67 protein-coding genes (1 of these 67 cut by a window edge) are annotated in these 54904 nt (G+C 51.4%); 18 read left to right on the top strand and 49 right to left on the bottom strand.

The features are described 5' to 3' along the window. Positions 1-867 carry the 5' portion of a bifunctional UDP-N-acetylglucosamine diphosphorylase/glucosamine-1-phosphate N-acetyltransferase GlmU gene (gene glmU / locus BW941_RS14815; RefSeq protein ID WP_076517470.1) on the bottom strand. Its footprint begins 492 nt before the window's first position, so 867 of the gene's 1359 nt are visible here — the first part of the coding sequence; the start codon lies at positions 865-867; its stop codon lies beyond the left edge, outside the window. Between the two features lie 454 nt (positions 868-1321). Here glmU and BW941_RS14810 point away from each other — a divergent pair, with 454 nt between their 5' ends. The 5 genes from BW941_RS14810 (at position 1322) to BW941_RS14790 (ending at position 9625) form a co-directional block, all read left to right on the top strand. Further along, positions 1322-2092, top strand: a complete 771-nt coding sequence (locus BW941_RS14810; protein ID WP_076517467.1) for a hypothetical protein — start codon at positions 1322-1324, stop codon at positions 2090-2092. A 282-nt stretch (positions 2093-2374) separates the two neighbouring features. Next, entirely contained in the window at positions 2375-4039 is a 1665-nt protein-coding gene (locus BW941_RS14805) for a GH3 family acyl-acid amido synthetase (protein WP_076517348.1), read from the top strand. Then, positions 4036-5136 (top strand): hypothetical protein, encoded by a 1101-nt coding sequence (locus BW941_RS14800; protein WP_076517346.1) that lies wholly within the window; start codon positions 4036-4038, stop codon positions 5134-5136. Before BW941_RS14805 ends, BW941_RS14800 begins: the two co-directional genes overlap by 4 nt. Before the next feature lie 67 nt (positions 5137-5203). Beyond that, entirely contained in the window at positions 5204-6343 is a 1140-nt protein-coding gene (locus BW941_RS14795) for an efflux RND transporter periplasmic adaptor subunit (protein WP_076517344.1), read from the top strand. An 18-nt stretch (positions 6344-6361) separates the two neighbouring features. Further along, the gene (locus tag BW941_RS14790; protein WP_076517342.1) at positions 6362-9625 is read left to right on the top strand and encodes an efflux RND transporter permease subunit; all 3264 of its coding nucleotides are present in this window, start codon (positions 6362-6364) and stop codon (positions 9623-9625) included. A gap of 74 nt (positions 9626-9699) precedes the next feature. Here the strand turns inward: BW941_RS14790 and BW941_RS14785 are convergent, their stop codons facing one another. Together BW941_RS14785 and BW941_RS14780 are read right to left on the bottom strand one after the other, a co-directional pair. Next, positions 9700-10374 carry a hypothetical protein gene (locus tag BW941_RS14785; protein WP_076517340.1) on the bottom strand — a complete coding sequence of 225 codons (675 nt, stop codon included), beginning with the start codon at positions 10372-10374 and terminating at the stop codon, positions 9700-9702. An 88-nt stretch (positions 10375-10462) separates the two neighbouring features. Beyond that, on the bottom strand, positions 10463-11236 hold the full coding sequence (locus tag BW941_RS14780; protein ID WP_175607919.1) for a metal ABC transporter solute-binding protein, Zn/Mn family: 774 nt from the start codon (positions 11234-11236) through the stop codon (positions 10463-10465). A 98-nt stretch (positions 11237-11334) separates the two neighbouring features. Between BW941_RS14780 and BW941_RS14775 the strand changes: the two genes are divergently transcribed. From BW941_RS14775 to BW941_RS14765, 3 genes are read left to right on the top strand one after another with little or no spacing between them, the layout of a single operon-like run. Next, positions 11335-11805: a Fur family transcriptional regulator gene (locus BW941_RS14775; RefSeq protein ID WP_068436814.1), complete on the top strand. Its 471-nt coding sequence runs from the start codon at positions 11335-11337 to the stop codon at positions 11803-11805. Continuing rightward, a complete protein-coding gene (gene znuC, locus BW941_RS14770) occupies positions 11802-12569 on the top strand; it encodes a zinc ABC transporter ATP-binding protein ZnuC (protein ID WP_076517336.1) in 768 nt (255 codons plus the stop codon). Before BW941_RS14775 ends, znuC begins: the two co-directional genes overlap by 4 nt. Beyond that, a complete protein-coding gene (locus tag BW941_RS14765) occupies positions 12562-13359 on the top strand; it encodes a metal ABC transporter permease (RefSeq protein ID WP_076517334.1) in 798 nt (265 codons plus the stop codon). Before znuC ends, BW941_RS14765 begins: the two co-directional genes overlap by 8 nt. Positions 13360-13388: 29 nt before the next feature. Here the strand turns inward: BW941_RS14765 and BW941_RS14760 are convergent, their stop codons facing one another. Further along, complete coding sequence (locus BW941_RS14760; protein WP_076517333.1) at positions 13389-14018, bottom strand: SCO family protein; 630 nt, start codon at positions 14016-14018, stop codon at positions 13389-13391. 14 nt (positions 14019-14032) lie between these two features. On the opposite strand from BW941_RS14760, the gene BW941_RS14755 reads away from it, so the two are divergent. Continuing rightward, positions 14033-15397 carry an MATE family efflux transporter gene (locus tag BW941_RS14755; protein WP_076517331.1) on the top strand — a complete coding sequence of 455 codons (1365 nt, stop codon included), beginning with the start codon at positions 14033-14035 and terminating at the stop codon, positions 15395-15397. Positions 15398-15428: 31 nt separating this feature from the next. Here BW941_RS14755 and BW941_RS14750 read toward each other — a convergent pair whose 3' ends face one another. Continuing rightward, the gene (locus BW941_RS14750; RefSeq protein WP_076517329.1) at positions 15429-16319 is read right to left on the bottom strand and encodes a LysR family transcriptional regulator; all 891 of its coding nucleotides are present in this window, start codon (positions 16317-16319) and stop codon (positions 15429-15431) included. Between the two features lie 124 nt (positions 16320-16443). On the opposite strand from BW941_RS14750, the gene BW941_RS14745 reads away from it, so the two are divergent. Next, a complete protein-coding gene (locus BW941_RS14745) occupies positions 16444-16989 on the top strand; it encodes a cytochrome b (protein ID WP_076517327.1) in 546 nt (181 codons plus the stop codon). A 22-nt stretch (positions 16990-17011) separates the two neighbouring features. After that, positions 17012-17587, top strand: a complete 576-nt coding sequence (locus BW941_RS14740) for a YceI family protein (RefSeq protein ID WP_076517325.1) — start codon at positions 17012-17014, stop codon at positions 17585-17587. 70 nt (positions 17588-17657) lie between these two features. Here BW941_RS14740 and BW941_RS14735 read toward each other — a convergent pair whose 3' ends face one another. From BW941_RS14735 to BW941_RS14720, 4 genes are all read right to left on the bottom strand, one after another. Further along, positions 17658-18035 (bottom strand): hypothetical protein, encoded by a 378-nt coding sequence (locus tag BW941_RS14735; protein ID WP_076517324.1) that lies wholly within the window; start codon positions 18033-18035, stop codon positions 17658-17660. A 58-nt stretch (positions 18036-18093) separates the two neighbouring features. Beyond that, positions 18094-19182 (bottom strand): hypothetical protein, encoded by a 1089-nt coding sequence (locus BW941_RS14730; protein WP_076517322.1) that lies wholly within the window; start codon positions 19180-19182, stop codon positions 18094-18096. A gap of 177 nt (positions 19183-19359) precedes the next feature. After that, complete coding sequence (locus tag BW941_RS14725) at positions 19360-20067, bottom strand: anti-sigma factor (protein WP_076517320.1); 708 nt, start codon at positions 20065-20067, stop codon at positions 19360-19362. Continuing rightward, complete coding sequence (locus tag BW941_RS14720; RefSeq protein ID WP_076517319.1) at positions 20064-20600, bottom strand: RNA polymerase sigma factor; 537 nt, start codon at positions 20598-20600, stop codon at positions 20064-20066. Before BW941_RS14720 ends, BW941_RS14725 begins: the two co-directional genes overlap by 4 nt. A 178-nt stretch (positions 20601-20778) precedes the next feature. Here BW941_RS14720 and BW941_RS14715 point away from each other — a divergent pair, with 178 nt between their 5' ends. Beyond that, the gene (locus BW941_RS14715) at positions 20779-21099 is read left to right on the top strand and encodes a TraR/DksA family transcriptional regulator (protein WP_076517317.1); all 321 of its coding nucleotides are present in this window, start codon (positions 20779-20781) and stop codon (positions 21097-21099) included. An 18-nt stretch (positions 21100-21117) separates the two neighbouring features. Here BW941_RS14715 and BW941_RS14710 read toward each other — a convergent pair whose 3' ends face one another. The 11 genes from BW941_RS14710 to cydP all read right to left on the bottom strand — a co-directional run bounded on the left by BW941_RS14710 (position 21118) and on the right by cydP (position 29831). After that, the gene (locus BW941_RS14710) at positions 21118-22221 is read right to left on the bottom strand and encodes a HupE/UreJ family protein (protein ID WP_076517315.1); all 1104 of its coding nucleotides are present in this window, start codon (positions 22219-22221) and stop codon (positions 21118-21120) included. After that, entirely contained in the window at positions 22218-23297 is a 1080-nt protein-coding gene (locus BW941_RS14705; RefSeq protein ID WP_076517314.1) for a tetratricopeptide repeat protein, read from the bottom strand. Before BW941_RS14705 ends, BW941_RS14710 begins: the two co-directional genes overlap by 4 nt. A gap of 70 nt (positions 23298-23367) precedes the next feature. Beyond that, on the bottom strand, positions 23368-23625 hold the full coding sequence (locus tag BW941_RS14700; RefSeq protein ID WP_076517312.1) for a hypothetical protein: 258 nt from the start codon (positions 23623-23625) through the stop codon (positions 23368-23370). Between the two features lie 30 nt (positions 23626-23655). After that, the gene (locus tag BW941_RS14695; protein ID WP_076517311.1) at positions 23656-25191 is read right to left on the bottom strand and encodes a DUF4331 domain-containing protein; all 1536 of its coding nucleotides are present in this window, start codon (positions 25189-25191) and stop codon (positions 23656-23658) included. A 111-nt stretch (positions 25192-25302) separates the two neighbouring features. Beyond that, on the bottom strand, positions 25303-25926 hold the full coding sequence (locus BW941_RS14690) for a Tll0287-like domain-containing protein (RefSeq protein WP_076517309.1): 624 nt from the start codon (positions 25924-25926) through the stop codon (positions 25303-25305). Between the two features lie 54 nt (positions 25927-25980). Continuing rightward, positions 25981-26358 (bottom strand): rhodanese-like domain-containing protein, encoded by a 378-nt coding sequence (locus BW941_RS14685; RefSeq protein WP_076517308.1) that lies wholly within the window; start codon positions 26356-26358, stop codon positions 25981-25983. 96 nt (positions 26359-26454) lie between these two features. Further along, positions 26455-26766: a cyd operon YbgE family protein gene (locus BW941_RS14680; RefSeq protein ID WP_068441841.1), complete on the bottom strand. Its 312-nt coding sequence runs from the start codon at positions 26764-26766 to the stop codon at positions 26455-26457. Further along, on the bottom strand, positions 26763-26885 hold the full coding sequence (gene cydX / locus BW941_RS14675) for a cytochrome bd-I oxidase subunit CydX (RefSeq protein ID WP_068441844.1): 123 nt from the start codon (positions 26883-26885) through the stop codon (positions 26763-26765). The genes BW941_RS14680 and cydX overlap by 4 nt, the downstream gene beginning before the upstream one ends. Positions 26886-26897: 12 nt before the next feature. Further along, positions 26898-28031, bottom strand: coding sequence for a cytochrome d ubiquinol oxidase subunit II (gene cydB, locus BW941_RS14670; protein WP_076517306.1), 1134 nt, complete (start codon positions 28029-28031; stop codon positions 26898-26900). A 10-nt stretch (positions 28032-28041) separates the two neighbouring features. Further along, positions 28042-29631, bottom strand: coding sequence for a cytochrome ubiquinol oxidase subunit I (locus tag BW941_RS14665; RefSeq protein WP_076517304.1), 1590 nt, complete (start codon positions 29629-29631; stop codon positions 28042-28044). Continuing rightward, positions 29628-29831 (bottom strand): cytochrome oxidase putative small subunit CydP, encoded by a 204-nt coding sequence (gene cydP / locus BW941_RS14660; protein ID WP_076517302.1) that lies wholly within the window; start codon positions 29829-29831, stop codon positions 29628-29630. The genes BW941_RS14665 and cydP overlap by 4 nt, the downstream gene beginning before the upstream one ends. Before the next feature lie 256 nt (positions 29832-30087). Between cydP and BW941_RS14655 the strand changes: the two genes are divergently transcribed. The 6 genes from BW941_RS14655 to BW941_RS14630 all read left to right on the top strand — a co-directional run bounded on the left by BW941_RS14655 (position 30088) and on the right by BW941_RS14630 (position 38487). Beyond that, on the top strand, positions 30088-33780 hold the full coding sequence (locus tag BW941_RS14655) for a DUF1631 family protein (protein ID WP_076517300.1): 3693 nt from the start codon (positions 30088-30090) through the stop codon (positions 33778-33780). Positions 33781-33847: 67 nt separating this feature from the next. Then, a complete protein-coding gene (locus BW941_RS14650) occupies positions 33848-34681 on the top strand; it encodes a TRAP transporter TatT component family protein (protein WP_076517465.1) in 834 nt (277 codons plus the stop codon). A gap of 7 nt (positions 34682-34688) precedes the next feature. Beyond that, a complete protein-coding gene (locus BW941_RS14645; RefSeq protein WP_076517463.1) occupies positions 34689-35681 on the top strand; it encodes a TRAP transporter substrate-binding protein in 993 nt (330 codons plus the stop codon). Beyond that, complete coding sequence (locus tag BW941_RS14640; RefSeq protein WP_076517298.1) at positions 35681-36160, top strand: TRAP transporter small permease; 480 nt, start codon at positions 35681-35683, stop codon at positions 36158-36160. Before BW941_RS14645 ends, BW941_RS14640 begins: the two co-directional genes overlap by 1 nt. After that, positions 36157-37437 carry a TRAP transporter large permease gene (locus BW941_RS14635; RefSeq protein ID WP_076517295.1) on the top strand — a complete coding sequence of 427 codons (1281 nt, stop codon included), beginning with the start codon at positions 36157-36159 and terminating at the stop codon, positions 37435-37437. Before BW941_RS14640 ends, BW941_RS14635 begins: the two co-directional genes overlap by 4 nt. A 180-nt stretch (positions 37438-37617) precedes the next feature. Next, entirely contained in the window at positions 37618-38487 is an 870-nt protein-coding gene (locus BW941_RS14630) for an alpha/beta hydrolase (protein WP_076517293.1), read from the top strand. Positions 38488-38555: 68 nt separating this feature from the next. On the opposite strand, the gene BW941_RS14625 is transcribed toward BW941_RS14630, so the two are convergent. From BW941_RS14625 to rpsJ, 29 genes are all read right to left on the bottom strand, one after another. After that, a complete protein-coding gene (locus BW941_RS14625) occupies positions 38556-40655 on the bottom strand; it encodes a TonB-dependent siderophore receptor (RefSeq protein ID WP_084189019.1) in 2100 nt (699 codons plus the stop codon). A gap of 189 nt (positions 40656-40844) precedes the next feature. After that, positions 40845-41237, bottom strand: a complete 393-nt coding sequence (rplQ, locus tag BW941_RS14620) for a 50S ribosomal protein L17 (protein ID WP_068443309.1) — start codon at positions 41235-41237, stop codon at positions 40845-40847. Positions 41238-41256: 19 nt separating this feature from the next. Further along, on the bottom strand, positions 41257-42258 hold the full coding sequence (locus BW941_RS14615; protein WP_076517291.1) for a DNA-directed RNA polymerase subunit alpha: 1002 nt from the start codon (positions 42256-42258) through the stop codon (positions 41257-41259). 22 nt (positions 42259-42280) lie between these two features. Next, on the bottom strand, positions 42281-42901 hold the full coding sequence (gene rpsD, locus BW941_RS14610) for a 30S ribosomal protein S4 (RefSeq protein WP_068441860.1): 621 nt from the start codon (positions 42899-42901) through the stop codon (positions 42281-42283). 12 nt (positions 42902-42913) lie between these two features. After that, a complete protein-coding gene (gene rpsK, locus BW941_RS14605; RefSeq protein ID WP_068443303.1) occupies positions 42914-43303 on the bottom strand; it encodes a 30S ribosomal protein S11 in 390 nt (129 codons plus the stop codon). A gap of 78 nt (positions 43304-43381) precedes the next feature. After that, positions 43382-43738, bottom strand: coding sequence for a 30S ribosomal protein S13 (gene rpsM / locus BW941_RS14600; RefSeq protein ID WP_068440841.1), 357 nt, complete (start codon positions 43736-43738; stop codon positions 43382-43384). A 123-nt stretch (positions 43739-43861) separates the two neighbouring features. Then, positions 43862-43975: a 50S ribosomal protein L36 gene (gene rpmJ, locus BW941_RS14595; RefSeq protein WP_068440836.1), complete on the bottom strand. Its 114-nt coding sequence runs from the start codon at positions 43973-43975 to the stop codon at positions 43862-43864. A gap of 27 nt (positions 43976-44002) precedes the next feature. After that, positions 44003-45331 carry a preprotein translocase subunit SecY gene (gene secY / locus BW941_RS14590; protein ID WP_076517289.1) on the bottom strand — a complete coding sequence of 443 codons (1329 nt, stop codon included), beginning with the start codon at positions 45329-45331 and terminating at the stop codon, positions 44003-44005. Next, positions 45331-45765 (bottom strand): 50S ribosomal protein L15, encoded by a 435-nt coding sequence (gene rplO, locus BW941_RS14585; protein ID WP_076517288.1) that lies wholly within the window; start codon positions 45763-45765, stop codon positions 45331-45333. Before rplO ends, secY begins: the two co-directional genes overlap by 1 nt. Before the next feature lies 1 nt (position 45766). After that, positions 45767-45952, bottom strand: a complete 186-nt coding sequence (gene rpmD / locus BW941_RS14580; RefSeq protein WP_068443059.1) for a 50S ribosomal protein L30 — start codon at positions 45950-45952, stop codon at positions 45767-45769. 6 nt (positions 45953-45958) lie between these two features. After that, positions 45959-46471, bottom strand: a complete 513-nt coding sequence (gene rpsE / locus BW941_RS14575) for a 30S ribosomal protein S5 (protein ID WP_068443062.1) — start codon at positions 46469-46471, stop codon at positions 45959-45961. Positions 46472-46481: 10 nt separating this feature from the next. Beyond that, positions 46482-46832: a 50S ribosomal protein L18 gene (gene rplR, locus BW941_RS14570; protein ID WP_068443064.1), complete on the bottom strand. Its 351-nt coding sequence runs from the start codon at positions 46830-46832 to the stop codon at positions 46482-46484. A 10-nt stretch (positions 46833-46842) separates the two neighbouring features. Next, positions 46843-47376 carry a 50S ribosomal protein L6 gene (gene rplF, locus BW941_RS14565; protein WP_076517286.1) on the bottom strand — a complete coding sequence of 178 codons (534 nt, stop codon included), beginning with the start codon at positions 47374-47376 and terminating at the stop codon, positions 46843-46845. 11 nt (positions 47377-47387) lie between these two features. Next, a complete protein-coding gene (gene rpsH, locus BW941_RS14560; RefSeq protein WP_068443069.1) occupies positions 47388-47780 on the bottom strand; it encodes a 30S ribosomal protein S8 in 393 nt (130 codons plus the stop codon). 168 nt (positions 47781-47948) lie between these two features. Next, positions 47949-48254, bottom strand: a complete 306-nt coding sequence (gene rpsN / locus BW941_RS14555) for a 30S ribosomal protein S14 (protein WP_068443297.1) — start codon at positions 48252-48254, stop codon at positions 47949-47951. A 10-nt stretch (positions 48255-48264) separates the two neighbouring features. Continuing rightward, positions 48265-48804: a 50S ribosomal protein L5 gene (rplE, locus tag BW941_RS14550; RefSeq protein ID WP_068443294.1), complete on the bottom strand. Its 540-nt coding sequence runs from the start codon at positions 48802-48804 to the stop codon at positions 48265-48267. Positions 48805-48821: 17 nt separating this feature from the next. Further along, a complete protein-coding gene (gene rplX, locus BW941_RS14545; protein ID WP_068443291.1) occupies positions 48822-49136 on the bottom strand; it encodes a 50S ribosomal protein L24 in 315 nt (104 codons plus the stop codon). Positions 49137-49147: 11 nt separating this feature from the next. Continuing rightward, the gene (gene rplN / locus BW941_RS14540) at positions 49148-49516 is read right to left on the bottom strand and encodes a 50S ribosomal protein L14 (RefSeq protein WP_068438793.1); all 369 of its coding nucleotides are present in this window, start codon (positions 49514-49516) and stop codon (positions 49148-49150) included. 31 nt (positions 49517-49547) lie between these two features. Next, a complete protein-coding gene (gene rpsQ / locus BW941_RS14535; protein ID WP_068443283.1) occupies positions 49548-49814 on the bottom strand; it encodes a 30S ribosomal protein S17 in 267 nt (88 codons plus the stop codon). A 2-nt stretch (positions 49815-49816) separates the two neighbouring features. Continuing rightward, on the bottom strand, positions 49817-50008 hold the full coding sequence (rpmC, locus tag BW941_RS14530) for a 50S ribosomal protein L29 (protein ID WP_068443280.1): 192 nt from the start codon (positions 50006-50008) through the stop codon (positions 49817-49819). After that, positions 50008-50421, bottom strand: coding sequence for a 50S ribosomal protein L16 (gene rplP / locus BW941_RS14525; protein WP_068443279.1), 414 nt, complete (start codon positions 50419-50421; stop codon positions 50008-50010). Before rplP ends, rpmC begins: the two co-directional genes overlap by 1 nt. A gap of 12 nt (positions 50422-50433) precedes the next feature. Beyond that, on the bottom strand, positions 50434-51120 hold the full coding sequence (gene rpsC / locus BW941_RS14520) for a 30S ribosomal protein S3 (RefSeq protein ID WP_068438036.1): 687 nt from the start codon (positions 51118-51120) through the stop codon (positions 50434-50436). Between the two features lie 12 nt (positions 51121-51132). Next, positions 51133-51465, bottom strand: coding sequence for a 50S ribosomal protein L22 (rplV, locus tag BW941_RS14515; protein WP_076517284.1), 333 nt, complete (start codon positions 51463-51465; stop codon positions 51133-51135). 13 nt (positions 51466-51478) lie between these two features. Beyond that, a complete protein-coding gene (rpsS, locus tag BW941_RS14510) occupies positions 51479-51754 on the bottom strand; it encodes a 30S ribosomal protein S19 (protein ID WP_068443276.1) in 276 nt (91 codons plus the stop codon). 17 nt (positions 51755-51771) lie between these two features. After that, on the bottom strand, positions 51772-52599 hold the full coding sequence (gene rplB, locus BW941_RS14505) for a 50S ribosomal protein L2 (protein ID WP_068443273.1): 828 nt from the start codon (positions 52597-52599) through the stop codon (positions 51772-51774). Between the two features lie 14 nt (positions 52600-52613). Next, positions 52614-52910 carry a 50S ribosomal protein L23 gene (gene rplW, locus BW941_RS14500; protein ID WP_076517283.1) on the bottom strand — a complete coding sequence of 99 codons (297 nt, stop codon included), beginning with the start codon at positions 52908-52910 and terminating at the stop codon, positions 52614-52616. Continuing rightward, complete coding sequence (gene rplD, locus BW941_RS14495; RefSeq protein WP_068438476.1) at positions 52907-53509, bottom strand: 50S ribosomal protein L4; 603 nt, start codon at positions 53507-53509, stop codon at positions 52907-52909. The genes rplW and rplD overlap by 4 nt, the downstream gene beginning before the upstream one ends. 3 nt (positions 53510-53512) lie before the next feature. Beyond that, entirely contained in the window at positions 53513-54145 is a 633-nt protein-coding gene (rplC, locus tag BW941_RS14490; RefSeq protein ID WP_076517281.1) for a 50S ribosomal protein L3, read from the bottom strand. 102 nt (positions 54146-54247) lie between these two features. Beyond that, a complete protein-coding gene (rpsJ, locus tag BW941_RS14485) occupies positions 54248-54559 on the bottom strand; it encodes a 30S ribosomal protein S10 (RefSeq protein ID WP_068443270.1) in 312 nt (103 codons plus the stop codon). Positions 54560-54904 lie beyond the last annotated feature (345 nt).

Here is a 54904-nt window from a genome sequence, read left to right as displayed (position 1 = left end):
GATCTGAACATCGTCGTCAAGGATGACATCACCTTCAAATACACAACCAACATCGATGCTGACATTTCGTCCCACAGTAAGTGTGCCGCGGACATCAATACGTGCAGGGTCCGCCAGAGCCACCCCCTGCACCATCAGACTATCAGCCTGCTGACTCTGGAACTCCCGCTCAAGAGCTGCAAGTTGGCGGCGGTCGTTCACGCCTTCAACTTCTGTTGCTGACGAAGGCTGTAATGCATTCACGGCCACACCATCAGCAACAGCCATAGCGATCACGTCCGTCAGGTAGTATTCACCCTGCGCATTATCCGACGACAACGCTGGTAGCCAGCGTTTCAGATAACGCGCAGGCATGGCCATGATGCCGGTATTGACCTCACAGATCTGTCGCTGTTCATCGCTGGCATCTTTCTGTTCAACAATTGCCTGCACTTCATTCTTATCGTTGCGAACGATACGGCCGTAGCCGGTCGGGTCGTCAAGGGTTACGGTCAACAGAGCCAGTGCATTCTCAGCAGCGGCAACCATACCTGCCAGGGTTTCAGTGCGGATGAGAGGAACATCTCCGTACAATACGAGAACCAGTGCATCATCAGAAATATCTGGCAAAGCCTGCGCGACAGCGTGCCCTGTGCCCTTCTGCTCCATCTGAACCGCCCAGGTCAATGGGCGGTCAGTGAACATCTCACGGACTAACTCAGCACCGTGACCAATGACAACATGCTGGGTGGCGCCATCGAGCTGCTCAGCAGCATCCAGCACATGACCCAACAGTGGTTTTCCAGCCAGACGATGCAGCACTTTAGGGAGATCAGACTTCATCCGCGAGCCTTTGCCCGCTGCCAGAGTAACAACTGCCAATGTCATATTGATTGTCCACATGTTTCAGAATCAGCCGCGTATTGTAGAGAGGCCCCATCGCGTTGCAACAAAGCAACATACTTCTGTCATGGTACGGCTTAAAATCAAAGTCCCTTCAGACTTCCTGAAACAGGTCAATTCCTGCAAAATAAGGGTTATGTAAAGCCATATCAAGCCAATATGGCTTACTTGCACCTCTCAATGTCACAATTATGACCAGTGTCACATTAGGGAGGAATACCGCTTTGATACCTTTATCAAAACGCTGGTCACCGGCCAGTAAATATAATTAACATAAGTTCACAGATCACGAATACGAACAGTTACTCCCGGCCGCTGGCCCCGGAGCAACTGCTTGAAGGACACCTGGTTTTGGTCAGGTTAAGACAATGGATTGCAGATTCCGCCCATCCTGTTTGGCGAGGCGGTTATAAAAACAATAAAAAATATCGAGGCTGCAATGACTAAAAAAGCGAAACTCACCTGTCGTTTCTTCCCTATCAATGAAGTAAACATCGCTAAGCTCGTCGAAATGCACAGCATTTTCACCCGTTTCTATGAGAACGCCGATCTCACAACCTTTATTAAGGATATGAGTGAAAAGAAAGGCGTCATGATCCTGAAAAACAAAACCACCGGGAAAATAGTGGGATTCAGTACCTACAACGAAGTCGAACTGATGCACCAGGGTAAGAAAGCCATTGGCGTATTCACGGGCGACACCATCGTTGAGCCCGAATTCTGGGGCAACAAAACATTGCACACTGCGTTCGCAATGAAAATGCTGAAAGCGAAGATGTTGCGCCCCACCACTCCTATGTTTTGGTTATTGATTTCGAAGGGTTACAAAACCTATCTGCTGATGGCCAATAACTTTCAACGCTTCTATCCACGCCACGATCACCACGACCATGAGATGGAAGGTCTGATGCAGCAGTACTGCCAGAAACTCTACCCGACCTACTACAAAGAAGAAGAGAAAATTCTCGACTTCGGCGAGGGCTACCATGCGCTGAAAGAAGATGTCGCGGACATCACGCCTCGTATGCGTGCCAGTAATTCAGCCATCCGCTTTTTTGAGGAGCGTAACCCAGAATGGCGTCGAGGCACTGAACTGCCATGCGTAGGTGAGATTGGCCTTTCAACCATCGGGATATTCTTCAAAAAGCTGATCCGCAGCACCTTCGGGCTGCGTCGTCCAGCCCGTAAGAACCGTCGTCTGGCGGCATAACACCGCCCGCAGCTGGCCTGAAGTGTGACATAGTACGTAATATGCGCCAAAGGCACAGTCAGACCAGCTGCAGCAATTCAGTTGCCTAAGACTTTATGGTTAAATCGCTGGCCCGTTCTTGTCTCCGCACATGGCGAAGGAAGCACGGATAATAATAAACAATTATGCCTTTCATCTAATTGTCAGATTCCGGTTTTTTTATACCGGCCAACGCCTCCGGGTTCTGAGCCTGACACCGATGAAAGTCTTCACCACACAAAGAAAGATACAGGAGCCTGTCAGATGTCCGCTCTGAAGAACCTGACCACGTCGCTGCTTCATTTTGCATCAGCCACGCTGACCCGTAAGGGCGCGCGAAAATTCATTGACGCCAGTTATGACGTTGAGAGCGTTCAGCGTTCTATTCTTAGCGACACCCTGAACATGGTTGTGGGTGCGGAGTCCGCCGTTAAGCATGGCCTGCGTAAGGATATGACGGTCGAGGAGTTCCGTCAGCAGGTGCCCATCACAGACTACAACTACTGGCACGACATGATTGTCGAACAGCAGAAGAGCGGTAAGCCGATGCTGACGACCTCAAGCTGTGATCGCTACCAGCCAACATCAGGCTCCACCTCGAAAATCAAATGGATTCCATATACGCGTCCATTCCTTGATCAGGCTGACGAAGCCATCAGCCCATGGATGTCTGACCTGTACGCCAACTTCCCGGGGATAAAGAAAGGCCGTCACTACTGGTCTCTGTCCTGGGTGCCAAGTGACCTGCGCGATCAGGTCAGTGAAAGTATCAACGACGACATGCAACTGCTGCCTTGGTGGAAGCGACTGTTTATGGCCGGCACCATGGCGGTACCCGAAGGCGTATCTCTGGCTGAAAGCTCAGACGAGTCATTCTTCGCGACGTCCTGTTATCTGGTTGCCTGTACTGATCTTTCCTTTATGTCGGTCTGGAGTCCAACCTTCGCCATGAGCCTGCTGCAGGTTATGCAGGAACACCGCGAGAAAATCGCCGAAGTGCTCGAAACTGGCCGATGGGTAGCTCCGTTCGATAGCCTGAAAAACATCGAACCGCCGAAGAACGAAGCCGCCGCTGCCTACATGCGTAAGTGGGACGGCGAAATCACACCGGCGTTCACCAAGGCGATCTGGCCAAACCTGGCACTGATCAGCTCGTGGGACACCTCTTCATCGAAAGGCTGGGCAGAGAAACTGCAGGCGATATTCCCGCACAGCGGCTTCCAGGGCAAAGGCCTGTTCGCAACCGAAGGTGTTGTGACCTTCCCAATGGGCGACGAGTATCCACTGGCGTTCACCAGCCACTTCTATGAGTTTGAAGACCTCGATACCAATGAGATTCTGTGCAGCTGGGAACTGAAAAAAGACATGCGCGTGCGGCCGATCATCACGACCGGTAATGGCCTGCTGCGTTATCAGACCAAAGACATGCTGCTGGTCACTGACTTTATTAATCAGTGCCCGTGCCTACGCTTTATCAGCCGTATTGACGGTGTTGATATGGTCGGTGAAAAATTATCGCCAGATGCAGCCGTCAAACTGATCGATCACTTCAGTGGCAACATGGGACTATCCCCAGTGACCCTGGTCGCTATTCCACAATCAGACCTGCGCGCTAAGCCCGTCTACGGTCTGCTGTGTTCTGGTAGTTCTGACGCTATTGCAGCCCGGAATACGCTCGGTGCTCAACTGGAAGAACAACTTAATCAGCATTTTCATTACAAGCTTGCCCGCGAGCTGGGCCAGTTAGGTCATGCAGAAATGCTGATCGTGCCTGATGCCATGGAAGTGTATACCGAACACAAAATTGCCGGCGGTATGGTCGCAGGCAACATTAAGATTGAACCGCTCGCACTGTGGCAGAACGATCAGATGCCAGGCGCCGTCAGCGACATACTGAGAAACTCGAAACCGGCGGAGGCCGCTGCATGAGTCAGCGCTTTATCATTCGCCCTACCATCGAAGAGGATGCACCGGGGCTGAGTGAATTGCTGTCTGATACGCCACAGGAAGGCAGTATTCAGCTGAATTTTGAACGCGAGCCCAACTACTTCCATGCGACAGACGTTGGTACAACGACCCGCGATCTTTGGGTGATGGAAGATACCGAACAGCAGCGGATTGCCGGTGCTTTCAGTATGGGCTTTCGTGATGTTTTCGAAAACGGCCAGCGCAAATCCATGCGCTATGGCAGTGATCTGCGTATCCACCGTGATTATCAGGGTGGGCGAACACTTTTGCGCTTCTTTAAAACCGTCAAAAGTATCATCGGTGACGACTATTACCAGACCGTGATTCTCGAAGAGAACAAGGCTTCTCTCGATACCGTTGGCGGCAACCGTATCAAAGTGCAACCGACATATAACGCATTCCGTCGCCACCGCACCAATATGATAGAGTTGCGCCGACGCGAGAAACACAAAATCCGTCTTAATATTCGTCGGGCTGCCAGTACTGACATACCGGTTATGCAGGCATTTTTTGATGCCAACGCCCCACGTAAGCAGTTCTACCCCTGTTATGACTTCTCCAGAATAGAAACTGGAGATACCTATTACCGGGATATAAAATTAAACGATTTTTTATTGGCATTTGATGGCAACGAATTGGTCGGTATGACCGGTTTCTGGGATCAGAAGGCCTTTAAACAAACGCGAATTGCGGGATACTCTAAAGCTATCCAGTACGCGCGCCCCTTCTACAACGCGTACACTAAGATTGCGGGGGGGCTGTCACTGCCACCAGCAGGGTCATTGACCAGCTATATTTACCTGCATTGCAACGTATTTAAAGACAATCGCAGTGATATCTTTGCAGATCTTCTCGCATACGCACGCAAGGAACTGAAAGATAGTGAGTATGATGCCTTAGTCGTTGGCTTTGACACGGAAGACCCTTTGCACAAGGTGACCGATAAGTACAAAAAAGAAGAATTATTCAGCCTCCATTTTATCTCAGGTTACGGTAAGGACCCATCACCTGATCTGAACCCTGAAGGGCTGATGTATCTCGAAACTGCGCGCCTGTAGCAAAAAATATTATCTGCCTCAGTAACACCGGCTGCCCGCGCGCTCGCTATTTGCAACAGAGAGCAATATGAAACAGTTGAAATTTTTTATCATCGGCCTGGTTATTCTCGCTGCTGCCGGATACGCCGGATACACCATGTACATCAATGCACCTAAACCTCAGACTCAGGAAGTTAAGGTCGCAATTCCTCAGGTTCCGTACAAAGAGGTGCGTATCTCCACGCAGTCGATCCCTATTTTCAGCCGCGGACGAGTCTCGGCTTCACGCGTCCATAAGATAGCCAGTCAGGTATCTGGCCTGGTGACGGATATTGCTCCGGAGCTGAAAAAAGGCGAAATCGTGAATGCTGACCAGTTGCTGGTTCAGATCGACGAACAGCCTCTTATTCTTGATATAGCCCAGAAGAAAGCGCAACTGACGCAAACAAAGTTACGGCTGGAAGAAACCGAAGCAAATGCACGCGTAGCTCGTCGTCAGGCAGGACGTAACGCTTCAGACTACGCGCGCTTCGTACCTCAGCTTGCATACGCAAACGCACAGGTGGAAGCCGCAGAGGCCGCCCTGCAATACGCCTATGACCAATTAGAAAATACTAAAATCAGCTCGCCGATCGAAGGCAAAGTCGTTGATGTGTTCATTAACGAGGGTGATCTGGTACAGACCGGCTCACCGGTTGCCGTTCTTTACGGGATGAATCAGGCTGAAATCCGTCTGCCATTAAACGATGCCGAGCTCATGATCATTGGTGTCGAAGAAAACACCAGCACTGAGAATGGGCCAAGCTTTATGCCGCAGGTAACTCTGCGTGACTATGAGAGTGGCGATGAATGGAGCGGCTATATCGTACGCACCGACGGTGAACGCAGTGCAAACCAGCTCCTCTATATCATCGCTCAGGTCAACGGCGATGAAATGTACAGCAATACCGGTCGCTATCTGGTGCCGGGCTCGTTCCTTGAAGCTGAAATCCGCGGCCAGGAAATTGAAAATATGCGCATTCTACCGCGAGAGGTCATCCTCTCTGGTGATGCCATCTGGATGATTAATGCAGATAACACGATTCAGCGCCAGCCTGTGACCATCCGCTATCGCGGCAAGGAATTCGCTTATATTGATACTGCGCTGCCACCGGGCACCCGGGTAGTCGCTGGTAACTTTAACCGTCTTGTCGAAGGCATGACCGTCGAACCAATTCGCAAGAAGTAACCTGCCGGAGGCTGACTTATGAAACAGATCATCCGTTGGTTTGCGGAGAACACCGTTGCTGCCAATCTGTTGATGTTCTGCCTGATTGCCCTGGGCTTGATGGCCGTACCTGAAACACGCAAAGAACTTATCCCCAATGTCACCCTCGACCGTCTTAGCATTCAGACTAAACTGCCAGGTGGTAATGTTGAAACCATTGAAAACAGTGTCTGTAAGGCCATTGAAAATCGCATCTACGATATTCAGGGTACACAAAACCTGACCTCCTTTGCCTATGATGGCTTATGTAGCATGACGGTCGACATCGCCGACGGCTACGAAACCGATAAAATTTCTGACGAAATATCCCGTCGAATTAATGAAGAGGGCCTGCTCCCTGACGACGCCGAAACACCGACGTTACAGGAGCTGTCTGTTAAAAACCGCGTTGCTAAATTAATTATTTACGGCAACACCAGTTACGCCGCTCTCGCAGAAACATCCCGTGAAATACGCAATGACCTGATGGATATGCCAGACATCAGCGTGATTGAACTGCAAGACATGTCGAAATCCGAAATCCGTATCGAAGTACCGGCTCATAATCTTGAGAAGTACGATCTGACGTTCGACGATATTTCTGGAATGATCCGTCAGCAGACGGGCTTCCTGCCCGGTGGTGTACTGGAAACTCAGGACGGCGACATTCTGATTACCAGTGATGCGTACAAAGACTCGGCTGAAGCCTATCGCAATATCGTTATCTACTCAGATTCAACCGGTGCAGAGATTCTGCTACGCGATCTCGCGATCATCACAGATACCCGCTATGTCAGCGAGACGAACGCCAGCTTTGATGGCACGCCATCCGCCTCGATCGACATTTACCGGGTTGGCGATCAGAGCATTATGGACATCGCCGATGACCTGCACACCTATGTAGATAGCCTGCGCCTACCAGAAACCATCAAAACACACGTATGGCAGGACGAATCAAAGCACCTTCGAGAGCGCATCAGCATGCTGCTGGAGAACGCACTTGCGGGTCTCGTACTGCTCTTTATTACCTTGCTTCTCTTCCTGAATGGCCGTCTGTCATTCTGGGTGAGCATGGGTATTCCGGTATCTTTCTTCGGTGCTCTGTTTGCGATGCCAATGTACGATGTCTCCATCAATGCGGTGTCATTGTTTGGTTTTATTCTCGTACTCGGGATCGTGGTCGATGATGCGGTCGTGGTCGCTGAGGCGATTCACAACCGCAACGAAAAAGGCATTTATGGTACCGAGGCAGCACTTGAAGGGGCTTTCGAGGTTTATAAGCCGATTCTGTTCGCGGTAATTACTACGGTCATTGCGTTTATTCCTTTGATCGGGCTGCCCGGCCCCGAAGGAAAAATGATGCAGGCGATTCCTATCGTCGTTATCGCCACGCTTATCTTCTCGGTGATTGAGTCCTTCCTGATTCTGCCGGCTCACTTGTCTCATGCGCAGAAAGTTAATGTTAAAAAAGAGCCTTCCACACTCGAAAAAATTCAATCGAAGTTTGATGGCGCCCTGCAGAGCTTTATGCGCACGATTTATCTGCCGTCCTTGCGTGGTGCACTTCAGGCGAAAGGCATCATTATTCTGGTATTCTCCATCACCTTCACCCTGATGCTGGTAATGATGCTTACCGGGTGGATTAAGTCCTCTCTGTTTACACCGGTCGAAGCTGACTCGGTCGTGGCACGACTGGTTCTGCCAGAGGGCTCCCCGCGGGAAAAAACCGAAATGGCTGTTGAGCGCCTGACCAATGCAGCAGAACTTCTGAAACACCGCTACGAAATGGAAGGTGTCGCAACCATTGACCATATCTATGCGGTCATCGGGCCTAACGAATCCAAGAGTAATATGAAGAGCAGCCAGGACCGTGATCACCTGGCCAATATTACGCTGGAGTTGGTTTCTGACAGAACCAGCCGCATCAGTGGCCGCGAGATTATTTCCAGCTGGCGTAATATTGCTGGAGATATCCCCGGCGTCAGCCAGCTGAGCTTCAGCGCCAGTCTTAACCCAGCCAGGCCCGATATTCAGATCGAGTTGTCAGCCAACGACCAGGAAGACCTGAAAGAAGCAGCCGATCAGTTAATGGTTCATCTGAAAGGGTTCGCTGGTGCATACGATGTGCGTCATACCCAGGAGAACACCAAACAGCAGGCAGATATTATTCTCCGCGACAATGCCAGCTCGCTGGGCCTGACGCAGCAAACCGTTGTTGCCCAGATCAACCAGGCTTTCCAGGGCAAGGTTGTTCAGAATGTACAGACCCGCGACGATGAAATCGAGGTTTGGCTGGGCCTGCCTGACGATGAGCGCGATTCTTCATGGCACCTCGAAAACATGCACGTGAAGTATGCTCCGGGGCAATATGTTCCTTTATCTGCGATCGCGGATATCGTGTATCAGGACGCACCGACACACATCAAGCGCAACAACCGTAAGCGCGTGGTCACGGTGACTTCCTTTATCGATACCGGCCGTAACTCAGTACAGAATGTTCAGCGTGTGGTTGAGAACGAAATACTGCCATCGCTGGTGCGTCAGTACCCAGGAATGGATTGGGCGAGAGGCGGTCAGCAGCGCGACCTGAGTAAATTTATGACGACCCTGTTCCAGTATTACATGGTCGCTGTATTGGCTATGTATCTGTTGCTGGCGGTTCTGTTCAAGTCGTACATGCAGCCTTTTATTATTATTTATGCCATCCCCTTCGGCATCATGGGCTCAGTCATTGGCCACCAGCTGTTCGGTATGGTCATCACATCCTGGTCATACATTGGCATGGTGGCTGTCAGTGGCGTTGTGGTGAACGATAACCTGGTATTGATGGATTACATCAATAACCGCAGGGAAAAAGGAGCCAGTACATACGATGCCGTGATTGAAGCCGGTATCGCCCGTTTCCGGCCGATTCTTCTGACCTCACTGACCACGTTTGTGGGCCTGATACCCTTGATCTCTGAAACCAGCCTGCAGGCTCAATTCCTGATTCCAATGGCTATTTCGCTGGCGTTCGGCGTACTTTTCGCAACACTCGTCAGCCTCTTGCTGGTGCCATGTACTTATGTGCTTCTGGACGACATTCAGGTCGCCTTCCGCCGCGCCTTCAGTAGTGGTGGCGAAGAGAATGTGACCGTTGAGGATGCCTATGATGAAGGCTTCAAACAAGGTAATTCCAAAGCCCGCAAGGTAAACCCATATAGCTCAGACCTTCTCGCCGCAAGTTGGGATGCAGGGTACCAGGATGGGACCGAGGCCCGCTGATCGCACTAGCAAAGGTCATCCATAAAATGCCGCTCTGAGCTGTCAGCGCGGCATTTTTTATGGATAAGAAGAAATCAGTCAGCGTCTGATAAACGGATCGAGTGATAGTCGTGGCTGAGCTTCTGTAGCCATACAACCTCAAAGGTAATACGTGCCGTCACAATATAAAAAACCAGATAAAACGCGTAGGCAGAAAAAGCCCACAACATGACGGTTTTAAAATCGGCAATCGTAGCTGCTGAGCTCATCATATACACAGCGGTCAGTTTGCAGACGTTGGCTGATACAAGCGACAGTGACCAGACAGGTAACAACCAGGCAGCCGGTTTATGATCATGATCAGGCGGAATGCTGTCGTAGCGCATCGCATCAATTAAGCGAGTAATTTTGTGCAGGCGCTTCAACAGGCTGAAAAATAATTTAAAAGATTGCTTGGTACTGCGGGTATGCTCCTCAAAGAGCGACATCATATTGCGCGATGAATAATAGACCCAATACGTGTAAAAAAGCACCAGCACCAGGGTCGTCATGACCTGAGCTTCACGAATCAGGGTGTCTGTCTGCAACTGCTCACGCATACCCACAGTGAGCGATGTCAGTGCTGTACTGTCTTGCAATGCTGACAGCTCCTGCCAGCTCCAGAAACCATGAACCAGACCTGCAACACATAGCGCCCCCGGGAAAACAGAGACAATATTGGTCAGCCAGGTAAAACGGGTTAAGTCGTAAAAGGGATAGCTCTGCGACACGCGATCTTCCTGTTTATTTTATTATTCTGATACTTAGAAAGATAAATATACCGGTCTGGTCTTATGACGAAAGACCAGGCCCGATTATTTATTCACTGAGGCAGTGTACCGCACGGTCGGCCATGTCCCGAAGAAAATAGGGATAACCGTCGCGGGAAAGAGAGATACTTCCACCCAGAGGATCAAGTTCACCCTGTTTTACAGGGAGATCTCCAACCACTTTCACAACCAGTGCAGGAGAATATTCCGGCTCGCGAAAAATGCACGCCACCTGACCTGCTCTGAGCTGCTCACGCATCAGTTGTATTGTACGCATGCCAGGTTTCTGTTCAGGGGTAATCGTGAAAGCACCGACCTGATTTAGACCAAACTCGGTCACCCAGTGATCGTAGGCACGGTGGAAAACAAAGAAACCACGCTCTTTCAGTGGGGCCAATACCCGATCACTATACGCCACCGCCTGCGCGACCTGATCAGCGAAGTCCGTTGAATCAGCGCCAAGCACCTCCGCCAACGCCTTTTGTGCGGCGACGACAGAAGGTGGCGAAAGCCAATAATGCGGATCTTTGATACTCGCTTCTGAGGCGAAGGCTGAAATATCGATCCAATGTTTGTCCGGCCAGCGGCGCGCGAACCCTGACAGATAAGGTTCTATTCGGGCACCTGACCAGAAGATGACGTCAGCCTCCTGCAGGCGATCGATATCCGAAGGTTTCAAAGAGAAATCATGCGGGGTCACGCCGGGTTGCAGCAGAACATCGAGCTGCTCCGCGTCGACAACCGATGACGCGATCAACCCCAGAGGATGAATACTGGCGAGCACCTTGGGGGAATGATCGGCCTGGGCAAACAGTGATAACATGGTGAAACTCACCATTACAGCAAATCGTCTGAACATAACTCTGGCTAATTTTATCGTCTTTCGTAAAATTGCAACATTATAACCTAAGGACTGGTCTGATGCCCGCTTCACAACAGCACGATCATAATCACTGCATATCCACCGCTATGGACACCGCGCGAACTCTGTGTGAACAGCGTGGCTTGCGCATGACGCCTGTGCGACGCAGGGTACTTGAGCTGGTGTGGCAGAACCATAAGCCTACGGGTGCTTATGATCTTCTGGCGCAGTTAAGTGAAGAAGGGTTTAACTCAGCGCCTCCGACCGTCTATCGCGCCCTGGATTTCCTGCTCGAGCTGGGCGTCGTTCACCGCATCAGTAGCCTTAATGCGTTCGTCGGCTGTGATCACCCCGGCCATGAACACGACACCGGCTTCTTTATCTGCAAAGAATGCGGTAATGCGACCGAACTGCCCGCGAAAGAGATCAAGAAGCTGCACGAGACTCTGGTGAAGAAATTCAGCTTCAGCATCGAAACCAGCAACCACGAACTGACTGGCCTGTGTCAGAACTGTAAGGCAACGGCATGAGTGAAGAGCCCATTCTGAGGGCCGACAATCTGAGCCTCACCTTTGGCCAGAAGAAAGTACTGGATCAGATCAGCCTGGATATTCAGCCACGCCAGATCATTACACTGATCGGCCCCAATGGCTGTGGTAAGTCGACTCTGACAAAAGTGTTGCTCGGCCTTGTCCGCCCGGATTCCGGTAAAATTATTCGCTCACGGCAACTACGTATCGGCTATATGCCGCAAAACCTGCCTCTGGATCAGCGTATGCCGTTGAACGTCGACGAGTTTCTGCGACTCACACGGCGTAGCACCCGTGCTGCGGTTGACCACTGGCTTGAGCGACTGAACATTACCAGCCTGAAGGACCAGAGCGTTCATGATTTATCCGGTGGTGAGTGGCAACGGGTACTGTTGGCCCGTGCCTTATTAGTGGAGCCTGAACTCCTTGTTCTCGACGAACCGGTGCAAGGCGTTGATGTTCAGGGGCAGCTGGAGCTGTACCAGCTGATTCCGCAACTGCGCGACGAACTCGGCTGTGCTGTGTTAATGATTTCACACGACCTGCACCTCGTTATGTCGGCCACCGATGAAGTCATCTGTCTGAACGGCCACGTCTGTTGCTCAGGGCACCCGGAAACAGTCTCTGCCGACCCTGCCTATCTCGAGCTTTTTGGTCGCCGCCTTGACGATGGTATCGCTTATTACACCCACCATCATGATCATGAACACTGTGACCACGACCATAGCAGCCCACACACCAATGCAGGACATCACCATGATTGACGGTTTGCAGACCTGGTGGCTGATGCCTCTCGTTGCCGGGCTGCTTCTTGCGGTCAGTGCCGGCCCTCTGGGTAGCTTCGTTGTCTGGCGCCGTATGGCGTTCTTTGGCGATACCCTTGCGCACGGCGCCTTACTTGGTATCACCTTTGGTGTTCTGACCGACCTCGACCCAACGCTGGCTCTGGTGGTGGGTTCGGCGTCACTGGCGCTTATTCTTCTGCCTTTGCAACTCGCCAGCCGCTTGTCTGCTGACACACTGCTCGGCATCGTATCTCATGGCACTCTCGCAATCGGCCTGGTTGCTTTGAGCCTTGCGGACGGTATCCGGGTCGATTTGATGGGTTATCTGTTTGGTGACCTGTTGGCCATTAATGAGGGCCACGTGTATTGGTTACTGGGAAGCACCGCCATCACGCTGACCTTAGTGCTTTGTTTCTGGAATTCATTGCTGGCGGTTACCGTCAGCCCTGAACTGGCGAGAATCGAAGGCCGGCCGGTGCTGCTACTTGATCTGATGCTGATCCTACTGCTCGCCATGACAGTCGCCCTGGCGATGAAGGTCGTGGGGATTCTTCTGATTAGCGCCCTGTTGATTATGCCTCCGGCAGCCGCCCATGCGCTGAGTAAAGGCCCCCGTCAGATGGCCGCTATTGCTTCGGTCGTAGGGATTGTTTCTGTTCTGCTTGGGATGTGGGCGTCGTTCCGTTGGGATACACCAGCAGGACCGAGTATTGTGGTCACCGCCATGTTGCTGTTTGTCGTTAGTCTGACGTTTCGCCGCAAGCGCTGAGCCAGCGGGAACCGAGTGTCAGGACCTTTTCAGGGTAAAGCCAGCAGAGACCGGATAAGCGGTAACATCCGCTTCGGATCATGCGGGGGCTCAATATAGCCCCTGTAATTCAGCTCAGAATCCAGCAACACGATGTTGGCGCTGTGATCCATCAGGTAGCCGCCATCCTCCCGGTCGACACGGGCATAAAATGCATTCAGCTGTGCCGCGAGTTTTTTCATATTGTCAGGGTTGCCCGTCAGTGCGGTGAAGTCCGGGTTGAAGTAATCCATGTACTGGCCAAGCTGCTCGGGTCTGTCACGTTCTGGGTCAACGCTGACAAGCACCACGTTCAACTGCTCACGCTCTTCTTCACTCAGGCGCTTCATCAAACGATTCATGTGCATCAGTGTCATTGGACAAATATCAGGGCAATAGGTGTAGCCGAAAAACAGAAGTGACCAGCGTCCCTTAAGATCCGCCAGCGATACGGTGTCTCCGTATTCATTGATAAACGTCAGCTCATCAACCTGACCACCAGCGAACATCTCAACACCCGCCGTACGTGTAAGACGCTCCTGTGGAGAGGGCGGCGCACTCAGCCATCCTGCAACAAATGCTGCCAGCAGCACCGCAAATAGTGCTGAACACAGTACAATAGCGCCTCTTTCACCACGCATACGGCTTCCCCATAATGACTTCAGGCGCCAGTGTAGCAGGCCAGACCACTTCTCTGCCTGCGGCAAATCAACGCACTGTCTGGGCCCTCGCCTGGCCCATCATCCTCAGTAACATCACAGTGCCTATGCTGGGTCTGGTCGACACCGCGATTCTCGGCCATCTCGACGACGTCCAACCATTAGCCGCCGTGGCCATTGGCGCCCAGATATTTACCCTACTGCTCTGGAGTTTTGGTTTTCTGCGGATGGGGACGACATCCGTCACGGCGCATGCTGTCGGCCAGAAAGGCATAGATAATTCTCTACCTCTGCTTCAGCAGGCCATCTGGCTGGCGATACCTGTCAGTATTTTCTGCATTATTGCTGCACAGATACTTACACCTTTGCTGCTGCCATTATTCGGAGATGATCCGACACTTCATGCGCTCACCGCCGACTACCTGACCACCCGATTCTGGGGGATTCCGGTGACCCTGCTGCAATATTGCCTCATTGGCTGGTTTATTGGTCGGGGGGAAACCCGTATCCCCATGCTGATGCTGATCACCGCCAACCTGCTTAATGCGGGTCTGGATTATTACTTTGTCTGGCACCTGCATATGGGCGCTACTGGCGTCGCGCTGGGTACTGTACTGGCAGACGTTGGCGCTCTGACGATCGCACTGATTGCGGCGCTTCAGCGCGACCTTACATTGCGCCTGCCACTGCCCGACAGGGCTATTCTCAAACGCATGATTGTGATCAATCGTGACCTGTTTATCCGCACCCTGACTTTGCTGATCGTATTCGCATCATTTGCCGCGCTCGGCGCCGCTCAGAGCACAGAAGTATTAGCCGCAAACGCCGTGCTAATCAGCCTGCTTCTTCTGATATCGAATGCCCTTGACGGTTTTGCTCACGCAGCGGAAAGCCTGGTCGGGCGCTTTCTGGGCGCTGCTCAACCGCAGCAAATGCGCAGAGCAATCCAGCTCACGGGCATAAACAGCCTGATTGCAGCCTTCATTCTCGTCGGACTTTTTGTACTCGCCGGCGACCACCTCTTCCGTTTGCTTACGGATAACGAAGACATGCTCCCCCGCCTGCAGGAAATGCACTTGTGGCTGTGGCTGCTGCCTTTATCGGGTGTCGCCAGTTACTGGCTAGATGGTGTTATGGTCGGAGCCCAGGCAACCGCATCCATGCGAAATTCAATGCTGGCTGCGGCAGCGCTGGTTTTCTTTCCTATCGCCCTGCTTCCCGGGCAACTTGCCGCTTGGTCAGCCAACGGCGAAGTGAGTGCTAACACCCTTTTATGGCTTGCATTTCATCTGTTCCTTCTGGCCCGGGCGGCCTTTCTGATACCCGCGATACGCAGAATCGTGCAGACAACGCAAAAATAGCCTGATCCCGTCCGCTCTACACGAGCCTACATCACGGCTGTATCCGACGACGCAGAAACTCCTGCAATGCCCTCACCCGCGCACTCTGGCGCATGTCTTTGTGGTACACCAACCACATCTGCGATGGCTCGCTGTCCAGCGGTAACAGAATTTCCTGCAAGGGCTGTTCACGCCCATCCGGGTGTCTCATATTCACCACACTCATGGGGCCAATCCCCATACCTGCGCGTACCGCCGCCTCAATGTCATTAAAACTATTACTCTGGAAAGCAATCTGACCCAGAGCAACCTGCTCGATCAGTTGGCGTATCGCCGGAATCCGCGTTTTATCCCCTGTCGGTAACACCCATTGATGCGCATTAATCTCAGTCATGTCCGCAGGCCGACCAAACTGATCCAGATAATCCTGCGACGCATAAAAGGACAGCCCGACCGGCATCAGCTTTCTTGCAATCAGGTCGGGCTCTGAGGGTTCAGCACCGATACGTACTGACGCATGAACCTCACCGTCAGCGAGCGACAGGATGTCATCTGTTGCAACGATCTGAACCCGGATCTGTGGATATTCGCGCCGGAAGTCATGCAGTAAGGGCGCAAAAAACGGCGAAAAATCGGTCACTGTCGAAATTCTCAGAGTGCCACTGGGTGCGCTCTCAACGGTGGATAAAGTACTGCAAAGTCGCTGCACCTCGGCCGCGATCGGGCGCATCCGCTCGGCCAGAAGCCGGCCGCCGTCCGTTAATTGATACCCTCTCTGGTGGCGGATAAACAGACGGGTACCGAGAGCCTCTTCAATCCTGCCCACAGCCCGCTGAGCGGTACTGTGATTGACTCCAAGCGCCTCACCCGCACGGCTGAGACTGCCGTAAGCAGCCACTAAATAGGCAATGCGAAGATCGTCCCAACGAATGTTTTTGTCCATGATATCAACCTGAAGCGGCCCGAAAGAATAGTTCTGTGCATTTATGCACAACTATTGTCCGTTTTTATGCCTTTTTTGCAAACCTGGCAACCGCTAGAGTGATAAGCAGATGATGGAGGACGTTATGGGTCTTAAAAATACGGAGCACTCGTACGGCTGGATAAGCATTGCTCTGCACTGGCTGGTTGCGATTGCTGTATTCGGCATGTTTGGCCTTGGCCTGTACATGGTCGAACTGACTTATTACGACGCCTGGTACAAAGGCTCGCTGGATCTGCACAAAGGAGCAGGCATTCTGCTGGCCATCGCTGTCGCTGCCCGCTTTATCTGGCGTCTGGTGAACCCATCTCCGAAAGGATTGTCAGAAAAGCCTCTGGAGAATCTGGCCGGACACCTGGCGCACCTGGGGCTGTACGCGCTCCTCGCCGCTTTATTTATTACCGGCTATCTTATTTCTACCGCAGACGGCCGCAGCATTGATGTCTTTGGTTTGTTTCAGGTTCCTGCCAGCCTGACAACAGACAATCAGGAGGACATTGCTGGAGAAATTCACGAGTGGCTGGCATGGGGACTGATTGGCCTTGTCTCTGTCCACGCGCTGGCTGCACTAAAACACCACTTTATTAACCGCGACGGCACCCTGAAACGCATGATCCGTCCACAGAAGTAAATACTCACAAAGGAGAGTAACTATGAAAAAGCTGTTAATCGCGACTGCAATCTCTGGCGCTGCATTGATGACCTCTGTCGCTCAGGCGGCGACCTACGACATCGATAACGAAGGTGCGCACGCGTCAATCAACTTCAAAATCCAGCACCTTGGCTACAGCTGGCTGACAGGTCGCTTTAACGACTTCGACGGTTCATTTGAATACGACAAAGCAGCACCGGAAGATTCGTCGATCGAAGTGACCATCGACACCACCAGCATTGACTCAAACCATGCTGAGCGTGATAAGCACCTGAAAGGCGGTGACTTCCTGAACGTTAAGAAATACCCAACCGCGACGTTCAAAAGCACTGACTTTAAATCCACAGGTGAAGGCACTGGTGAAATCACAGGCGACTTCACTCTGCACGGTGTCACCAAAAGCATTACCTTCCCGGTAGAGCGCATCGGTGAAGGTGATGATCCATGGGGCGGCTACCGCGCTGGTTTTATGGGCACCACAAAGCTGAAGCTCAGCGACTATGGGATTGATTACAACCTCGGCCCAGCATCGACTCACGTTGAAATCGAACTGCACGTCGAAGGTAAGCGTCAGTAATACCGACGTTTAATGAAAAAGCCGGCACCTTGTGCCGGCTTTTTTGTGGTCGCTAAATTAAGAGTGATGACTACTTAACCACCTTAAAACGACGACGCCTTAGCTCTGCTTCCTCAGCCCTTTGCTTAACCTGCCGCTCGAGTTTCAATCGCTGTTTGTCGGCTTCACTGGGCCAGCTATCTCCCTCTGCCAGAGTGTACTCGATGGCTGACCAGAGATGGCTGAAATCCAGTAATAAGGGGTTCTGAATAATAGGGTATCTATGCTCACTGTCGCAGACCTTAAGCCAGCCATGAACATTATGCTTAACTTCGAGAATCGCTTTACTCTGAAGGGAATGTTGAGCGATGAGAATAAAGGCTGACTGCAGCCTGGGGCGGATGCTATCCCGGCTCGCCATAAACTCCTGCACTCTGTTGGTACTCGCTAGTCTGAGGGTGATCAGCATCCGCTTGAAATATCCTAGGCGTAACGCTTTAATTTGGAATTACTAAAAAATTCACACATCAGAAAAGCCCATCAAATCTTACCTGTAAGTCTATCAGTAACCTCATGATACCGTCTGGCAAAACATCCGGTAGAAACCCCAATAAGGCCGCACAGCTAAGGAAGGTAAAATAAGCCGTAAAGATAAACTTCAGAATATTAAACGTGGCTAACCTTACTCCATTACCGACTATATTGAACGAGCGGCATACAGTAAATTCATTATCCAGATTCAAGCCAATACTCTGTGCGGCTTTAAGCGCTATATCAGGCGGCGTAGTTGGATTAAAGAGGAACGCTGTATGATTTGGCAATTTAACCCCTCTTTCACTCAGAATCGTCATTGCCTGAGTCAGTACCGCTGAGCCACCGTCCTCTGATATCCAGGCCACTCCCTTCACATCCTTAGCTTGGTACATTGCGCTCGCTAAAAGCAGTGCTGACTCATGAGCTTCGGTATTCTTATTAGGGCGAACAGCTTTGTGGTAATTCTTCCACCCACCAAACGACCTTTCGCCCGGAGTAAAGTGCAGGTCAAATCCATCATCTTTAACCATTAAAGCACCACCGGACATTGGCGCCTGGCAAATACGTCTCGCTACAATTTCGGCAGCCTCAGAGGGGCTTTTATAAACACTATCACAGATAGCCACGAGCCGGTTTTTCTCCTCCGTTATTAACCCGCACGGCTTACGATCAACGTCCCACCCGTCTTCGATTCTGGATGCAGAGTAAAGACCGGGCTTCTTACAGGCTTCAACGCTTTCGCCATAGCTAGTATCCACCTCAAGAGAAAGGACTTTACAGAAATTAACAGAGCAGAGGCCAGCAGACGACTTCTCGAAGTGCACCTTACATCCGGGCAGAGTAAGCACATACTCATGTCTATCTGTTTCAGAAGTAGGATGAGAAGCAATCAGGATACTGTTTTCCGGAAGGCGACCTGAGAGCAGCTCATCCAAGACATTAACGGCAATTTGTGCCCAGTAGTAACTGTCGTTTTCCGCTAATTGCAGCAGTTTCTGATATTCCCGAGTGGCTTCAGAAGTCATACTGACGGACTGGTCGGAAATCAACTGATCCTCGGCGGAAGCGTTATTGGAAAACATTGAGAAGCATCCTTGTCTCAGATTCAGAATAGCGATATCGCTCTGACAGGCCTATGAGTATAAACACTTTTATTCCAGACAAAAGGCATTCGGGCCACAGCTGCATTGAGGAGGAATAAAAAAGCCGGCGCCTTGTGCCGGCTTTTTTTTGCGCCTTAGTCAGCCTTCTGCTTAAAACTACAGAATCGTTAATCCAGTCACGTACAGAACTTCGCCCGGTGCTCCGGTAACAGAACCGCCCGGCGCCTCAAGACTGACGGCGACCGCTTTAATGGCAATGTCGTGCGTATTCACCGCAAGGGCCCGAGTAATACGTCCGCTTTCTGGCATCAGACCCAGTGATACGGGGGCACTGCCATCTTCGGGCACAATCCAGAGTTCGTAATCATGCTGATCCGAGGTTTCCACTGCGGCGGTTGCCTGTACGGTCAGTTCATTGCCAGCAACTTCCATCAACCACAGAGGCTGGTCATCCTGTGTGAACACAGCAACCTGCTCGATCATAGTTTCTGGTGCGACTCCAGGCACAACGGTTGGATCTGGACGCATCAGGAACACGCCGATTAACAACACTGCGGCAGTCGCAAAGCCACCAGCCCAGGCCATCACGCCTTTACTCTGGGGCTCATCGTTAGCAGCACTCTGAGTGGTATCAATAAAACCGACACGGCGACTGATTTCCTGCCAGACTCTTTCAGGTGGCTGCTGAGCTTCCACTTTGCCGTTCATTGGGGCGAGTAGCTGCTCCCAATGCCATACCCGTTCGCGTACTTTCTGATAAGCCTGCATCAGTCGCACAAAGCGACGGCGAGCCTGCCCTTGCATAGTGCCCATGACATAGTCTGCCGCCAGCGCATCAAGACGTTCGTCGTTTAAATAATTCATTCTTCAAGACACCTCTTCAGACGTTGAAGGCCGCGCCGTATCCAACTCTTCACGGTACCCAATGGCGTTCCCGTGTGGGCCTGTATCTCCGCGTGCGTCATGCCACGATAATATGCCAGGTGAATGTATTGCAGATCATGCGTATCCAGCGTCTGCATACAACGCTCCAGAGCCTGATTTTCAGGATCCTCTGGTTGCTCCGGGGCAATCAGTTCCGGGGCACCTTCCTCATCGAGAGAATCCTGTCGGTCCTCCTTTGCGCTCTTTGACCTCAACAGATCTATGCAGCGATAGCGTACGATGCTGCTCATCCAGGTCATGACACTGCCACGCCCCTGATGATAGTCACCGGCGTTATGCCAGATTTTGACGAAAGCTTCCTGCAGGGCTTCTTCGGCCCGCTCCGGTGAACGCATTAGTTGCATAGCCACGCCGTACAATCTTGGCCCCGCGGCCTGGTACAACTCCTCAAACGCTGGTCGCTCTCCCCGAGCCACGCCTCTGATCAGCTGCAGCTGAAGTTCTGGATCCATACAGAATAACTCCTTTGATAATCGTTATGACTATATACGGATAGCCTTGTCATTCAGATTAGATGGCATTTCCACATCACGCGCGATGATGATTCATATCAATGTTTCAGGTTACCCCGGGTGTATTCTGAGACACAGGGACTACCAGTCTCCGACAGACCCACTGCAAGGGAAATCTATGAACATCGAGAGAATACGAACCGACCTTCTTGAACGCCTTGAGGCCCTTGAAGCGCGCTCAGATAAGGCCTCGCGTCACGCCAGTCACCGCGATGAACCACTGTCTGCCGACTTCGAGGAGCAAGCGACAGAATCCGCCAATGACGAAGTTCTTAGTGTCATCGCTGACGAGGCCCTGCACGAAGCTGACCACATACGTGATGCCCTGAAGCGCATCGCGCTTGGCCAATACGGCATCTGTGATCAGTGTGGCGACAAGATTGCCGAAGCTCGTCTGATCGCCGTTCCATACAGCACGCGCTGCATTGAATGCGCGTGACTCCTGTCCAGACGAGCCTCAGATACGCGCCAGCACCCAATAACTCCCCAGTACTGCCAGTGCTGCCGAGAGGTAGCGAACCAGCACCTGACGATACCAACCCAGGCGGCGCAGACTAATAAGCAGCGGCATGACCACCAAGGTAATCGCAACCTGTCCCGCTTCGACACCCAGATTGAAGCCAAACAAAGCCCAGACAATGTTTCCTGTGCCCGTCGTCAACTCACCAAGCACGCTGGCAAAACCGAAACCGTGTACCAGACCAAACAGGAATACAACAACGGCACTGGCTGGTAAGTAAGGGCGAAGATTGTGCAACGCTGCAACCACCACAGACGCGGCGATAATCAGCTCAACCCAATAACCGGGTAGTGCTAACCACCCCAGGGCACTGGCACTCAGAGTCAGTGAATGGGCAATGGTAAAGGCAGTTACGTACAGCAGAGCGGTTTTAACACAGGTCCGCACATCTGCTGCTGGTTGCCAGTCTTTCTTCTGTTGCACCAGAACTGAGACCAACAGCAAGGTGAGCAGGAAAGCTACGTGGTCAGGGCCCAGCAGAATATGAATGATGCCCTGAACGAAAAACTCAGAAAACGTCTGCTGGTTCAGCTGTGCAGTCGTCATTTCCGGATTAATAGAAAAACTACCTGAGGATTCCAGCACACCCTGACGAGTCAGGTCACCAGACGAGAGGTCCCACAATAAACGGTGTTCAGGAAGCAGTGAAAATAATCCGGTATATGTTACTTCGACGCGTCCTTCAGAGGCACAGACATACGTCACAGGAACAATCGCCGAGGCCATAACGCCGCGAGCATTATTAAACCTCAGAGGAACATTGAACTGTGGGGTGCATGCTTCGCCCCCCTGCTGAACCTTGAGATGTCGGCCGACATAAGCCCGGATCTCCGGTGTCATGGCTTTCACTTCTCCCCAGAGGAGTTCACCATCGCGATTCTGATCCAGCCCCAGGCTTTGCTCAAGGTCAATCAACTGCCATTGAACCGAGCCACGTAATCCATCCGTTGTTTCTTTCAGTGTCAACAACGCTGTACTGCTTTGGTGGGCCGACGCTATGGCTGGTAGCAATGCCAACAACAGAAGAATAAAACGCTTCATAATATATCCCCCTGCACGGCGATAAACTGATGCCTATGGGCATTATTTACTTGTGATAACCAGCTCAGATTCCGTGATTCTGCGTTTTTTCCAACGGTTGAGAAATACAGAGAAATTAACTCGGAGTAACTTTGATCACGACGCTTTATACGCTGGCTGATACGCTCTTCAGCGTAATCTCTCCAATACAACTCAGTACTGCCGCTCTGTTGCTCGGCACGTGCAAGCTGAACAATTATTGCATCATCCGGGTAATTGGCAGAACCATAGTCCTGTAAAAGGGCCATGACTTTTTCAGGTTGTTTATTGCGTAGCAACGCTTCGCTGCGGTGTACAAGATCAGCAACGCTAAGCCGTGCATCGACCGACCATTGCTGATAGAGAGCTTCAACTTCAGCGTACTTTCCTTCATTAAGATAGCTTTTGCTTTTCTGATAAAGCGCCCAGGCTGAGAGACTACGCCCTTGCGGTGAGTCGTCGTCACTCAAGCGTTCAAGCAATGCTGTAAGAATACCATGCCCTGCAGGGCCCGCGGTCGCCTGCAGAGCGATACTACAAACTGCGGCCAGATCCGTTTGCTCTAACACCAGAGAAAGGCACGCTTCGCGTGCGGCCTTCTGTTGATTCTGCTCACCATATACCTGTGCCATCATCAGGCGTGCACTGCCGTAATATGCGGAGTCGGAATCGATTTTCTGAAGCAGACTCGCAGCCCGGGCAAATTCATGGCGATGTTGTAAAAGCCGGGCTCGATAATAAGTCAGCTCATCCGCAGGCACGTCAGACACTGCGCCGCCTTCAGACTCAAGGCCATCCATCAGAACGTAAATACGATCATACCGCCATGATTCACCAGGCTTGTCGGCATGCTCAAAATGCTTTTTTATTTCATCCATGCGCTGTGCATGTGTTTGAGGCAGTGGCTTCAGCTCTTCTTTACTCCAGCGAGCGACCACGATGTTATCGTCAGGTTCAGACCAGGAAACATCAGCCAATGCCGGAGCGGCGAAGAAAGGCAGCAGAATAGCCGTCTTAGAAATACCGAAACAAAGATTCTTTAGTAAGCCACTGAACATAATATTTTATCCGATTAATTATCTATCATTCTGGTGAGAAAAAACGGGGCTGCAGAACAGCCCCGAAAGGTTACTCACCCCCAGTGAGATACGAGAAAGAGAACTCGTCTGCGTCATCAACAATTTCAAGGTCGTTAATTTTTACTGGCTCTGAATTTTCAGACGCCATAAAAATATCATCGACCAACTCTGTGAGCAGAACTTCAGTCTGCTCAGCAACGCCGTCATCAAGATCAGGAAGATCGACGGTCGAATTATTGTTGCTGCTGTCAGAACATGCACTTAACAGTACGATGCTCCCGATCATTAATAAGTGATGCGTTTTCATATGACACTCCTTACTTCACGTTTGCTGACCTTACGGTGCAGGGTTTACTGAACCAGCGAGCGGCGCCAGCAAGTATGGGAATGTGTCGTTTACGTAAGTCGAATCGATCGGAGCCAGGTCAGAGAATGGCTGGTCACCGGTTGGTGCATCCGCAGGCTCACAAAGACCAAGGTCGTCTGTCGCGTTACCGTCACCATCCAGATCAACTGGATGACACAGAGCACCCATCACAACACGCAGTGCTATATCCACAACATCATCACCAGGGCGACGACCGTTCGGGAAGCCTGCCAGATCACCGGCAACGACACCAAATGCGCTCTGACCAGCGGCTGCTGTAGGGTTTATTACGGTATTAAGACGTACCATTTCTGAAGCAGTAATCGTCGACTGCTGGTTAACACCGGGGAAGCCGGTCAGGAACGCAGTAACGAGGTCGGTACGCGGAATATTCGATGGAGCAATGTTGTCTGATGCACCCAGCGCATCACGGAACAGAATGTCCAGCAAAGCAGGCAGGGTTGGGTGAGTCACGTAATCTGCGAACTGAGCATCGTCTTTAGGCTCAGAGGCGTTAAAGGTGTCTTTATCGCTCAGGCCGATGACAACTTCGTTCACCAGTGGCATACCCAGGCGTGATACCTGAGTCCAGGCACCACCATTGACTTCTGGTTTAGCGAACGATGCTTCTGGATTAAGAATACGAGCCTGCTGCTGACTGGCACTGGTCCAGGCACCAATCACACCATTACCAGACCCAGTAACACACGAGATCGGTACTTCGAGAGCAATAGAGGTGACGTTTTTATCTGCCAGATCGTCGTTTGCATCGTCCTGTGCACTGCCATCACCATCCAGGGGGACGTAATTCACGAGGTCGAATGTTTTACCCAGATTCACGACGAATGGGTCTTTACGCTGGCCAACAAATACCTTACCGCCCGCGTCACATCCAGGAATAGTCAGGTCGTGTACGAAACCGCCTGCGTACGCTTCATAATCGGTAAATGACTTTTCACCGATATTATCGAGTGGTTTAGTAAAGGTCGCTTCACCTGAACCGTCGGTGAGGCTGATTGCAGAACCAGTACGACGATCACCGCTGACTTTTTTGATGGTGTAGGTTTCGTAGAAGTTGGCACTGCCATCGGTGTCAACATTGCCGAAGTTTTTCAGAGGAATGGCGACGCTTTTCTGATTCTCGCCTTCGCCAATCGGCAGAGCGACACCGCTTCCCATAGCACCCAGCATCTGCTGGAAGCGGAACTGGAAGGTAATGTCTTCGACCGCGTCGCCGTCGTTATCGATGTGAATCTCGTACAGTGCGTTCGGGTCCATTGCGAAGTAGTTTGGGCCGCCATAGGCGTCTTGCAGCGGGATATAGTTCGCAACCAGAGTCACGTAGTCTTCACGATCAGTTTCATAACTGCGGAACGCGTAAAAATCCGTGGAATCAATGGCCGGCAGGCGTGTGACGTTTGGTGCTTCTCGGTGACTCGAAGCGCTTGCATTCATAGCTGTCAGCGCTGTAATGGCACCAAGCAGAAGTGTGGCGTGCGTTTTCATAACTGCTCCCGATATAAGGTTATACACAGAGTGTGCATAGTCCTATACGGGGCAGTTCAGGAACTGGATGCGATTTTTTCAAAAAATCAGTCGGGTGATGATCGTTTCCACTCACTGTTTTTCAAAAGTGTAAGTCAGGGTGAAGGCTCCACGCAGATCGCCGGGCTGATAACCCCGGGCATTATCTTCTGGATAACGCTCGCTGAGACGGGTAGCTACCGGCTCAGCCAGCTGCTCACCATGGCAAACCACGCAAGGCCCTCCCACAGGAATGGCTTTCATATAACGAAAGGTACCGCCCTCTCGCGAAGAGGCCTCCATGGTCGCCAGCGGTTCACCGGCTGCTGCACGTTGCGCAAAGGACTCAAGCACGGCGGACTCCCATTCATCCGGCGCATTATTCGGGTTACGGAGTTTCTCCGATGTCCGGCCCACCTCCCAACCATCTTTGCTGTGTGCTGCAGCGATCTCTGGTGCCTCTGTATTGCAGAGGCGGATTGCCGCCAGAGGTCCTTCGGACTTCATACCTTGCATCAGGGTTTCTTTCAGGCCCTGTGCAAAGGCTTTTGTCTGAGCCCGCGCTTCGACCACCATATAATCTTCTGATGCATCACCAGCAGAACCATCAGACAGCACACTGACACTACTCAACAAGCCAATAGCCGACAGCAGCAACGGTCGTAGAAATTCATTTTTCGAAGCTTTTTTGAATGCGCTTTTCGATCTGCTAGCCATAGTGACGCCTACCGGTTCAGAAAGAGAGGATACTATTTTTGATGACTGATTTTTTTACTTATACACACTCGGATCAGTCTCTACCGTATGGCCTTCCCAGCCATCGTAGCCGCCCACCAGCATTTTTACGTTAGAAAATCCCATGCGCTTCAGCGTGTGTGCCGCCAGGGTACTGCGCCCACCATTTTTGCAATAAAGGAGTATCTCAGCGTCTTTATCAGCCAACAAAGGATGGTCGGCCACTTTGAATTCGAGCACACCACGGGGGACATTCTCTGCGCCCGGCAGATGTCCCATCACGTATTCAGCGGGTTCACGAACATCAAGCACTTTAGTGCCAGCGTCTAACATCGCCTGTGCAGCATCGGCTTCGACGGGGTTTACGGATGCACGTGCTTCTGCAAGCAGATCATCGCGGGTCATTACACTCATATATACCACTCCAGTTAACGAGTTTGCCTCCCACAATATAACCACACAGGAATACTTAAAGACAAGTCTCTCCTGTTGAATCACCATTCGCCGGAATCACCAGGCCCAGATGACCTCAGACCACCACCAGGCACACCAAAGCATCAGAGGCCATGCCACATAAGGACTGAAAAGCCAGCGCCAGACAGCCATCAAAGGTACGTAGCCCACACCATGAATAAAGCCTGCGCTGATCCCCAGAAGGCCGAGTGAAAGAGGCCCATGCTCCAGCTCACGCGTGTCGGTTGCCACTAACTGAGGCATCGCCAGTAACGCAACCGACAGTCCGACCGCCAACAGAAACGACAGCGCTCTCGCCCAGCCCGCATATAGCGGGCCATAGCGACGATAATCGACCGGAGCCGTCATGGCGCATCATCTGGATCAGGCTCGCGATCCAGGTTTTCGTTAACTTCCAGCCACAGGGCATTAATCAGGCCGAATGAGCAGGCGAGCAGTACGCCCAGAATCCATGCGAAATACCACATTTTCAAGGCTCCTCAGTAGGTTGAATATTGGTTATCTTCAATGAAGTCAGTGGTCAGACGACCCCACATTTTGTAGTAACCCCAAGCGGTGTAGCTGAGAATAATGGGCACAAAGATCATCGCTACCCAGAACATAATATGCAGAGTCAGCTGACTGGAGGTGACGTCCCACATTGTCAGTGAATGGGATGGGTCTGTGCTGGAGGGCATCAGGAACGGAAACAGACTGAAACCAGCCGTGCAGATGATCCCGGCGACCGCAAACGAGCTACTTATAAACGCCAGAGCTCCGCGATTCGCCATGCTCAGCAACGCGGTAAGCGCCAGACCAACGAACGCCAATAGGGGTGCAATCAGCATCCACGGGTATCGACCATAATTCTCCAGCCAACCAGCGGCCTGAAGCTCAACGCTTTTTTGCAACGGCGTAGTCACACCTCCGAGATTCGACGCTGCTTTAATCACGTACCCGTCCAGCTGGCTGACCCAGAACCCTCCGATTGCAAACGCCACAGCGACCACCACGGCCAACAGAACTGAAATCCGGCGGGCGCGCTCATGTACCGGCCCAGCTGTACGCATTTGCAGGTACGTCCCGCCGTGCATTGCCAGCATCAGCAGACTGATCACACCGCACAACAACGCAAATGGATTCAGCAGTGCCCAGAACGACCCGGTGTAGGTCGACCGCATAAATTCATCTAACGTAAAAGGAACGCCCAACAGCAGGTTGCCGAAGGCAACACCAAACACTAACGCCGGTACTGCTCCCCCAACAGTAAGCCCCCAGTCCCAGGCATTACGCCAGCGCGGGTCCTGCACTTTCGAGCGATATTCAAACCCGACAGGGCGGAAGAACATGGCAAATAAAACCAGTAACAATGCCCAGTAAAAGCCAGAAAATGCGACCGCGTATACCACTGGCCATGCGGCAAAAATTGCACCGGCTGCCGTGATAAACCAGACCTGATTACCATCCCAGTGTGGGCCAATCGTGTTCATCATCACCCGACGCTCGCTGTCGGTTTTACCGATGACTTTCAACAGAGCGCCAACGCCCATATCAAAACCATCCGTCACGGCAAAACCAATCAGCAGAACACCAATAAGTACCCACCAGATAATTTTAAGCAGTTCGTATTCCATGGTGATCTCCTTACGCCTGAGCCGGTGAAGTCGAAGCAGAATCCGTGTTGCTGTCCTGCTCCCAGTGATAACGCCCTGTATGCAGGCTGGATGGGCCCAGACGTGCAAACCGGATCATCAGATACATTTCTGCAACCAAAAGCAGCGTATAAAAGCCGATAAAGCCAGCAAGACTCATATAGATGTCTTCAACCGAACGGGTCGATACAGAGAGGTGCGTCGGCAAAATGCCACCAATCGACCACGGCTGACGACCAAACTCGGCCACAAACCATCCCATTTCACAGGCAATCCAGGGCGCAGGCAGAGCAATAATTAAAGCGCGCAGAAGATACTTCTGTCGCTCAGCCGTCCCCTTCGCACTGTAGTAAAAAGAGAGACCAATCAGCACTAACATAATAAAGCCAAGACCGACCATAACCCGGAAGGTCCAGAACATTGGCGCCACCCTTGGAATCGAATTCTGAGCCGCCAGTTTGATCTGCTCTTCCGTCGCATTAACCGGGTTTTCGACGTATTTTTTCAGGAGCAGTCCGTACCCCAGATCATCCACCCGGGATCGGAACTCAGCAATCGTAGCCTCCGAACGATCACCTGCTTTAATCTGAGTCAGCAGATCATACGCCACCATACCGTTGCGAATGCGCACTTCGTGTTCAGCGATAAGATCTTTAATGCCTTTTACTTCCTCGGTGACGGAGCGGGTAGCAATCAGCCCGAGTGCGTACGGAATTTTAATCGCGTAGTCGGTTTCCATATTTTCCTGATCAGGAATACCAAACAGGGTAAATGCCGCCGGGGGTTCGTGGGTTTCCCATTCCGCCTCAATGGCCGCCAGCTTCACTTTCTGAACTTCGCCGATCTCATAACCTGATTCATCACCCAACACGATGACCGAGAGAATGGATGCCAGTCCAAAACTTGAGGCAATCGCAAACGAGCGACGGGCAAAAGGCAGATCACGTTTTTTCAGCATGTAGTACGCCGAGATTGCCAACACAAACATGGCGCCCGTCACGTATCCGGCAGACACTGTGTGTACAAACTTCACCTGAGCGACCGGATTAAAAATCACCTCAGAGAAGCTCATCATCTCCATACGCATAGTATCGAAGTTGAATTCGGCGCCAACGGGGTTCTGCATCCAGCCATTAGCAATCAAAATCCACAGTGCAGACATATTCGAACCGATCGCGACGAGCCAGGTCACCATCAGATGCTGCACTTTGGTCAGACGATCCCAGCCAAAAAAGAACAGACCAATAAATGTCGACTCAAGAAAGAATGCCATCAGGCCTTCAATGGCCAGCGGCGCTCCGAAAATATCACCGACATAGTGCGAGTAGTAAGCCCAGTTAGTACCGAACTGAAACTCCATGGTAAGGCCGGTGGTCACGCCCAGAGCGAAGTTAATGCCGAACAACTTACCCCAGAACTTCACCATATCCTGGTAAACCTGCTTACCCGTCATAACGTAAGCAGACTCCATAATGGCCAGGATAAAAGACAACCCGAGGGTGAGCGGTACGAAGAGAAAATGGTAAAAGGCCGTAATCGCAAACTGTAAACGCGATAAGTCGACCACGCTTTCACTGATCATAAGGGATCTCCTAGAGAGTCAGATACCGATGGTTTATCCAGGCCAAAGTGTTCCTGCAGGCCTTGTCCTTCATCACCGACAATGACAGGGTCAGAAAAAAAGAAATGAGCAATAAGAAATACCAATGCCAGCTTAATGATCAGAACGGCTGTCAGCTCCCTGACCAGCGGAATAGAGAATATCGGGCGACGTTGTTTCACACAGCCTCCGTAAGCCGGGCATTCAGAGCCCGTATTATTTCATCTGAGCCATTGGACCGCCTGCGACATAATGCCGCAGACGGAATATAGCCTGTCTGGAATATATGATTCCCGGCCAATCATTCTGCCACAGCGGCCGAAACGGATATTGATCCAGGTTTCAGGCCAACAGAGAATCAACGTATTACCTTTCAGACCATATCTCGCTAGACTGTGCAGTAGTTGCACAGCTGGGTTTAAAGGATCAGGGAACAGTATGACCAGTGAATTAAGGAAGCATCCGCGTTTCTCCAGCCAGGTAAATGCCCGGCTGGTGCTGAACGATGGAAGTGGCTATGAGTGCCTGATACAGGACTACTCTCACGCTGGCATGCGTATCCACTGGCCCCATCAACCAATACCCGAACAACATGAACCTATGCTGTTGGAGTTGCAACTGAGCATCCCGGTCAAAGCCCAAGTCGATCTTGTTCATCAGGAACCCGGTGCACTCGGTGTGCGCGTCCACCAGGCGGATGGTCAGTTATTCCTTGATATGCAGGAATACAATCAAACCCGGGCCGGCGAGGGCCTGCCCAGCGAACAGCGTAATCGCTTTCGCGATATTTTTGGCCACGAAGCCAAACTGCTGATCGAACGCCTTCCCCGCCAATGGCTCCCAGAGTTCATCGAAGCCACGTACAGTAAGGCCGATTTCGCACGAAATACTGCCGAGCAACAGCTGTGGATGAAGCTGGAATCAAAGACCCGCGCGAAAGCCGATGAGTTTTATGAGCGCTTCAGCCAGATCCTCGAACACCAGTTACAGAGATGGCTGGCTGGCGAGCCGAAACTGACCGATGAGAGCGACGAATATGAAGGCGCCGTCGCGCTGTCACTGGTGCGACAGAGTGACTTCGAAGACTGGTTAATGGCCAAAGTCACGGCCTCACACTTGCAGTCATTCCTGAGTCAGGAAAGCTTTGAACTGCGCCAGCTTCTCGATACTCTTTCATCGGCGCAAGTGTCAGACTGCTTTAACCCAATTGGCCCAAACACGGTGACCGAAGGCTTCCGTGATTGCATTGATGTCCTGGAATTACCTCACGAAGCGCGCGAATTAGCGTTCGAGAGTTTTGAAAAAGCGACTGTCGGTCTGTTAAAGGCGACCTATCAGGCCTGTATCCGCCAGATCAATATCCCCATCACATTTCGCTACCGCAAGGCGAAAACCGTTGTCATTGAGGAAGCCGGAAGCCCAGTTGCTGAAACAAGTTCCACAGCGACCGCCAACCCCACCAGCGGTGGCGAGACTCAGCACAACCGTCGTTCTGATCCCGGCCGTCGCGGCGACTCCATGTTTGACTTTGAACGCCATCAGGGTGAAGCGCAGCAGGCCTACGCCAACATCCAGCAGCTGCTGACACTGAGACTTAAAAAAGAAGCGGAAGCTAACGGTCAGACGAACAACCTTCCCGCCGCCCAGCCAGAAGCTGTTTCCGAAGTTGTTGAGTCACTTGATACCAGTACGCCGCTGAGTGACCAGAACATTCTTGAGCAACTGGAACAGCAACTCGCCGAACAGGACAAAAGCCTGCCGGACGATACCCGCCATGCCATCGATACCGTTGAGCAGGTAACACGCAACCTGCTCAATAACCCAAGTATGGCGGAGTTCGTTAAGCCAAGCGTCGAACAACTTGGCTGGCCATTGCTGCGTCTGATGCTGGAAGATCCGTCGCTGCTGTTTAATCCACAACATCCGGGGCGTCTGATTTTCAACCTCTTGGGGCGTCTCGGAAAAATTACCAGCTCAGGCCAGAAACGTGTCAAAGCGGCCCTCGAAGAAATGATTACGCCGATACTGGAGAATCCGGGCGGCGAGCCACGCCAGATGGAAGAGCTGGTCGAAAATCTTCAGGTGTTGGTAGGCACGGCTGAGCGCAAGGTACGCCAGAACACCGACCGGGTTGCTGAAGCTGCGGAAGGTGAATATCGGCTCTATATGGCGCACAAACGCGTCAATGCATTAATTGGCCACGACACCTCAGGGCGAACTCTGCCTGAATGCGTTATCCGTTGGTTACAGGAAGGCTGGCAACAGATGCTGTGCCTGTTGCTGCTCAGAGAAGGCCCCGACAGTGCGCGGTTTAAAGGCGCCGTAAAACTCTATCGCCAGGTCATCATTCTGTTCGGTCAGAAAAATGCCGGCCGCTCGGACCTGATGGATAAATTTACGCCCCTGCTCAACCTCGCACGCTCTGAACTCGACCAGCTGAACGGTCCGCTGCCACAGCATGAGCAGTGGTACAAAGAAATCATGGAAGCCGCACGGCTGCATCTGGAAGAAGGCGATCTCGAACAGGGCATCGATCTGCCGGAATACAAAGAACCGGAAGAAGAAGAAACCGTGACCGGCAAAGGGGCCCGTCGCGTGCTCACGCTACAGGTGGGCGACCTTCTGTTATTAACCGAAACAGGTCAGTCGGTCTCTGTCGCCTGGATTGCTGCTGACCAGACCCGCTATGCCTGCGTCAATCACACCGGCATGCGGGTTCACGATTACCGGTTTAACGAGCTTGCCCGCGCCATGGAAGACGGCTCAATCAAGCGGATTTATGAGCAGGAAGAAACGCCGGTCGATCAGAGTATCGATAAACTGGTGCAACAGATTTATTCCGACCTCTCTGCACAGGCGAACACCGACCCACTAACAGGCCTGATTAACCGCCAACACTTCCTCAGCCTGCTGGCTAATGCCGTTGCCGATGCACAGAAAAGTGCGTCTGGGCATACGCTGGCAATGATTAACATTGATCAGTTCAAGCTGATCAATAAGAACTATGGCGTAGAAATGGGCGATACCTGCTTGCAGACATTGGCGACGATTCTACAGGAAGCCTATCCGGAAGCGCTCTGCTCACGCGTTGGCAGTAATGAGTTTGCAGTGTTACTGGAAAAGCATGATCTCGAGCAGGCAGAGGCAAGCGCTCGCCTGGTATCTGCTCAGGTCGAGAAGGTGAAAATTGATGGTACCGAAGATGCACTCCATATGACAGTGAGTATCGGGCTCGCGACCTTATCCGCTGACATCGCCGACGCTGCCGACTTACTCGAACGCGCAGAAATCGCAAGCCAGCTGGCAAAAGAAAAAGGCTCCAGTAGGATTGTCCGTTACCAGTACGACGATGCATCACGAGAGCGCCATGAACTCTTTATGAGCTGGGGCAACCGTCTGAGCAAAGCGCTGGAAGCCGATGCGCTGCATATACTCTGCGTACCTGTTGACCCTATTCAGGCGCGGTTTAAAGGCATCCTTCAATATGAAGTGACGATTGCCGTCGATGGAGATGACGGGCTCGACGTGCCGCCGCAGGAATTTCTGCAAGCTGCTCAGAATTACAATCGTATGTACGACATTGACCGCTGGGTCATCGATCAGGTGCTTGCCTGGGTAAGCGATAATGCAGAGACAGCCAACACGATTGAACGCTTCATCATCCGCTTATCCGGGCGGGCGTTCAGCGATGACAATCTACTCGAGTTCCTGACCGAGCAGTCTCGCGAATATGATGTGCCTGTTGAGAAACTGTGTTTTGAGCTGAATGAAACCGCCACCATTCACGACCTGACCGATGCTGCTGACTTTATGCATGAGGTCAGGAAGCTCGGTTGTAAGTTCGTACTCTCTGACTTCGGCACAGGACAGTCGTCATACAATTTCCTGAAAGCACTTCCGGTCGATTTTGTGAAAATTGACCGAAACTTCATCGACGGCCTGCACTCAAGCTCCGCCGACTATGCCCTGATCAAATCGATTCAGGAAATCGCCCAGTTTATGGCGAAAAAGACCATCGCCGAGCACAGTGAAAATGACGTCGTCTGGGAAATTCTGCGCGGTATTGGAATCGATTTCGGTTTGCGTTCAGTGCAACAGGCAACGCCGCTTCGCTACATGGCGGAAGTCTGAACGCCAGCGGGTGAAACCACCCACTGGCCAGTGTACAATCGCCACACACTTTTTTGGCGACGGCACCATGAAATCAATTACCGTTCTCGCACTTTCTCTTCTGCTGGGTGCATGCTCTGTGACCCAGCTGCCTGACAATCTGTCTCGTGCGATGCTTAATCAGGACGACCCGGAAGTCGTTGCAGACGGCGCCCCAGCGTACCTGCTGATGCTGGATGCACTGATCCTTACTTACCCTGAAAACGAACGATTCCTGCTAGCAGGTGCACAACTCTACGGTGCCTACGCTGGCGTCTTCGCTCAGGACGAAGTTCAGGCACAATCGATGGCAGACAAGGCGCTGGAATACGCCAGGCGCGCTCTGTGTGAGTACGACAGCGATGCCTGTGATCTCGTTGATGGCCCAGCAGACGAACTGAAAAGGGGCCTGGCTATGAATTACGACGAAGACGATGTCGATATCTTCTATGCCTACGGCGCCGCCTGGGCAGGCTGGATACAGGCAAATACCAGTGACTGGAACGCGATTGCCCAGGTCAGCAAAGTAAAGAATCTGATGGAGTGGGTTGAAAGCTACGATGAGGGCTATGACAACGCCACGGTTCAGGTATACCTGGGCGTACTGACGACTCAATTACCTCCATCCGTTGGCGGTAAGCCGGAGATCGGTAAAGCGCATTTCGAGAAAGCCATCGCCCTGAGCGACGGCAAGCACCTGATGGCAAAAGTACTGTACGCCAAACAATATGCCCGCCTTATGTTTGAACAGGAACTTCATGATGACCTGCTTCAGCAGGTTATTGATGCAGACCCTTATGCCGAAGGGCTGACCCTGATTAACCGTCTGGCCCAGCGTCAGGCTGACCGTTTACTAGCAGAATCCACTGACTACTTTGAGTGAGATGACTATGAGAATTTTTGCATTCCTCCTGCTGCTGGGCAGCCTATTGGCACCAGCAGCGCACGCCGCAACACTAAAAATCGCGACACTGGCACCCGACGGTACCAGTTGGATGAAAGTGATGCGTCAGGCCGCTGCTGACATTAAAACTGAAACTGAAGGCCGGGTTAAAATTAAATACTTCCCGGGTGGTGTTCAGGGCAGCGATAAAAGTGTTCTGCGTAAAATGCGCATTGGGCAGCTTCAGGGCGGCGCCGTTGCGACCGGCTCACTGATTAATATTTCACCGGCCTCTCAGATTTATAACCTGCCGTTTACCTTCCGCACACTGGAAGAAGTACGGGCTATCCGTGAAGAGTTTGATCCCTACATTGTCAGCGAGCTGGCGAAAAAAGGCTACGTTGTTCTCGGGATTTCTGAAGCGGGCTTTGCTTACATGATGTCTGATGAACCTATCCGTACGTCTGACGATGCCCGCAAACAGAAGGTATGGGTACCTGAAGGCGATCTGATTGGTGAAACAACGTTTGAGAATGGCGGTGTTGAACCGATTTCTTTGCCTCTCTCTGATGTTTATACCAGCTTGCAAACAGGCCTGATCGATACCATCGTAGTGAATGCCTCCTCAGCCATCGCCCTGCAGTGGCACACCAAAGTGAACTACGTGACCGACTTCCCACTGCTGTTTCTCACTGGCGCCATTATTGTTGATCAGAAAGCATTCCGTAAGATCAGCACAGAAGACCAGGCCGTCGTTAAGCGTATTATGGCCGAAGCGTTTGCCTCCATGGATGCTCAGAACGAAAAAGACGAGGCCGGCGCCCGCGATGCACTCGCTCAGAATGGTATCGAGTTTGTTGAACTGTCAGAAGAAGACAAACAAGCCTGGGAAGAACTGGCGACTGGCGTTGTCGATGAACTGGCAAGCAAAGAGATTTATCCTGTTGAAGTCTTTAAGCGTTTACAGCAACGTCTTGAAGAGATGCGTCAGGAGCCTTAATGAAACAACTGGTTCAGTGGCTGCACCGTCTTGAAGACAGCGTGCTGGTCTTACTTCTGCTGGCAATGATTATTCTCGCGGGCTATGACATTCTGGCTCGCTCAATTTTCGGCGGCGGCGTTTCATGGATTCCCCCCCTGCTGCGCGTCATGGTCTTGTGGATTGGCCTGCTCGGTGCATTGCTCGCAACCCGCTCGCGCGAACATATCAGTATCGACCTGATATCTAAGCTGGGCGGCCCGGTACTGAACCGTATCGCATCTACCGTCACCCTTCTGTTTGCCGCCGTCGTTTGCGGCCTGGTCGGCTGGTACTCAGGACAGTATGTACAACTTGCTTTTGAATTTCAGGATATTGCCTTCGCCGATATCCCAGCCTGGCCGCTGCAACTCATTATTCCTTTTACATTTGGTTTAATGGGCCTGCGTTTTTTCATTCAGGGCATCGCCGCTGCGACCGGTAAGGAACTGACTGCATGAGTATTCTCGTTACGGCACTCCTGCTGTTACTTGCACTGGCAGGCGCCCCTCTGTTTGCTGTGATTGCCGCATCAGCCATGTGGGGGTTCTTTCAGACCGAGGTCGATCTCCAGGTGATGGCGGTTGAGATTTACCGGGTTGCCGAAATGCCGGTTCTGATTGCTATTCCGCTATTTACCTTTGCCGGTTACCTGATGGGTGAAAGCAAGGCGCCTCAACGACTGGTGCGCATTACCGATGCCTTCCTTGGCTGGATGCCCGGCGGCCTGGCGATCGTGGCTCTTGCCGCTTGTGCATTATTTACTGCGTTCACCGGCGCATCGGGCGTTACCATTGTCGCTTTGGGTGCGCTACTCGTTCCGGCCCTTAAAAAGGCAGGCTACCGCGAGAATTTTAATCTCGGACTGGTGACAACCTCAGGCTCGCTAGGGTTGCTCTTCGCACCATCACTGCCATTGATTCTGTACGGTGTGATTGCCCAACAGATGTCGCTGGAGACGCCGGTCAGCATTGATGATCTGTTTCTTGCTGGCATTCTGCCCGGTCTGCTGATGCTTACCGCCTTGTCGCTGTACAGCGCATGGCAATCGCGGCACCTGCCAAAATCGAATCATACCTTCGATCGCGCTGAAGCCTGGGCAGCTATCAAAGACAGCGCATGGGAAATTCCCCTGCCGTTTGTCGTTCTGGGTGGTATCTACGGCGGTTTCTTCGCTGTATCAGAAGCCGCAGCAATCACTGCCTTCTATGTACTGATAGTTACCGTGATTATCCGCCGGGAAATTACCTTTACTCAGCTACCTGTAGTGATGCGAGACTCAATGAAGCTGGTTGGTGCTATCCTCCTGATCCTGGCAGTATCACTGGCATCGACAAACTATATGATTGATGCAGGCGTCCCTGAAAAAGTCTTTGATACGATTCAGGCACACGTCACAGACGGTTTCACCTTCCTGTTGTTGCTGACCATCTTCCTGCTGATTCTCGGCATGATGCTGGATATTTTCTCTGCCATCGTGATCATGATTCCGATTATTCTGCCAATTGCGGTACAGTACGGAATCCACCCGATTCACCTGGGCATACTGTTCCTGGCAAACATGCAGCTTGGATACTTTACTCCTCCGGTCGGGATGAACCTGTTTATTGCGAGTTTCCGTTTTAATAAACCAGTAATGACATTATATCGAGCGACCTTGCCGTTCTTCTTTATTCTGCTGGCAACCGTTCTGATCATTACTTACTGGCCGGGATTAAGTCTGCTACTTGTGGAGTAACGACATTTCATGATGAATGTCTGACCCTTCTTTACCGCGCCTTGCCCCTGTTTACCGAGGGCAGGCGTAAAGTGGGTGTTATTGGCATCTGCCATGTTCATGATCGCCACTTCATAGCGGCACCCAATTTAAGCGGGCCCCTGTTTCAGGGTTGCCCGCTCTTTTTTTGAGGTACATAACATGTCGATGATGCAGTCTGTTATGCGTCGACTGGTCACCCTGACCGTCAAATCGCAGCTGAACCCCAGGGTTCCGGTCACCACTCAGCGTAAGCGTCTCGATCTTCTGCGCTTTACACCGATGCCGGGGGGAATAAAAGAATCCCATACCGAGCTTGCCGGTATCCCAACACGCCGTCTGACACCAACGCCCTGCCACGGTGCCATTCTGTATTTGCACGGGGGAGCTTATTGCACTGGCTCACCAGACAGCCACAAGGAAATGGTTGCCCGTATCGCGCGTAGCACTGAGCGTGAGGCCTTTATTCTTGATTACAGGCTTGCCCCTGAGGCTCCCTACCCCGCAGCGCTTGATGATGCCTTGGCAGCCTATACAGATCTCCTGTCGCGTCATCAGGATATCGTCATCATGGGAGATTCTGCCGGCGGCGGATTAGCCATGGCGCTGGCTGAAGCCATCAGTAAAACGGACTATGCTCAGCCCAATGCGATGGTGTTAATGTCCCCCTGGTGTGACCTGACCTGCAGCGGGCCGACCATAGACAGCAACAGGAGAATCGATCCTATGCTGCACCCTTTATGGCTGACTTCATCAGCTGAAATGTATGCCGTCAGTACTGCAAAAGACGAACCGGGGTTATCTCCCCTGTTTGGGGACATGAGCGGATATCCGCGTACGCTGATTCAGGTAGGGTCTGATGAAATTCTGCTGTCCGACTCAACCCGTGCTGAGAGCGCAATGAAGGAGGCGGGGGTCGACGTCACACTTCAGGTTTCTGAAGGTATGTGGCATGTATTCCAGTTCCACGCCGCCTTCCTGAAGCCGTCAAAGAAAGCTGTGTATAAAATCGGCGAGTTTTTGCGCCAGTAAACCTGCATAAAAAAATGCTGTACTGAGGCCAGCCCAGTACAGCATTCTTTATTGTTACATCGACTGCATCAGAACGAGTAATTGAAGGTCAGATTCGCATTTCTCGGCGCTCCATAAATTGCGCCTGACTGAATACCCGTCACGTACTTCTCATTCAGAATATTATCTACGTTAAGTTTCAGCTTAGCCTGATCATTGAACGTATAAGCTGCGAATGTATCCACCACCATGTAAGCGTCCTGCTTGTTTTCATTTTCTTTGTAGGCATCAGACTTCCAGGTAGCCTTCGCGCCCAGACGTACCGCTGGTGCAAACGGCAATACCGAATCGTAACGCGCCTTCCATACAGTGCGAGGAATCCAGGTAGATGTGTTATCGCCATTATCATCAGTAACACGAAGACGAGTAACACCAACGGCCAGATTAGACTCCTCTGTCAACTCACCGGCGATCTCTGCTTCAAAGCCTTTCGAATTTACGTCGGCTGGTACGTAGTAGGTTGTCGTATCCTCACGTTGGCCACCCACAATCGCGACCCCTTGCTGCTCTGCCTTGAATACCGCAAAGGTTGCCAGAACACGATCATTGAAGAACTCGGCTTTTGCTCCAGCCTCATAGTTCACGCCCTTCATTGGATCGAGATAGTCACCGTTGATGTCGCCGTTATCCTGATTCTGATAAATATCAGAATAAGAAACATAAGTAGTGAGGTCGTCACTGACATCCCACGTCAGCCCTGCATAAGGGCTGGCTTCTTCAAGATCCGGGTAATAAGTGCTCTCTGTGGTAGAACCATAGATAGAGCTGCCCTCTCGCTTCAGTTTAATAACGTTAACACCCGCGATTAGATTAAGCGTATCGGAAAGACCGAACCGTGATGAAGCATAAAAACGACTCAGTGATTTTTCACCGTCACCGCGTTTCTCTTTTAAGCCGAATTCCGGTTCTGGATAATCATCGCCGTCATAGTCGTCAAACGCTGGATATGGAAGAAAACCACCAGACAGTACGGGACGGTTATACGTAGTATTTTCATCTTCAATCTGGCTTACGCCCACGAGAACACTGTGATAATTACCGAAGGCTTCAAACTCACCAGAGAGGTTCACATCAAATACGATAGACGACTTTTCTGTATAGCCAGCGTAAGGCCAACCCACCAACCCTGTGTTGTCGTCATTCAAGCCGCCACCGAGGGTGTAAGCATACAGAAGGCGACTCTGACCATCGTAGCTGTTTGCATGAACGCTGGCTTTGGCTTCCCAACCAGATCCGAGGTCATGAAGGTACTCAACGAACATGTTCCGGCTTTTCGAATTCCAGTAGGTCCAGTCAGCAGAAGGCGAAGACGACACATCAAAGTCTGCGTAACCGCCATTAGCGTAATTAAGCGTAAGAGATCCCCACATCGGTGAATCCTGCTCGCTGTTCTGGAAACTTGAACCGAAGGTCAGAATGCCGTTACTACCAACCTGGCCATCTACTACCCAGTAGAGAGAAGTACGACGGGTTTCAAGATCCCGAATGTGGGAGTTCTTGTTTTCCTGAACGGCGACAACACGGCCAGCCCAGCGACCATCACTCGTAAGTACCTTGTTACCGTCTACGCCCAGACGCACCTGATTATAAGAACCTAGCGTAAACAGAATTTCCGCTTCGTCCTCATTAGTCGGACGCTTACGCACATAGTTAATCGTACCGGATGAATTACCAACACCGGTTAACAGTCCATTCGCACCCCTGACCAACTCAATACGTTCAAACAAGAAAGTGTCCTGCTGTCCCAGAACGGTACCGTAATCGTTACTGGTACCCAAACCGTCTACCTGCGTCAGCTGAATCTCAAAGCCTCGCGCATTATATGAGGTACGGTTCGTTTCATATTCCTGAACATCAATACCGTTCATCATTTTTAACGCATCATTGGTTCCAGACGCGTCGTAAAGATCCATTGCTTCGTCATCGAGAATCGTAATCGACTGAGGGGTCTCCTTCAGGGAAAGTGGCAGGCCGATTGCGCCTTTAGATACACGATCATCCCGAGCCGCAGTAATCGAAACAGCATCAAGCTCAACGGACTCAGGCGAAGAATTGTCTTCAGCCATTACGGATGTGGAGAGTGTCGTAGCCAGAATGGCGGCTGCGAGTGGAGTGCGAATACTAAACATAGTGACTGCCTTCAGTGAGAAGTAAAAACTCTGGCGCAATCTGTCTGCACCTGGAGAACGCAGTGATTCTAACGATAGCTACAGATCAGGTAAAGGCGAATCGTTCGCGTTATTTTTTTATTTTTAAAAAATATTTGCTCACAAAAAAACCCGCACTAGGCGGGTTTCTTTAAACTGAAGTACATCAGCTTAGTCTTCTGTGACTACGTCTTCTGCTTCTACAACAGGACGATCAACCAGTTCAACGAACGCCATAGGCGCGTTGTCACCGGCACGGAAGCCACATTTCATAATACGAATGTAGCCGCCAGGACGGTTCTGGTAACGAGGACCAAGATCAGTAAACAGTTTACCTACTGCTTCTTTGCTGCGAGTGCGAGCAAAGGCCAGACGACGGTTAGCAACTGAATCAACCTTAGCAAGGGTGATCAGTGGCTCAGCTACACGACGCAGCTCTTTCGCCTTAGGCACAGTAGTCTTGATGATTTCATGCTCGAACAGGCTCACAGCCATGTTTTTAAACATAGCCTGACGGTGTGAACTTGTGCGATTGAAGTGGCGACCACTTTTACGATGACGCATGGTTTTATTCCTTCACTACTTACGCAAGAACTTTGTCGTCGTTGCGGAGACTGGCAGGTGGCCAGTTCTCAAGGTGCATACCCAACGACAGTCCGCGTGATGCGAGAACGTCTTTGATTTCGGTCAAAGACTTCTTACCCAAGTTAGGTGTCTTCAGCAGCTCAACTTCAGTGCGCTGGATCAGATCACCAATGTAGTAGATGTTTTCAGCCTTCAGACAGTTAGCTGAGCGAACGGTCAGCTCCAGGTCGTCCACTGGACGCAGGAGAATCGGATCGATCTCTTCTTCTTCACGAACCTGTTCAACGACTTCGTCGTTCTCGAGGTTAACGAAAATAGCTAACTGCTGCTGCAGGATGGTCGCGGAACGACGGATTGCTTCTTCCGGATCGATAGTGCCATCAGACTCCAGATCGATGATCAGCTTATCCAGGTCAGTACGCTGTTCTACACGAGCGCTTTCGACGCTGTAAGAAACACGTTTAACCGGGCTGTAAGTTGCATCGAGCTGCAGTTTGCCAATCGCCTTGGTCTCTTCATCGTTCTGATTGCGAGCTTCAACAGTCTCGTAACCACGACCTGAATCGATCCGAAGGGTCATTTTCAGTTCAGCGCCTTCACCCAGGTGAGCGATGACGTGATCTGGGTTGGCAATTTCAACACCATGATCCAGTTGAATATCAGCAGCTGTCACTGTACCCGGACCAGCTTTGGTCAGAGTCAGGTTCGCCTCGTCACGTTCATGTAATTTGACCGCTACACCTTTGAGGTTCAGCAGGATTTCAATTACATCTTCCTGAACGCCGTCGATAGCGCTGTACTCATGGAGTACACCTTCGATTTCACATTCGGTGATTGCTGCGCCTGGCATAGACGACAGCAGGATACGACGTAACGCGTTACCCAGAGTATGACCAAAACCACGCTCCAGCGGCTCAAGTGTTACCTTGGCATGGGTACCGGATACTTCGTCCACCTGGATGTTACGAGGTGTCAAAAATTCATTCACTGCACGCTGCATAGCTGCCCCTTAAGTTCCTCTATTACTTAGAGTAAAGTTCCACGATGAGGTTTTCGTTGATCTCTGCTGGGAGATCAGCGCGCTCAGGAACTGCTTTAAAAGTTCCTTCCATCTTGCCGGCATTCACATCAATCCAACCGCAGTCAGCACGCTGACCAGCCAGATCGAGTGCAGTCTTGATGCGATCCTGAGACTTTGACTTCTCACGGACAGCTACCACATCACCGCCTTTAACCTGGAAGGAAGGAATGTTAACGGACTGACCATTAACAGTGATTGCTTTGTGAGACACCAGCTGACGTGCTTCAGCGCGGGTAGAACCAAAGCCCATACGATAAACAACGTTATCCAGACGTGATTCCAGCAGCTGCAGCAGGTTTTCACCGGTTGCACCTTTACGACGAGCAGCTTCTTTGTAGTAGCTACGGAACTGCTTCTCGAGGATGCCATAGAGACGACGGACTTTCTGCTTCTCACGAAGCTGCAGACCGTAGTCAGACAGACGACCACGACCAGCGCCATGAACGCCAGGCTTGGTTTCTAATTTACATTTTGTGTCCAGAGCACGGACGCCACTTTTCAGGAACAGGTCAGTTCCTTCACGACGCGCGAGCTTACACTTAGGACCAATATAACGTGCCATTATTGAGCCTCCTTATACGCGACGTTTCTTAGGTGGACGACAGCCGTTATGTGGGATCGGAGTAACATCAGTGATGTTAGTGATCTTGTATCCACATGCATTCAGGGCACGAACAGCTGATTCACGACCTGGACCAGGGCCTTTGACCTCTACATCCAGATTCTTCAGGCCGTACTCTTTAGCGGCTTCTCCTGCACGTTCTGCAGCAACCTGTGCGGCAAACGGCGTGCTCTTACGTGAACCACGGAAACCTGAACCACCTGCGGTTGCCCATGAGAGAGCGTTACCCTGGCGGTCAGTGATGGTCACGATAGTATTGTTAAAAGAGGCGTGGATGTGCGCGATGCCATCGACGACCGTCTTTTTAACTTTTTTCTTCGTTGATCTTTGTGGCTTAGCCATTTTTAAATCCTGCTTTTAATATCAACACTGCAACAAGTCGAATGCAGCTACACTAAAAGAGCAGATCCGGGTAATAAATTACTTACGGATCGGCTTGCGCGGACCCTTACGGGTACGTGCATTAGTTTTAGTACGCTGACCACGAAGTGGCAGGCTGCGACGGTGGCGGATACCACGGAAACAACCCATGTCCATCAGACGCTTGATGTTCATCTGAGTCTCGCGACGCAGATCACCTTCAACTGTGAACTTACCTACTTCGTTACGAACAACATCGAGCTGATCTTCGCTCAGGTCACCAATTTTGGTGTCTTCAGCGATGCCAGTAGAGGCACAGATCTGCTTCGCAGTCGTCTTACCAATGCCATAGACATAGGTCAGAGAAATAACTGCATGCTTGTTGTCAGGAATGTTGACACCGGCAATACGGGCCATGTCTAACTCCGTTACACTTACTTAATGAAAGGGCGGCGAATACTACAGGTCGCCTGCTTAAAAAGCAAGCGACCTGATTTCAGCCACCCGGCCTTGTCAGGATTGACCTGACTCGTCAGAAGATTAGCCCTGACGCTGTTTGTGCTTAGGATCTGTACAGATCACTCGCACACTGCCGTTACGGCGAATGATTTTGCATTCACGGCAGATTTTCTTTACAGATGCACGTACTTTCATGACGTTCTCCTGTATACGGTGCACGCCTTATCGGCGAGTACCATATTGATGTAAATTAGACTTCTTCATCAGTGATTCATACTGATGAGACATCAGGTGCGATTGGACCTGAGCCATGAAATCCATCACGACGACGACCACAATCAGCAGCGAGGTGCCACCGAAGTAGAACGGCACGTCGGCACCAATAACCAGCAGCTGAGGCAGCAGACATACAGCGGTGATGTACAGCGAGCCAAACAGTGTCAGGCGACCCAGTACAGTATCGATGTAGTTTGCGGTCTGCACACCAGGGCGGATACCCGGGATAAACGCACCAGACTTCTTCAGGTTCTCAGCCACTTCACGCGGATTGAACATCAACGCGGTGTAGAAGTAGCAGAAGAAGATGATGCCTGCAGAGAACAGCAACAGGTACAGCGGCTTATCAGGGGCCAACAGCATGCTGAAGTCCTGAAGGTATTCAGCCATCACACCCTCACCCTGACCGAACCATTGCCCCAGAGAGGCAGGAAACAGCAGCAGAGAAGATGCAAAGATCGCTGGGATAACGCCCGCCATGTTCAGTTTCAGCGGCAGGTGGCTGGTTTGAGCAGCGAACACCTGACGACCTTGCTGACGCTTGGCATAGTTAATCGTGATCCGGCGCTGTCCACGTTCTACGAACACAACAAACGCGATCACGGCAACCGCCAGCAGAGCGATACCAAGTAACAGGACGATGTTCACCTCACCCGTACGGGCAGATTCAAACGCCTGTGCCAACGCTGATGGCAGACCAGCCACAATACCGGCAAAAATAAGAATAGAAATACCGTTACCGATGCCGCGCTCAGTTACCTGCTCGCCCAGCCACATCATGAATACCGCACCAGCCACGAATGACGGGATAGCTGCGATATAAAAATCTGGTCCGGATGAGAAAGTAACGCCCTGGCTGGCCAGACCTGCGGATACACCGAAGGCCTGGAGGGTTGCCAGAAGTACAGTTCCGTAACGGGTGTATTGGGTAATCTTACGACGCCCCGCCTCACCTTCTTTCTTAAGCTGCTCAAGCTGTGGGCTCACCGCGGTAAGCAACTGCATGATAATCGACGCAGAGATGTAGGGCATGATACCCAACGCGAGAATACTCATACGTTCCAATGCACCACCAGAGAACATATTGAACATCTCCAGGATCGTGCCCTGGTTCTGATCAAACAATCTCTCGAGTGCCTCTGGATTCATCCCAGGTACCGGAATATGGGTACCAATGCGATATACAATAATTGCCAGAATCACAAAACGGATGCGAGCCCAAAGCTCGCCCATTCCGTTCTGCATCCCTGCCGGGAGTGAGCCTTGCTTAGCCATTAGTCTTCGACCTTACCACCCGCTGCTTCAATAGCAGCTTTAGCGCCTTTAGTAACTTTCAGACCTTTAACGGTCACAGCTTTGCTGATTTCGCCAGACAGAATTACGCGAGCCTGTTTAATTTTCTCGCCAATTACGTCAGCAGCTTTCAGCGCTGCCAGATCGACAGTTTCACCTTCAACCAGAGCCAGTTCGTTGAGACGAATCTCAGCAACGTACTGTGCCTGACGTGAAGTGAAGCCGAACTTAGGCAGACGACGGTGGATTGGCATCTGACCGCCTTCGAAGCCTGGAGCTACTTTACCGCCAGAACGTGATTTCTGACCTTTGTGACCACGGCCGCCGGTCTTACCCAGACCAGAACCGATACCACGACCAACACGCTTAGCAGTAGGCTTAGAACCAGGAGCCGGGCTCAATTCGTTGAGACGCATATTACTCCCCTTCTACCTTAACCATGTATTGAACTTGATTGATCATGCCGCGGACAGAAGGAGTATCTTCCAGCTCAACAGTGTGACCAATACGACGCAGGCCCAGACCTTTCATGGTCTCGCGGTGCTTTGGCAGTTTGCCAATAGTACTGCGGGTCTGGGTAACTTTTACGGTTTTCTTAGCCATGTCAGATTACCCCAGAATGTCTTCAACTGACTTGCCACGCTTAGCTGCAACCTGCTCTGGTGATTTCATCTGCGCCAGACCATTAAAGGTCGCGCGAACTACGTTCACCGGGTTAGTTGAGCCATAGCACTTGGCCAGTACGTTTTTAACACCAACCATTTCCAGAACGGCACGCATCGCACCACCGGCAATAATACCGGTACCTTCAGATGCAGGCTGCATGAAGATGCGCGAACCTGAGTGCACGGCCTTAACCGGGTACTGCAGAGTCGAACCGTCCAGCTGGACGTCGATCATGTTGCGCTTAGCCTGTTCCATTGCTTTCTGGATTGCAGTTGGTACTTCGCGGGATTTACCACGACCAAAGCCAACGCGACCGTTGCCATCGCCTACCACAGTCAGAGCTGTGAATGCGAAGATACGACCACCTTTAACTACTTTGGCTACGCGGTTCACCTGAACCAGCTTTTCCTGCAGTTCGCTTTCGTTACGTTCGTTGTTACGTTCGTTATTCGCCATGATCTACCCCTTAGAATTCCAGGCCGCTTTCACGAGCCGCGTCAGCCAGAGCTTTAACACGACCATGGTATTTGAAACCGGAACGATCGAACGCTACTTTGGTCACGCCAGCGGCTTTCGCGCGCTCTGCGATCAGTTGACCAACTTTGGTAGCTGCAGAAACATTACCAGTGATTTCGCTACGCAGATCAGCTTCTACAGTAGAAGCAGTTGCCAGTACGGTTGCGCCGTTAGCAGCAATGACCTGAGCGTAGATGTGTCTTGGTGTGCGGTGTACGCACAGACGTACCGCGCCTTTGTCACGGATGTTAGTCCGTGTTTTCGCGGCACGGCGCAGACGAGCTTTTTTCTTCTCATTCATGGCCTAGCCCTTACTTTTTCTTGGCTTCTTTACGACGCACATTTTCATCAGCATAACGAACACCCTTACCTTTATAAGGCTCTGGTGGACGATAGCCACGGATCTCAGCAGCAACCTGACCAACCTGCTGTTTGTCGATACCTTTGATAACGACTTCAGTCTGGCTTGGGGTTTCGGCAGTTACGCCTTCAGGCAGTGCATAATCAACAGGGTGAGAGAAACCCAGTGACAGATTCAGAGTATTACCAGCTGCTTTTGCACGGTAACCAACACCCTGAAGAATCAGTTTCTTCTCAAAACCAACGCTGACACCAGTAACCATGTTGTTAACCAGTGACCGGAAAGTACCGGCGAGGGCGTTAGCCTGTTTGTCGGCAGACTTAGGCGCGAACTTCAGTTCGTTCTCTTCCTGGCTGATTGCCACAGAAGCGTGAACGTCGAGTTCAAGCTGACCTTGTTTGCCTTTAATAGTGATCTTGTCGTCAGCCAGCTTGACTTCAACGCCAGCTGGGATTGCGACAGGAGCTTTTGCTACGCGAGACATCGATAAACTCCTTAGAATACGGTCGCGATGACTTCGCCGCCAACACCCGCAGCACGGGCAGCGCGGTCAGTCATTACGCCTTTCGAAGTTGAAACGATGGCAACGCCCAGACCAGCCTCTACTTTAGGCAGCTCGGTAGTACCACGGTACTGACGCAGACCAGGACGGCTAACACGCTGAATGCGCTCAATAACCGGCTTGCCTTCGTAGTATTTCAGGTCGATAGTCATAGTAGGCTTAACCTCACTATCGACAGAGAAGCCAGCGATGTAGCCTTCAGATTCGAGAACCTGAGCCACAGACTTCTTAATTTTTGATGACGGCATGCTTACATTCGTGTGACCAGCTTGCTGGGCATTACGAATGCGGGTGAACATATCCGCCAACGTATCTTGCATACTCATTTGTATATTCCTCGGTTGTACAGCGCCCCTCTCCCCATGCCCATCCGGAAAAAATCCTGAGACGACAATACTCCGCCGATCCAAGCTGCATTGCAGAACAAGGATTTGGCAGAGTAAAGAGAAGCGCACCTGAAATCAGGCGCGCATTCTACACGAGTTGGGAATTGCTTACCAACTAGCTTTTTTCAGACCAGGCACGTTACCTTTCATGCCTTCTTCACGCAGTTTAATACGTGACAGCTTGAACTTACGGTAAACGCCGTGCGGACGGCCTGTCATCTGACAACGACGCTGCAGACGGCTTGGTGACGAATCACGCGGCAGCTGCTGCAGAGCCTGTTGTGCGTTCCAGCGATCTTCATCAGAAGACGCTGGGTTTTTGATGATGGCTTTCAGTTCTTCGCGCTTGGCAGCGAACTTGGCAACCAGTTTTTCACGCTTCAGCTCGCGCTGCTTCATGCTAATTTTGGCCATGATTCACTCCTCAGTTGCGGAACGGGAACTGCAGCGCTTTCAGCAAAGCGCGGCCTTCATCGTTTGTTTTAGCCGTAGTGGTGATGGTGACATCCATACCGCGAACCTTGTCTACTTTATCGTATTCAATTTCCGGGAAGATGATCTGTTCCTTCACGCCCATGCTGTAGTTACCACGACCGTCGAATGACTTAGGGTTAATACCACGGAAGTCGCGCACACGTGGCAGAGAGATGTCTACCAGGCGATCCATGAATTCCCACATACGGTCACGACGCAGGGTTACTTTACAGCCAATCGGCCAGCCTTCACGGACTTTAAAGCCCGCGACTGATTTACGTGCCTTGGTAACGATCGCTTTCTGACCGGCAATTGCTTCCATATCAGCAACTGCGCTGTCCATCAGCTTCTTGTCACCCAGCGCTTCACCAACACCCATGTTCAGGGTGATTTTAGAAACGCGCGGCACTTCCATTGGGTTTTTGTAACCAAACTCTTCAGTCAGCTTGGCTACTACTTCATTCTTGTACAGGTCTTTTAAACGTGACATAGCAGTATCCAGTCCTATCAGGCGTCAACTTGATCGCCAGTAGATTTGAAGATACGTACCTTGCTCTCGCCTTCAACCTTGAAGCCAACACGGTCAGCTTTCTCAGTCTTAGGGTTCCAGATTGCAACGTTTGAAACCTGAATGCTGGCTTCTTTTTCAACGATGCCGCCTGGCTGCTGCAGGTACGGGTTTGGTTTCTGGTGTTTTTTCACCATGTTAATGCCAGAGACAATCAGACGACCGTCAGCCAGTACTTTCTGTACCTTGCCGCGCTTGCCTTTGTCTTTACCGGCGATAACAACTACTTCGTCATTTCTGCGAATTTTCAACATTTCACTGCTCCTTAAAGCACTTCAGGCGCAAGGGAAATGATCTTCATGAACTGCTCAGAACGCAGTTCACGAGTCACAGGGCCGAAGATACGTGTGCCAACTGGTGCGTTCGACGCATTCAGCAGTACCGCAGAGTTGGTGTCGAAACGGATGATTGAACCATCCGGACGACGTACGCCTTTACGGGTACGAACAACAACTGCGTTCATCACCTGGCCTTTCTTAACTTTACCGCGTGGAATTGCTTCCTTTACGGATACCTTGATCAGGTCACCGATGCCGGCATAACGACGATGAGAGCCGCCCAGTACTTTAATGCACTGAACACGCTTCGCGCCGCTGTTGTCGGCAACGTCAAGCATGGATTGTGTCTGGATCATGCCTATCGCTCCTAACTACGTGCGCCCGGTATTAAACCTTGGCGGCGCGCTCGTCGATTGATACCAGCGCCCAAGTCTTGTTTTTAGACATAGGACGCGACTCTTTTACAGTAACGGTGTCGCCAATTTGACACTCGTTGTTGGCATCGTGTGCCATTACTTTCGTGGAGCGCTTCACGAACTTTTTATAGATCGGGTGCTTCACGAAGCGTTCAACCAGCACAGTCACGGACTTGTCCATCTTGTTGCTGACAACGCGACCGCTCAATGTGCGGGCAGTTTTTGTGTTCTCAGTCATGGTCATTCACCTGCCTTGCTGGCCAACACGGTTTTTACACGGGCAATATCACGACGAGTTTCGCGCAGCAGGTGGGTTTGACCCAGCTGGTTAGTCGCTTTGCTCATACGCAATTTGAATTGCTCGCCCAACAGTTCTTCAAGCTGAGATTGCAGCTCAGCTACTGACTTTTCTTTCAGTTCACTTGCTTTCATCACAGCACCGTCCGTTTAACAAACTGTGTTTCAAATGGCAGTTTGGCGGCAGCCAGAGCGAAGGCTTCACGTGCGAGTTCTTCCGACACACCTTCCATCTCATACAGGACTTTGCCTGGCTGGATCTGGCAAACCCAGTATTCAACGTTACCCTTACCTTTACCCTGACGAACCTCAAGAGGCTTCGCAGTGATCGGCTTGTCCGGGAAAACGCGGATCCAGATTTTACCACCACGTTTAATTTTACGAGTCATCGCACGACGCGCTGCCTCGATCTGACGTGAAGTCATACGACCACGGCCAGTAGCTTTCAGTGCGTACTCACCAAAGCTAACCTTGGAGCCACGAATGGCAAGACCACGGTTACGGCCGGTCTGGACTTTACGGAACTTGGTACGTTTTGGTAACAACATTACTCAATCCCCTTATGAACGGCCTTTTTTCTTACCCTGGTTCTTAGCGCGCTCACGAACTTCTTCGATACCGCCCAGAATCTCACCTTTGAAGATCCAGACTTTCACGCCAATAACACCGTAAGTAGTGTGTGCTTCGTAAGTCGCGTAATCGATATCTGCACGCAGAGTGTGCAGAGGAACACGACCTTCGCGGTACCACTCTGAACGAGCGATTTCAGCACCACCTAAACGACCGCCCACCTGGATCTTGATACCTTGCGCACCGCCACGCATTGCGTTCTGTACCGCGCGCTTCATAGCACGACGGAACATCACACGACGCTCAAGCTGGTTTGCAACGCTCTGTGCTACCAGTTTGGCATCCAGATCCGGTTTACGAACTTCTTCAATGTTGATGTGTACCGGAATACCCATCAATTCACTGACATCTTTACGCAGAACTTCTACGTCTTCACCTTTCTTACCAATCACGATGCCTGGACGGGCAGTGTGAATAGTAACTTTGGCGTTTTGCGCTGGACGCTCAATAACGACCTTGCTCACTGAAGCTTTTTCAAGACGCTTTTCGATCAGAGAACGAACAGCGATGTCAGCCAGCAGGTTGTCGGCGTACTTATCCTTACCGGCATACCAGACCGAGTTATGGTCTTTAGTGATACCTAAACGGATACCGGTTGGATGAACTTTTTGACCCATCTGACCAACTCCTTATTCTGAAACTTTCACAGTGATGTGACAGGTACGTTTGAAGATACGGTCCGCACGGCCTTTAGCACGTGGACGGATACGCTTCATAGTCATACCTTCATCAACGAATGCGGTGGAAACACGCAGCTCATCGACGTCAGCACCGTTATTGTGCTCAGCATTGGCGATGGCAGACTCCAGCACTTTCTTAACCAGGTCCGCACCCTTAGTGGTACTGAAGCTCAGGATATCCAGTGCTTCGGCAACCTTTTTACCGCGGATGCTGTCAACAACCAGGCGACCTTTCTGTGCAGACAAGCGAGCACCACGTAATACAGCGGCTACTTCAGACATATCTATTCACCCCTTAACGTTTGGCTTTCTTATCCGCAATGTGACCCTTGTAGGTACGGGTCAACGCGAATTCGCCGAGTTTATGACCAACCATGTCTTCAGTTACGAAAACAGGCACGTGTTGTTTGCCGTTATGTACGGCGATCGTCAGTCCTACGAAATCCGGGAAGATCGTAGAACGGCGAGACCATGTCTTGATCGGACGCTTGTCGTTAGCCTCAAGAGCGGTCTCTACCTTTTTCATCAAGTGGTGGTCGATAAATGGACCTTTTTTCAATGAACGTGGCACAGTTCAATCCTCTCTATTTATTTCGCAGAACGACGGCGTACGATCAGTTTGTCGGTACGCTTATTCTTACGAGTCTTGTAACCCTTAGTCGGAACACCCCAAGGAGTAACCGGATGACGACCACCAGAGGTACGACCCTCACCACCACCGTGTGGGTGATCGACAGGGTTCATTACCACACCGCGGACGGTCGGACGGATACCACGCCAGCGGGAAGCACCAGCTTTACCCAGCTCACGCAGAGAGTGTTCAGAGTTACCAACTTCACCCAGTGTTGCGCGGCAATCTGACAGCACTTTACGCATTTCGCCTGAACGAAGACGCAGTGTGCAGTAGGTACCTTCACGGGCAACCAGCTGAGCAGATGCACCGGCAGAACGAGCCATCTGGCCGCCTTTACCTGGCTTCAACTCAACGTTGTGAACAGTACTACCCACTGGAATGTTACGCAGTGGCATAGCGCTACCTGGTTTAATAGGCGCGTGTTCACCTGAAACAACCTCGTCACCTGCAGTCAGACCTTTAGGTGCAAGGATGTAGCGACGCTCACCGTCTGAGTACTTCAGCAGGGCGATGTTTGCGCTACGGTTCGGATCGTATTCCAGACGCTCAACAACAGCAGGAACACCATCTTTGTTACGCTTGAAGTCAACAATACGGTAATGCTGCTTGTGACCACCACCGATGTGACGAGTAGTGATACGACCGTTGTTGTTACGGCCACCGCTCTTTGACTTCTTCTCCAGCAGACCCGCAAAAGGCTTACCTTTGTGCAGTTCGCTGTTTACGACTTTAACCAGATGACGACGGCCAGCTGAAGTCGGTTTAGTTTTCACCAATGCCATGACTTAAGCTCCTCTTATTCCGCGTCAGCGAAGTCGATGTCTTGACCAGGCACGAGACGTACATACGCTTTGCGGATGTCGTTACGCTTACCCATACCGCGAGCGGTACGCTTGGTCTTACCTTTAATGTTGACGGTCTGTACGGACTGAACTTTCACTTCGAACAGAGCTTCAACAGCCTTTTTGATCTCTGGCTTAGTTGCGTCAGGTGCTACACGGAACACGTACTGACCAGCTTTATCTGCCAGGATGGTCGCTTTCTCAGAAATGTGAGGAGCTACCAGTACTTTGTAGATACGTTCACGGTTCATGCGTAAGCCTCCTCAAGTTTCTTAAGGGCCTGCACGGTTACCAGGATCTTGTCGAAAGCGATCAGGCTGACTGGATCAACACTGCTTGCTTCGGTCACACCAACGTGTGGAACGTTGCGTGAAGCCAGGTAGAGCTTTTCATCGACATCATCAGACACGATCAGAACGTTATTCAGCTCAAGCGCGTTCAGCTTTTTCACAAAATCTTTAGTTTTGTGAGTGTCAACTTTGAAGTCGTCCGCTACAACCAGACGTTCCTGACGAACCAGCTCAGACAGAATTGACTGCATCGCAGCGCGATACATCTTCTTGTTTACTTTCTGCTCGTAGTTACGTGGCTTAGCAGCAAAGGTCACACCACCTGAACGCCAGATAGGAGAGCTTGCAGTACCAGCACGTGCACGACCAGTACCCTTCTGACGCCAAGGCTTCTTACCACCACCGGCTACTTCAGAACGGGTTTTCTGAGCTTTAGTACCCTGGCGACCGCCTGCAAGGTATGCAGTAACAATCTGATGAACCAGAGATTCGTTGAATTCGCGAGCAAAGGTAGCGTCAGAGACTGCTACAGCTGCACCAGTATTCGTTTTCAGTTCCATTGCTTACCCCTTAGCCTTTACAGCTGGTTTAACAATTACTTCGGAACCAGTCGCACCTGGCACAGCACCTTTGATCAACAGCAGATTGTTCTCGGTATCAACCTGAACAATTTCCAGCATTTGGGTAGTCTGCTTTTCAGCACCCATGTGGCCTGCCATTTTTTTGCCTTTCCATACGCGACCTGGGGTCTGACACTGGCCAATAGAGCCAGGCGCACGGTGAGACAATGAGTTACCGTGAGTTGCATCCTGGGTAGAGAAGTTCCAGCGCTTAACGCCACCCTGGAAACCTTTACCTTTGGTCGTACCAGTCACATCGACTTTCTGACCGGCTTCAAACTGTTCAACGGTCAATTCCTGACCCAGCTCAAAACCTTCCTCAGTACGGAACTCAATAAGACCCTTACCAGCTTCAACGTTTGCTTTCGCAAACTGGCCAGCTTGAGGCTTAGATACGCGAGACGCTTTCTTCTCGCCAAATGCAATCTGAACAGCACTGTAGCCATCAGTTTCAGGTGTTTTCACCTGAGTAACGCGGTTAGGCGTCACCTGCAGTACAGTTACAGCGACAGATTGACCTGCTTCAGTAAATACACGGGTCATACCCGCTTTTTTACCGACAATACCAATTGCCATGTTGTTTTCCTCTCGTGTACGGGGCTGATACCCGCTATGGCCGCCCTTGTTTCAATAGAGATTACGGGCGTTACACAGAGCCTTAGGACAAATCCTTACGGATTAGCCGAGGCTGATCTGAACTTCCACACCGGCAGCCAGATCAAGTTTCATCAGCGCATCTACAGTTTTTTCTGTAGGCTCAACAATGTCGAGCATGCGCTTGTGCGTACGGATTTCGTACTGGTCACGCGCGTCTTTGTTAACGTGCGGTGAAACCAGAACGGTATAACGCTCTTTACGAGTAGGCAGTGGAATAGGACCACGCACCTGAGCGCCCGTACGCTTAGCCGTATCGACAATTTCCTGAGTCGAAGTATCGATCAGGCGATGGTCGAACGCCTTCAGACGGATACGGATTCGTTGGTTTTGCATACCAAACTCCAGTTAATGTGCTTGAGCTTGCGGTTTCCCCAGATAATAGGGGACGCGAATTGTAGGGGGAGTCAGGCGACGTGTCAACACGCTTAGAGAAATAAGCCAGAAGGGCTTATTGGAAGTTCAAAAAAGCCCGCACGAAGCGGGCTTTTTTGGATTCTGCATTTTCTTCGATATCGCCCAAATGAAGCGTTACCGAAGAAGGCTCTGCCAGGCCGTGTTATCGATTTGATGAGGAGCTTACTTATGTAAGTGACAAATCAAATCGATGACACAACACCGCAGAGGCGATGCAGGTAGCTTCATCACTCGATGATTTTAGCTACAACACCAGCACCTACA

The organism is Thalassolituus maritimus (assembly GCF_900156675.1).
GTDB lineage: Bacteria > Pseudomonadota > Gammaproteobacteria > Pseudomonadales > Oceanobacteraceae > Thalassolituus > Thalassolituus maritimus.
Note: the sequence above shows the minus strand (reverse complement) of the source record. Positions and strands in the feature narration are given on the sequence as shown.

Bases quoted from the DNA above. Each gene is read 5' to 3' on its own strand.
- BW941_RS14720 (WP_076517319.1), bottom strand. From the start codon at position 20,600: ATGGATCCAGAACTTCAGCTGCAGCTGATCAGAGGCGTGGCTCGGGGA.
- BW941_RS14695 (WP_076517311.1), bottom strand. From the start codon at position 25,191: ATGAAAACGCACGCCACACTTCTGCTTGGTGCCATTACAGCGCTGACA.
- BW941_RS14725 (WP_076517320.1), bottom strand. From the start codon at position 20,067: ATGAATTATTTAAACGACGAACGTCTTGATGCGCTGGCGGCAGACTAT.
- BW941_RS14790 (WP_076517342.1), top strand. From the start codon at position 6,362: ATGAAACAGATCATCCGTTGGTTTGCGGAGAACACCGTTGCTGCCAAT.
- BW941_RS14630 (WP_076517293.1), top strand. From the start codon at position 37,618: ATGTCGATGATGCAGTCTGTTATGCGTCGACTGGTCACCCTGACCGTC.
- BW941_RS14645 (WP_076517463.1), top strand. From the start codon at position 34,689: ATGAGAATTTTTGCATTCCTCCTGCTGCTGGGCAGCCTATTGGCACCA.
- rplP (WP_068443279.1), bottom strand. From the start codon at position 50,421: ATGTTGTTACCAAAACGTACCAAGTTCCGTAAAGTCCAGACCGGCCGT.
- rpsM (WP_068440841.1), bottom strand. From the start codon at position 43,738: ATGGCCCGTATTGCCGGTGTCAACATTCCTGACAACAAGCATGCAGTT.
- BW941_RS14680 (WP_068441841.1), bottom strand. From the start codon at position 26,766: ATGACGGCTCCGGTCGATTATCGTCGCTATGGCCCGCTATATGCGGGC.
- BW941_RS14665 (WP_076517304.1), bottom strand. From the start codon at position 29,631: ATGATCAGTGAAAGCGTGGTCGACTTATCGCGTTTACAGTTTGCGATT.
- rplE (WP_068443294.1), bottom strand. From the start codon at position 48,804: ATGTCACGTTTAAAAGACCTGTACAAGAATGAAGTAGTAGCCAAGCTG.
- BW941_RS14800 (WP_076517346.1), top strand. From the start codon at position 4,036: ATGAGTCAGCGCTTTATCATTCGCCCTACCATCGAAGAGGATGCACCG.
- rpsJ (WP_068443270.1), bottom strand. From the start codon at position 54,559: ATGCAAAACCAACGAATCCGTATCCGTCTGAAGGCGTTCGACCATCGC.
- rpsE (WP_068443062.1), bottom strand. From the start codon at position 46,471: ATGGCGAATAACGAACGTAACAACGAACGTAACGAAAGCGAACTGCAG.
- BW941_RS14740 (WP_076517325.1), top strand. From the start codon at position 17,012: ATGAAAAAGCTGTTAATCGCGACTGCAATCTCTGGCGCTGCATTGATG.
- rplB (WP_068443273.1), bottom strand. From the start codon at position 52,599: ATGGCATTGGTGAAAACTAAACCGACTTCAGCTGGCCGTCGTCATCTG.
- rpmD (WP_068443059.1), bottom strand. From the start codon at position 45,952: ATGGCTAAGAAAACCGTAAAAGTTACCCAGACCCGCAGTACTATTGGC.
- BW941_RS14780 (WP_175607919.1), bottom strand. From the start codon at position 11,236: ATGTTATCACTGTTTGCCCAGGCCGATCATTCCCCCAAGGTGCTCGCC.
- BW941_RS14750 (WP_076517329.1), bottom strand. From the start codon at position 16,319: ATGGACAAAAACATTCGTTGGGACGATCTTCGCATTGCCTATTTAGTG.
- rplX (WP_068443291.1), bottom strand. From the start codon at position 49,136: ATGTTGAAAATTCGCAGAAATGACGAAGTAGTTGTTATCGCCGGTAAA.
- rpsC (WP_068438036.1), bottom strand. From the start codon at position 51,120: ATGGGTCAAAAAGTTCATCCAACCGGTATCCGTTTAGGTATCACTAAA.
- BW941_RS14810 (WP_076517467.1), top strand. From the start codon at position 1,322: ATGACTAAAAAAGCGAAACTCACCTGTCGTTTCTTCCCTATCAATGAA.
- BW941_RS14715 (WP_076517317.1), top strand. From the start codon at position 20,779: ATGAACATCGAGAGAATACGAACCGACCTTCTTGAACGCCTTGAGGCC.
- BW941_RS14650 (WP_076517465.1), top strand. From the start codon at position 33,848: ATGAAATCAATTACCGTTCTCGCACTTTCTCTTCTGCTGGGTGCATGC.
- BW941_RS14735 (WP_076517324.1), bottom strand. From the start codon at position 18,035: ATGCTGATCACCCTCAGACTAGCGAGTACCAACAGAGTGCAGGAGTTT.
- BW941_RS14615 (WP_076517291.1), bottom strand. From the start codon at position 42,258: ATGCAGCGTGCAGTGAATGAATTTTTGACACCTCGTAACATCCAGGTG.
- BW941_RS14640 (WP_076517298.1), top strand. From the start codon at position 35,681: ATGAAACAACTGGTTCAGTGGCTGCACCGTCTTGAAGACAGCGTGCTG.
- BW941_RS14635 (WP_076517295.1), top strand. From the start codon at position 36,157: ATGAGTATTCTCGTTACGGCACTCCTGCTGTTACTTGCACTGGCAGGC.
- BW941_RS14625 (WP_084189019.1), bottom strand. From the start codon at position 40,655: ATGTTTAGTATTCGCACTCCACTCGCAGCCGCCATTCTGGCTACGACA.
- BW941_RS14795 (WP_076517344.1), top strand. From the start codon at position 5,204: ATGAAACAGTTGAAATTTTTTATCATCGGCCTGGTTATTCTCGCTGCT.
- rpsH (WP_068443069.1), bottom strand. From the start codon at position 47,780: ATGAGTATGCAAGATACGTTGGCGGATATGTTCACCCGCATTCGTAAT.
- BW941_RS14655 (WP_076517300.1), top strand. From the start codon at position 30,088: ATGACCAGTGAATTAAGGAAGCATCCGCGTTTCTCCAGCCAGGTAAAT.
- rpmC (WP_068443280.1), bottom strand. From the start codon at position 50,008: ATGAAAGCAAGTGAACTGAAAGAAAAGTCAGTAGCTGAGCTGCAATCT.
- rpsN (WP_068443297.1), bottom strand. From the start codon at position 48,254: ATGGCCAAAATTAGCATGAAGCAGCGCGAGCTGAAGCGTGAAAAACTG.
- rplW (WP_076517283.1), bottom strand. From the start codon at position 52,910: ATGAACCGTGAACGTATCTACAAAGTACTGGTAGCTCCTCACATTTCT.
- BW941_RS14685 (WP_076517308.1), bottom strand. From the start codon at position 26,358: ATGAGTGTAATGACCCGCGATGATCTGCTTGCAGAAGCACGTGCATCC.
- rplF (WP_076517286.1), bottom strand. From the start codon at position 47,376: ATGTCTCGCGTAGCAAAAGCTCCTGTCGCAATCCCAGCTGGCGTTGAA.
- BW941_RS14745 (WP_076517327.1), top strand. From the start codon at position 16,444: ATGGGTCTTAAAAATACGGAGCACTCGTACGGCTGGATAAGCATTGCT.
- BW941_RS14775 (WP_068436814.1), top strand. From the start codon at position 11,335: ATGCCCGCTTCACAACAGCACGATCATAATCACTGCATATCCACCGCT.
- znuC (WP_076517336.1), top strand. From the start codon at position 11,802: ATGAGTGAAGAGCCCATTCTGAGGGCCGACAATCTGAGCCTCACCTTT.
- secY (WP_076517289.1), bottom strand. From the start codon at position 45,331: ATGGCTAAGCAAGGCTCACTCCCGGCAGGGATGCAGAACGGAATGGGC.
- cydB (WP_076517306.1), bottom strand. From the start codon at position 28,031: ATGGAATACGAACTGCTTAAAATTATCTGGTGGGTACTTATTGGTGTT.
- BW941_RS14690 (WP_076517309.1), bottom strand. From the start codon at position 25,926: ATGGCTAGCAGATCGAAAAGCGCATTCAAAAAAGCTTCGAAAAATGAA.
- BW941_RS14805 (WP_076517348.1), top strand. From the start codon at position 2,375: ATGTCCGCTCTGAAGAACCTGACCACGTCGCTGCTTCATTTTGCATCA.
- rplV (WP_076517284.1), bottom strand. From the start codon at position 51,465: ATGTCTGAAGTAGCCGCTGTATTACGTGGTGCTCGCTTGTCTGCACAG.
- BW941_RS14755 (WP_076517331.1), top strand. From the start codon at position 14,033: ATGACTTCAGGCGCCAGTGTAGCAGGCCAGACCACTTCTCTGCCTGCG.
- rpmJ (WP_068440836.1), bottom strand. From the start codon at position 43,975: ATGAAAGTACGTGCATCTGTAAAGAAAATCTGCCGTGAATGCAAAATC.
- rpsD (WP_068441860.1), bottom strand. From the start codon at position 42,901: ATGGCACGTTATATTGGTCCTAAGTGTAAGCTCGCGCGTCGTGAAGGA.
- BW941_RS14700 (WP_076517312.1), bottom strand. From the start codon at position 23,625: ATGAAAACGCATCACTTATTAATGATCGGGAGCATCGTACTGTTAAGT.
- rpsQ (WP_068443283.1), bottom strand. From the start codon at position 49,814: ATGACTGAGAACACAAAAACTGCCCGCACATTGAGCGGTCGCGTTGTC.
- BW941_RS14705 (WP_076517314.1), bottom strand. From the start codon at position 23,297: ATGTTCAGTGGCTTACTAAAGAATCTTTGTTTCGGTATTTCTAAGACG.
- rplO (WP_076517288.1), bottom strand. From the start codon at position 45,765: ATGCGTCTCAACGAATTGAGCCCGGCTCCTGGTTCTAAGCCTACTGCT.
- cydX (WP_068441844.1), bottom strand. From the start codon at position 26,885: ATGTGGTATTTCGCATGGATTCTGGGCGTACTGCTCGCCTGCTCATTC.
- BW941_RS14760 (WP_076517333.1), bottom strand. From the start codon at position 14,018: ATGCGTGGTGAAAGAGGCGCTATTGTACTGTGTTCAGCACTATTTGCG.
- rplC (WP_076517281.1), bottom strand. From the start codon at position 54,145: ATGGCAATTGGTATTGTCGGTAAAAAAGCGGGTATGACCCGTGTATTT.
- rplN (WP_068438793.1), bottom strand. From the start codon at position 49,516: ATGATCCAGACACAATCCATGCTTGACGTTGCCGACAACAGCGGCGCG.
- rplQ (WP_068443309.1), bottom strand. From the start codon at position 41,237: ATGCGTCATCGTAAAAGTGGTCGCCACTTCAATCGCACAAGTTCACAC.
- rplR (WP_068443064.1), bottom strand. From the start codon at position 46,832: ATGAATGAGAAGAAAAAAGCTCGTCTGCGCCGTGCCGCGAAAACACGG.
- BW941_RS14765 (WP_076517334.1), top strand. From the start codon at position 12,562: ATGATTGACGGTTTGCAGACCTGGTGGCTGATGCCTCTCGTTGCCGGG.
- rplD (WP_068438476.1), bottom strand. From the start codon at position 53,509: ATGGAACTGAAAACGAATACTGGTGCAGCTGTAGCAGTCTCTGACGCT.
- BW941_RS14730 (WP_076517322.1), bottom strand. From the start codon at position 19,182: ATGTTTTCCAATAACGCTTCCGCCGAGGATCAGTTGATTTCCGACCAG.
- rpsK (WP_068443303.1), bottom strand. From the start codon at position 43,303: ATGGCTAAGCCACAAAGATCAACGAAGAAAAAAGTTAAAAAGACGGTC.
- BW941_RS14710 (WP_076517315.1), bottom strand. From the start codon at position 22,221: ATGAAGCGTTTTATTCTTCTGTTGTTGGCATTGCTACCAGCCATAGCG.